Annotated in this window: 50 protein-coding genes, 1 tRNA gene and 2 pseudogenes (1 of these 53 running past the window's edge); 18 read left to right on the plus strand and 35 right to left on the minus strand. The window is 41.7% G+C overall.

Annotation, left to right across the window (positions count from 1 at the left end; translation table 11 throughout):
* Positions 1-275: pseudogene (locus tag FTV52_RS08570) on the minus strand (RNA-guided endonuclease TnpB family protein); the annotation flags it as partial.
* A gap of 131 nt (positions 276-406) precedes the next feature.
* Here FTV52_RS08570 and FTV52_RS08575 point away from each other — a divergent pair.
* Entirely contained in the window at positions 407-700 is a 294-nt protein-coding gene (locus FTV52_RS08575) for a hypothetical protein (protein ID WP_004970123.1), read from the plus strand.
* Positions 701-785: 85 nt separating this feature from the next.
* Here the strand turns inward: FTV52_RS08575 and FTV52_RS08580 are convergent, their stop codons facing one another.
* Positions 786-1694 (minus strand): DMT family transporter, encoded by a 909-nt coding sequence (locus FTV52_RS08580; RefSeq protein WP_179990568.1) that lies wholly within the window; start codon positions 1692-1694, stop codon positions 786-788.
* Between the two features lie 285 nt (positions 1695-1979).
* On the opposite strand from FTV52_RS08580, the gene FTV52_RS08585 reads away from it, so the two are divergent.
* Both FTV52_RS08585 and FTV52_RS08590 read left to right on the plus strand, forming a co-directional pair.
* Positions 1980-2525: a glutathione peroxidase gene (locus FTV52_RS08585; protein WP_004970127.1), complete on the plus strand. Its 546-nt coding sequence runs from the start codon at positions 1980-1982 to the stop codon at positions 2523-2525.
* Between the two features lie 324 nt (positions 2526-2849).
* Positions 2850-3440 (plus strand): hypothetical protein, encoded by a 591-nt coding sequence (locus tag FTV52_RS08590; RefSeq protein WP_154321292.1) that lies wholly within the window; start codon positions 2850-2852, stop codon positions 3438-3440.
* 79 nt (positions 3441-3519) lie between these two features.
* Here the strand turns inward: FTV52_RS08590 and FTV52_RS08595 are convergent, their stop codons facing one another.
* The 10 genes from FTV52_RS08595 to FTV52_RS08640 form a co-directional block, all read right to left on the minus strand.
* Positions 3520-3939, minus strand: coding sequence for a F0F1 ATP synthase subunit epsilon (locus tag FTV52_RS08595; RefSeq protein ID WP_004970132.1), 420 nt, complete (start codon positions 3937-3939; stop codon positions 3520-3522).
* 27 nt (positions 3940-3966) lie between these two features.
* Positions 3967-5361: a F0F1 ATP synthase subunit beta gene (gene atpD, locus FTV52_RS08600; RefSeq protein ID WP_004970134.1), complete on the minus strand. Its 1395-nt coding sequence runs from the start codon at positions 5359-5361 to the stop codon at positions 3967-3969.
* Positions 5362-5390: 29 nt separating this feature from the next.
* A complete protein-coding gene (atpG, locus tag FTV52_RS08605) occupies positions 5391-6260 on the minus strand; it encodes a F0F1 ATP synthase subunit gamma (RefSeq protein WP_004970136.1) in 870 nt (289 codons plus the stop codon).
* A gap of 83 nt (positions 6261-6343) precedes the next feature.
* Entirely contained in the window at positions 6344-7888 is a 1545-nt protein-coding gene (gene atpA, locus FTV52_RS08610; RefSeq protein ID WP_019837172.1) for a F0F1 ATP synthase subunit alpha, read from the minus strand.
* A 40-nt stretch (positions 7889-7928) separates the two neighbouring features.
* The gene (locus FTV52_RS08615) at positions 7929-8465 is read right to left on the minus strand and encodes a F0F1 ATP synthase subunit delta (RefSeq protein ID WP_004970141.1); all 537 of its coding nucleotides are present in this window, start codon (positions 8463-8465) and stop codon (positions 7929-7931) included.
* A 12-nt stretch (positions 8466-8477) separates the two neighbouring features.
* Positions 8478-8948, minus strand: a complete 471-nt coding sequence (locus tag FTV52_RS08620) for a F0F1 ATP synthase subunit B (RefSeq protein ID WP_004970142.1) — start codon at positions 8946-8948, stop codon at positions 8478-8480.
* A gap of 39 nt (positions 8949-8987) precedes the next feature.
* Positions 8988-9233 carry a F0F1 ATP synthase subunit C gene (gene atpE / locus FTV52_RS08625; protein ID WP_000424060.1) on the minus strand — a complete coding sequence of 82 codons (246 nt, stop codon included), beginning with the start codon at positions 9231-9233 and terminating at the stop codon, positions 8988-8990.
* An 85-nt stretch (positions 9234-9318) separates the two neighbouring features.
* Entirely contained in the window at positions 9319-10194 is an 876-nt protein-coding gene (atpB, locus tag FTV52_RS08630) for a F0F1 ATP synthase subunit A (RefSeq protein WP_004970145.1), read from the minus strand.
* Between the two features lie 103 nt (positions 10195-10297).
* Positions 10298-10696: an ATP synthase subunit I gene (locus FTV52_RS08635; RefSeq protein ID WP_004970147.1), complete on the minus strand. Its 399-nt coding sequence runs from the start codon at positions 10694-10696 to the stop codon at positions 10298-10300.
* Positions 10697-10868: 172 nt separating this feature from the next.
* A complete protein-coding gene (locus tag FTV52_RS08640) occupies positions 10869-11708 on the minus strand; it encodes a metal ABC transporter solute-binding protein, Zn/Mn family (protein ID WP_104852883.1) in 840 nt (279 codons plus the stop codon).
* Positions 11709-11843: 135 nt separating this feature from the next.
* Between FTV52_RS08640 and FTV52_RS08645 the strand changes: the two genes are divergently transcribed.
* The 3 genes from FTV52_RS08645 to znuB are packed head-to-tail and all read left to right on the plus strand — an operon-like array spanning position 11844 to position 13906.
* The gene (locus tag FTV52_RS08645; RefSeq protein ID WP_004970151.1) at positions 11844-12338 is read left to right on the plus strand and encodes a transcriptional repressor; all 495 of its coding nucleotides are present in this window, start codon (positions 11844-11846) and stop codon (positions 12336-12338) included.
* On the plus strand, positions 12314-13102 hold the full coding sequence (gene znuC / locus FTV52_RS08650) for a zinc ABC transporter ATP-binding protein ZnuC (RefSeq protein WP_131261255.1): 789 nt from the start codon (positions 12314-12316) through the stop codon (positions 13100-13102). The genes FTV52_RS08645 and znuC overlap by 25 nt, the downstream gene beginning before the upstream one ends.
* 3 nt (positions 13103-13105) lie before the next feature.
* Positions 13106-13906, plus strand: a complete 801-nt coding sequence (gene znuB, locus FTV52_RS08655; protein WP_179990570.1) for a zinc ABC transporter permease subunit ZnuB — start codon at positions 13106-13108, stop codon at positions 13904-13906.
* Here the strand turns inward: znuB and FTV52_RS08660 are convergent.
* Positions 13903-14292 (minus strand): hypothetical protein, encoded by a 390-nt coding sequence (locus FTV52_RS08660; protein ID WP_218950470.1) that lies wholly within the window; start codon positions 14290-14292, stop codon positions 13903-13905. The genes znuB and FTV52_RS08660 overlap by 4 nt on opposite strands.
* A gap of 122 nt (positions 14293-14414) precedes the next feature.
* Positions 14415-15035, minus strand: a complete 621-nt coding sequence (locus FTV52_RS08665) for a LysE family transporter (RefSeq protein ID WP_178319014.1) — start codon at positions 15033-15035, stop codon at positions 14415-14417.
* A gap of 160 nt (positions 15036-15195) precedes the next feature.
* On the opposite strand from FTV52_RS08665, the gene FTV52_RS08670 reads away from it, so the two are divergent.
* A complete protein-coding gene (locus tag FTV52_RS08670) occupies positions 15196-16116 on the plus strand; it encodes a Dyp-type peroxidase (protein ID WP_179990574.1) in 921 nt (306 codons plus the stop codon).
* Positions 16117-16153: 37 nt separating this feature from the next.
* Here the strand turns inward: FTV52_RS08670 and FTV52_RS14735 are convergent, their stop codons facing one another.
* The 3 genes from FTV52_RS14735 to FTV52_RS08685 form a co-directional block, all read right to left on the minus strand.
* Positions 16154-16393 carry a hypothetical protein gene (locus FTV52_RS14735; RefSeq protein WP_180168693.1) on the minus strand — a complete coding sequence of 80 codons (240 nt, stop codon included), beginning with the start codon at positions 16391-16393 and terminating at the stop codon, positions 16154-16156.
* A 152-nt stretch (positions 16394-16545) separates the two neighbouring features.
* The gene (locus FTV52_RS08680; protein ID WP_179990576.1) at positions 16546-18297 is read right to left on the minus strand and encodes a glycoside hydrolase family 19 protein; all 1752 of its coding nucleotides are present in this window, start codon (positions 18295-18297) and stop codon (positions 16546-16548) included.
* On the minus strand, positions 18297-21170 hold the full coding sequence (locus FTV52_RS08685) for a type VI secretion system Vgr family protein (RefSeq protein ID WP_179990578.1): 2874 nt from the start codon (positions 21168-21170) through the stop codon (positions 18297-18299). The genes FTV52_RS08680 and FTV52_RS08685 overlap by 1 nt, the downstream gene beginning before the upstream one ends.
* 394 nt (positions 21171-21564) lie before the next feature.
* Between FTV52_RS08685 and FTV52_RS08690 the strand changes: the two genes are divergently transcribed.
* The 3 genes and pseudogenes from FTV52_RS08690 to FTV52_RS08700 all read left to right on the plus strand — a co-directional run.
* On the plus strand, positions 21565-21792 hold the full coding sequence (locus tag FTV52_RS08690) for a hypothetical protein (protein WP_004970172.1): 228 nt from the start codon (positions 21565-21567) through the stop codon (positions 21790-21792).
* Between the two features lie 205 nt (positions 21793-21997).
* Positions 21998-22073, plus strand: a tRNA-Thr gene (locus tag FTV52_RS08695).
* A gap of 362 nt (positions 22074-22435) precedes the next feature.
* Positions 22436-22693 (plus strand): annotated as a pseudogene (locus FTV52_RS08700) (PAAR domain-containing protein); the annotation flags it as partial.
* Between the two features lie 70 nt (positions 22694-22763).
* On the opposite strand, the gene FTV52_RS08705 reads toward FTV52_RS08700, so the two are convergent.
* The 7 genes from FTV52_RS08705 to FTV52_RS08735 form a co-directional block, all read right to left on the minus strand.
* Complete coding sequence (locus FTV52_RS08705; RefSeq protein WP_004970181.1) at positions 22764-23594, minus strand: cyclopropane-fatty-acyl-phospholipid synthase family protein; 831 nt, start codon at positions 23592-23594, stop codon at positions 22764-22766.
* 297 nt (positions 23595-23891) lie between these two features.
* Positions 23892-25199 (minus strand): FAD-dependent oxidoreductase, encoded by a 1308-nt coding sequence (locus FTV52_RS08710; RefSeq protein WP_004970183.1) that lies wholly within the window; start codon positions 25197-25199, stop codon positions 23892-23894.
* A 423-nt stretch (positions 25200-25622) separates the two neighbouring features.
* Positions 25623-26507, minus strand: coding sequence for a pirin family protein (locus FTV52_RS08715; RefSeq protein ID WP_179990580.1), 885 nt, complete (start codon positions 26505-26507; stop codon positions 25623-25625).
* A 196-nt stretch (positions 26508-26703) separates the two neighbouring features.
* Complete coding sequence (gene ahpC, locus FTV52_RS08720) at positions 26704-27267, minus strand: alkyl hydroperoxide reductase subunit C (RefSeq protein ID WP_004970191.1); 564 nt, start codon at positions 27265-27267, stop codon at positions 26704-26706.
* Between the two features lie 250 nt (positions 27268-27517).
* Positions 27518-28093 (minus strand): single-stranded DNA-binding protein, encoded by a 576-nt coding sequence (ssb, locus tag FTV52_RS08725; RefSeq protein WP_096902231.1) that lies wholly within the window; start codon positions 28091-28093, stop codon positions 27518-27520.
* A 51-nt stretch (positions 28094-28144) separates the two neighbouring features.
* A complete protein-coding gene (locus FTV52_RS08730) occupies positions 28145-29509 on the minus strand; it encodes an MFS transporter (protein WP_179990582.1) in 1365 nt (454 codons plus the stop codon).
* Positions 29510-29724: 215 nt separating this feature from the next.
* Positions 29725-30810, minus strand: coding sequence for a DUF475 domain-containing protein (locus FTV52_RS08735; RefSeq protein ID WP_004970195.1), 1086 nt, complete (start codon positions 30808-30810; stop codon positions 29725-29727).
* 304 nt (positions 30811-31114) lie between these two features.
* Between FTV52_RS08735 and tenA the strand changes: the two genes are divergently transcribed.
* Entirely contained in the window at positions 31115-31789 is a 675-nt protein-coding gene (gene tenA / locus FTV52_RS08740; protein ID WP_004970198.1) for a thiaminase II, read from the plus strand.
* Between the two features lie 142 nt (positions 31790-31931).
* The gene (uvrA, locus tag FTV52_RS08745) at positions 31932-34766 is read left to right on the plus strand and encodes an excinuclease ABC subunit UvrA (RefSeq protein WP_179990584.1); all 2835 of its coding nucleotides are present in this window, start codon (positions 31932-31934) and stop codon (positions 34764-34766) included.
* A gap of 124 nt (positions 34767-34890) precedes the next feature.
* On the opposite strand, the gene FTV52_RS08750 is transcribed toward uvrA, so the two are convergent.
* Entirely contained in the window at positions 34891-36591 is a 1701-nt protein-coding gene (locus tag FTV52_RS08750) for a GGDEF domain-containing protein (RefSeq protein WP_179990628.1), read from the minus strand.
* A gap of 1125 nt (positions 36592-37716) precedes the next feature.
* Here FTV52_RS08750 and omp33-36 point away from each other — a divergent pair.
* The gene (omp33-36, locus tag FTV52_RS08755) at positions 37717-38637 is read left to right on the plus strand and encodes a porin Omp33-36 (RefSeq protein ID WP_257221709.1); all 921 of its coding nucleotides are present in this window, start codon (positions 37717-37719) and stop codon (positions 38635-38637) included.
* Positions 38638-38727: 90 nt separating this feature from the next.
* Here omp33-36 and FTV52_RS08760 read toward each other — a convergent pair whose 3' ends face one another.
* The 3 genes from FTV52_RS08760 to FTV52_RS08770 form a co-directional block, all read right to left on the minus strand.
* Positions 38728-39426, minus strand: a complete 699-nt coding sequence (locus FTV52_RS08760; RefSeq protein WP_179990587.1) for an ion channel — start codon at positions 39424-39426, stop codon at positions 38728-38730.
* A gap of 208 nt (positions 39427-39634) precedes the next feature.
* The gene (locus FTV52_RS08765) at positions 39635-41344 is read right to left on the minus strand and encodes a cation acetate symporter (protein WP_179990589.1); all 1710 of its coding nucleotides are present in this window, start codon (positions 41342-41344) and stop codon (positions 39635-39637) included.
* A gap of 1 nt (position 41345) precedes the next feature.
* Entirely contained in the window at positions 41346-41678 is a 333-nt protein-coding gene (locus FTV52_RS08770) for a DUF485 domain-containing protein (protein WP_179990591.1), read from the minus strand.
* A gap of 185 nt (positions 41679-41863) precedes the next feature.
* On the opposite strand from FTV52_RS08770, the gene FTV52_RS08775 reads away from it, so the two are divergent.
* Complete coding sequence (locus FTV52_RS08775) at positions 41864-45355, plus strand: PAS domain-containing hybrid sensor histidine kinase/response regulator (RefSeq protein ID WP_154321180.1); 3492 nt, start codon at positions 41864-41866, stop codon at positions 45353-45355.
* A 524-nt stretch (positions 45356-45879) separates the two neighbouring features.
* Complete coding sequence (locus FTV52_RS08780; RefSeq protein WP_096902222.1) at positions 45880-46647, plus strand: hypothetical protein; 768 nt, start codon at positions 45880-45882, stop codon at positions 46645-46647.
* Between the two features lie 125 nt (positions 46648-46772).
* Here the strand turns inward: FTV52_RS08780 and FTV52_RS08785 are convergent, their stop codons facing one another.
* The gene (locus tag FTV52_RS08785; RefSeq protein WP_179990594.1) at positions 46773-48473 is read right to left on the minus strand and encodes an NAD-dependent malic enzyme; all 1701 of its coding nucleotides are present in this window, start codon (positions 48471-48473) and stop codon (positions 46773-46775) included.
* Positions 48474-48643: 170 nt separating this feature from the next.
* The gene (locus FTV52_RS08790; RefSeq protein WP_004970219.1) at positions 48644-48925 is read right to left on the minus strand and encodes a DUF2798 domain-containing protein; all 282 of its coding nucleotides are present in this window, start codon (positions 48923-48925) and stop codon (positions 48644-48646) included.
* Between the two features lie 195 nt (positions 48926-49120).
* Here FTV52_RS08790 and argS point away from each other — a divergent pair, with 195 nt between their 5' ends.
* Positions 49121-50911 (plus strand): arginine--tRNA ligase, encoded by a 1791-nt coding sequence (gene argS / locus FTV52_RS08795; RefSeq protein ID WP_179990595.1) that lies wholly within the window; start codon positions 49121-49123, stop codon positions 50909-50911.
* Between the two features lie 34 nt (positions 50912-50945).
* Entirely contained in the window at positions 50946-51554 is a 609-nt protein-coding gene (locus FTV52_RS08800; RefSeq protein ID WP_004970222.1) for an SPOR domain-containing protein, read from the plus strand.
* A 95-nt stretch (positions 51555-51649) separates the two neighbouring features.
* Here the strand turns inward: FTV52_RS08800 and FTV52_RS08805 are convergent, their stop codons facing one another.
* The 3 genes from FTV52_RS08805 to FTV52_RS08815 form a co-directional block, all read right to left on the minus strand.
* Positions 51650-52303, minus strand: a complete 654-nt coding sequence (locus FTV52_RS08805) for a glutathione S-transferase (protein ID WP_179990597.1) — start codon at positions 52301-52303, stop codon at positions 51650-51652.
* Between the two features lie 123 nt (positions 52304-52426).
* Positions 52427-52825: an OsmC family protein gene (locus tag FTV52_RS08810; RefSeq protein ID WP_168418959.1), complete on the minus strand. Its 399-nt coding sequence runs from the start codon at positions 52823-52825 to the stop codon at positions 52427-52429.
* A 32-nt stretch (positions 52826-52857) separates the two neighbouring features.
* Positions 52858-53805: a pirin family protein gene (locus tag FTV52_RS08815; RefSeq protein WP_179990599.1), complete on the minus strand. Its 948-nt coding sequence runs from the start codon at positions 53803-53805 to the stop codon at positions 52858-52860.
* A gap of 245 nt (positions 53806-54050) precedes the next feature.
* On the opposite strand from FTV52_RS08815, the gene FTV52_RS08820 reads away from it, so the two are divergent.
* Positions 54051-55343, plus strand: coding sequence for a GGDEF domain-containing protein (locus FTV52_RS08820; RefSeq protein WP_179990601.1), 1293 nt, complete (start codon positions 54051-54053; stop codon positions 55341-55343).
* 313 nt (positions 55344-55656) lie between these two features.
* Here FTV52_RS08820 and guaA read toward each other — a convergent pair whose 3' ends face one another.
* Positions 55657-57225 (minus strand): glutamine-hydrolyzing GMP synthase, encoded by a 1569-nt coding sequence (guaA, locus tag FTV52_RS08825; RefSeq protein WP_004970232.1) that lies wholly within the window; start codon positions 57223-57225, stop codon positions 55657-55659.
* Between the two features lie 222 nt (positions 57226-57447).
* A protein-coding gene (locus tag FTV52_RS08830) for a DoxX family protein (protein WP_004970234.1) crosses the window boundary here: on the minus strand, positions 57448-57671 show its 3' portion. 199 nt of this gene lie beyond the right edge of the window; the window shows 224 of its 423 coding nt (coding positions 200-423); its start codon lies beyond the right edge, outside the window; its stop codon occupies positions 57448-57450.

Below are 57671 nucleotides of genomic sequence, written 5' to 3' on the forward strand. Positions count from 1 at the left end.
CTGACACGCCATTTTAGTTTTGCTTTTTTGAACTGCTTGCGTCTTGTGACCAATTCTTCTGTCACTGCCTGAATAGTTTGACTGTGCAAGTTGCATTCTTTCGATGTGCCTTTCGTGTATTTTGCAAGGTCGTATGCTGAAAAGAATTGTTGTTTTTGTTGTAGGTGTTTGAAACACAAATCATTGACATAATTCCAGACGAAATTGACTTCGGTCGCTAGTTGGTTTAGTACCTTGCAATGTTTGTCTTTTATGCGTAATTTGAGTGTCTTCATCCAATTATTTTAACAGTATTTTTCTTAATAGTGACTATAGTACAAGTATTTAAAACGACATTTCGTGTCGTTCATATGGTTTACTCCAGTCGCTTATATCCTCGTGCTGAACCACGAGGTTTTACGCTCCAGTGGATAAAAAAAAGCTCAACCATATAGGGATGGTTGAGCATAAAAAGGATGTGTATAAAAGCACATCCAGAGGGTTTGAAAATCTTGCTGCAAATGATATTTCACTGATTATTGAATACAGTGGATCGTTTTCAGTACGTGAATTATGGAGTAATTTAGTCGACTATACAAATAGATTTTTCCTATTAATCCAAGACAAATATTCAATGAAAGATTCATCTTTTTTTCTTAACAATTTAAATTATCTTACTATTTTTACAATTATTTTAGAAAAATTAAAAAAACTGTCATAATTCATAACACTCAATACTGTATAAATTTTGAATAAAAGGCATTTTAAATACACCTTTATGTGATCAAAAAAAACACCAATTAAACTCAACTTTTTGCTTGAATGTGTACCCGTGTCTTCATTTGCGCCAACACAATACCCGTTAAAATAATCAATCCACCGATACTGTGATAACTCCCCCACACTTCTGCCAACCAAAAATATGCAATGATGGCCGTAAAAACAGGCATCAAATTCATAAAAATACTGGTGCGATTTGGCCCTAAATATTGAACGGCCAACATCCATACCAAAGGTGCAATAATTGAAGGAAATATACCTGCATACAGCACACTTAAACCATTTTGGCTATTTAAATGATCCAAGCCGAACCACAAAATAAATGGCAGATGGTAAAGTAAGGCGAAAATAATTTGCACATAAAGACTCAGCATGAGCGGCAATTTTAAATTCCATTTCTTTAAAAACACCCCATAAAAAGCGTAAAAAAATACCGCCAAGACCATAAGCATATCGCCCGCATGTCCTGTCAGCTGACTGAGTTGACGCAAATCTCCTTGTGCAATCACATACAACAAACCCGAAAATGAAATAATGCAGCCCAAAACCGAAAATCGTGTCGGAATGTCTTTTAAGATCAGCAATGAAACCAAAACCGTAAACATGGGAATAAACGCATTAATAATGCCCATATTGGTTGCAGTGGTGTAATTGGCTGCGGTATAGCTTAGACCTTGATACAACACCAAACCAAAAGCACTAAGCACTGCCAACTGTTTCAAATGTGGACGAATCAACTCACGCTGCTGCCAAACTTTGGGCAATATCCACGGGGTTAAAATCAGAAAAGCAATCAACCAGCGATAAAAACTGATACTGACGGGTGAAATATACTCCGCCACATACCTCGTTACTGCAATATTTAAAGACCAAATCAATACCGCAATCAATGGCAATAAAATTGCCCAAAATACGCCTTTATCTGACCGTATCATGTATTCATCATCCTTGTTGTACCAAACAGCATACCTGCTGTGAAACCCTTTTCTATAACTGACTTGTGATGCAAAGTGCTAAAAACCCAGTGTCTATTTATGGCACTTTTCGCTCGATTTATCCATCAATAAAATAAAATGCAGATACGAATTACATTTTTCTGCGCAATATCACGGCTATGCGGGATTCCATCAGTGTCGTAAATTTCTTTGCTATAAAACTTGCTGTACCCAAAAATTACAGTTACAACAGTAGCGGTAAAATACAGATTCTAGGAAGCAACTATGCGCACTTCAGTTTATGACATTGCAGTAAAAACCAATCAGGGTACGGAAACCACATTAAATCAATATGCAGGAAAAGTGTTGTTGATCGTGAACGTGGCATCAAAATGTGGCTTAACCCCGCAATACGAAGGCTTACAGCAACTCTACGCAGCAAAACAGGCACAAGGCTTAGAAATTTTAGCCTTTCCATCGAATGATTTCTTGGCACAAGAACCGGGCAGCGATACAGAAATTCAGGAATTTTGCTCACTGAATTATCAGGTGAGTTTTCCATTGTTTGCTAAAATTCCAGTCGTGGGTGCAGAAAAACATCCTCTCTACACGGCTTTAACGCAAGCAATTCCTGAACGTATTGGTGAAGGCCCATGGTGGAAAGATTTGGTTGATTACGGCTTAACCCCAAATGAACCACCTGAAGTATTGTGGAACTTTGAAAAGTTTTTGGTGAATAAACAAGGTGAAGTGGTGGCGCGTTTTGCCCCAGATTTAACCGCAGATGACCCGCGCATTGTAGAAGCGATTGAGGCTGAATTGGCTAAATAATTTTTTATTCAGCAAGTTAAAGAGTTCTTTCATAAATTCTCTTTAAATCAATAATTCAGCTCCCTCATCCTCTTGCGGAATATATTCCTCATCCTGAGCCATATATGGCGCAAGAGAAGGGACTATCAATATCAATTCGACGCATTACTTATGATCATTTTTCTTTTATGAAAGAAGTGTAATTCATAGGAGTTTCTTTAAAACTCCTATTTTTTTTGATTTAGACAAAAAAATTAAGATTTGTTATTGCTTTGCAACAATCTGTTTTTTATTCATATTTTCGTTTTATATTCATTCTCAATGAGTACCAAAAATCACATGAATATGAAAAATGTATCTTCGAAGACACTACTTCCGTTTGCACTATTGAGTTCTGCCTTGCTACTCAGCGCCTGTGATCAAATGAACACGCCGCAAACGCAAACAACTAATCAAGATGATTCCAACGCATCATCCAACAGCAATACAAACCCAACCAACGCTCCATTAAGCAGTGGCAATATGTTCTATATTGTGCGCGATGTGGCTGATCTACAGCTCAAAGCAGGTCAATATGTCGAACAACTAAATCAAACCAAGTCTGAATTGCAAACCGCTGTAGATGCGCAAGATCCACAACAATTACAAATTGCAGCGACTCAATTACAACAGCAGTTACAAGGCTTCAATCAAACACTAAGCAGCCTAGACTTAAAAACACAGGAAATTGATACCATCCGTCAAAACTTATTGGCTGCCAATCAGCAAGTTTTGGCTTCACCATTTTTAAATGGACAAGTCGATTTAAGCAAAGTGGACTTTAAGAAACTGGAACAGCAAATGGGGAGTATTCAAGCTGAAATGCTAAAACTGGCGGGGATGATTTTACAAGGTGAGTCAAATCAGCCTACTGAAACTACCAATACAGCATCTTAAGCAAAGATAAGGCTTCAATTCCAAACAGCATAAAAAAAGCCACTCTTTCGAGTGGCTTTTTTCAATCTTAAACCGACAATTAAAGTGCGCGGTTTTTGATTTTGCGGATGGTTTCCAACTGTGCAGCAGTTTCTGCCAAAGCAGCCAAAGCAGCAGCAGAGTCCAAATCGCTCTTTTGATTTGCCAACAATTGTTCAGCGTGTTTACGCGCTTCAATAATTGCCGCTTCATCTAAGTTTTCTGCACGAACTGCAGTATCTGCAAGAATCGTAACAACATGCGGTTGAACTTCTAGAACGCCACCAGATACATAGATTAATTCTTCTGTACCATTTTCCAGCAGAACGCGGATTGCACCCGGCTGAAGCAAAGTTACCAGTGGTGCGTGACCCGGCATAATACCGAGTTCACCGCCAGCACCTTTTGCAATTAGCATAGTCACAGTGCCCGAGTACAAAGACTCTTTTACACTTACAACATCACATTGCATAGTCGCCATGAGAATCTCCTAAATTAGAGCTGCTAATTAAAGTTTCTCGGCTTTAGCAATCACTTCGTCAATACCACCAACCATATAGAACGCTTGTTCTGGGATATGATCGTATTCACCAGCTAGAAGACCTTTAAAGCCACGAATTGTATCTTTAAGCGGTACAAGTTTACCAGGCGCGCCAGTAAATACTTCAGCTACGTGGAACGGTTGAGAGAAGAAACGTTGGATCTTACGTGCACGGTATACAGTAAGTTTGTCTTCTTCTGACAATTCGTCCATACCAAGAATTGCGATAATGTCTTTCAATTCTTTATAACGTTGAAGAACGTTTTGAACTGAACGAGCAATTTCGTAATGCTCAGTACCAACAACTAATGGATCTAACTGACGTGAAGTTGAGTCTAGTGGATCGATCGCAGGGTAAATACCTTGAGATGCAATATCACGGCTCAATACTACAGTTGCGTCTAAGTGCGCGAACGTTGTAGCAGGTGATGGGTCAGTCAAGTCATCGGCAGGTACGTATACAGCTTGAATAGATGTAATCGAACCAGACTTAGTTGAAGTAATACGTTCTTGAAGAACACCCATCTCTTCTGCAAGTGTAGGCTGATAACCTACTGCAGATGGCATACGACCTAGAAGTGCTGATACTTCAGTACCTGCTAGTGTATAACGGTAGATGTTGTCTACGAACAATAATACGTCACGACCTTTACCGTTCTCATCTTTTTGATCACGGAAGTACTCAGCCATAGTCAAACCAGTTAACGCTACGCGTAAACGGTTACCAGGCGGCTCGTTCATCTGACCGTAGACCATTGCTACTTTGTCAAGAACGTTAGAGTCTTTCATTTCGTGATAGAAGTCGTTACCTTCACGAGTACGCTCACCAACACCAGCGAATACAGATAAACCTGAGTGCGCTTTAGCGATGTTGTTGATCAACTCCATCATATTTACGGTTTTACCAACACCCGCACCACCGAACAGACCAACTTTACCACCTTTCGCGAACGGGCAAAGTAAGTCAATGACTTTAATACCAGTTTCTAAAAGGTCAGTAGAAGCCGCTTGTTCTGCATAAGAAGGCGCTTGACGGTGAATTGGTAAACGCTCTTCAGTTGCAACTGGACCAGCTTCGTCGATAGGGCGACCAAGAACGTCCATGATACGACCAAGTGTCGCTGTACCTACTGGTACAGAGATTGGCGCGTTAGTGTTAGTTACGTTCAAACCACGCTTAAGGCCTTCAGTAGAACCCATTGCAATAGTACGAACTACGCCATCACCAAGTTGTTGCTGAACTTCTAATGTAGTTTCAGTACCGTCAACTTGGAGAGCGTCATAGATCTTAGGAACGCTGTTGCGTTCAAACTCGACGTCGATAACCGCGCCGATGATCTGAATGATACGACCGCCACTCATTGCTGTCTCCTCAATTCAAACTAATAATGTTAAACGGCAGCGGCACCACCAACGATTTCAGAAATTTCCTGAGTAATCGCGGCTTGACGCAGCTTGTTATAAATAAGTTGTAGGCTCTTGATCAGTTCACCTGCGTTATCTGTTGCAGCTTTCATTGCAACCATACGCGCAGACTGTTCACATGCGATGTTTTCAATCACACCTTGATAAACCATAGACTCGATGTAACGAACCAATAAACCATTTAACAGCTCTTCAGCTTCTGGTTCATAGATATAATCCCAACCGTATTGACGGTTAAGAGTCTTGTTTTCTTCAGCAGATGCTAAAGGAACAAGTTGTTCGATTTTCTGATCTTGAGTCATGGCATTGACAAAGCCGTTTGACACGAGGTAAATGCGATCTAACTCGCCTTTATCGTACGCATCTAACATCACTTGCACAGAGCCAGATAACTGTTCAAGACTTGGCGCGTCACCTACGTTTGTAGTTGCACCAAGCACTTTACCGCCGTAGTTTTTAAAAAACGAAACCGCTTTTTGACCAATTAAAGCAAACTGAACTTCAATTGACTGCTCTTGTTGTTGCTGTACATGCTTTACAACTTTCTTGAACAAGTTAATGTTCAAGCCACCTGCCAAACCACGATCTGAAGACACGATGATATAACCAACGCGTTTTACAGGGCGTTCAATCATATAACGGTGTTTGTATTCAGGGTTCGCCTGTACCAAATGAGCAATTACACGGTGCATATTTTCGGCATACGGACGGCCTTGAGCCATGCGCTCTTGCGCACGACGCATCTTAGAAGCAGCAACCATTTGCATCGCGCGAGTAATCTTTTGCGTGCTCTTGATACTAGCAACTTTGGCGCGAATTTCTTTTAAATTTGCCATACGCTTAACCTAGTATTCGAAAGCCCTTTCAGGCTTCCGAAGGTTGATTCCGTGAACCAAACCCCTAACTAGCCAATGCTAAATTAGTAAGTTTGAGTCGCTTTAAAGCTTTCAATACCTGCTTTGATTGCAGCTTCGATGTCTTTGTTGAAATCACCAGTTTCATCGATTTGTTGCATTAACGCAGCATGTTCTGAACGGAAGTAAGAAATTAACGCAGCATCAAAGTCTACGATTTTCTTCACTTCTACGTCAGCCATGTAGCCTTCGTTAGATGCATAAACTGAAACAGCTTGGTCAGCAATTGAGTATGGCGCATATTGTTTCTGCTTCATTAACTCAGTTACACGTTGACCATGTTCAAGTTGCTTACGAGTTGCTTCGTCAAGGTCAGAAGCGAACTGAGCAAACGCTGCCAATTCACGGTATTGCGCCAAAGCGGTACGGATACCACCAGACAATTTTTTGATGATCTTAGTTTGAGCAGAACCACCAACACGCGATACAGAAATACCCGCGTTCACAGCAGGACGGATACCCGCGTTGAATAATGATGTTTCTAAGAAGATCTGACCATCTGTAATCGAAATTACGTTGGTTGGTACGAATGCAGATACGTCACCTGCTTGAGTTTCAATAATCGGCAATGCAGTTAAAGAACCAGTTTGACCTTTAACTTCACCGTTAGTGAATTTCTCAACGTAGTCAGCAGATACACGAGAAGCACGCTCAAGTAGACGCGAGTGTAGATAGAACACGTCACCTGGATACGCTTCACGACCTGGTGGACGACGTAAAAGCAATGAAATTTGACGATACGCAACAGCTTGCTTAGACAAGTCATCATAAATGATTAACGCGTCTTCACCACGGTCACGGAAGTATTCACCCATTGTACAGCCAGAGTACGGAGCAAGATACAACATTGCTGCTGGATCTGCCGCTGCTGCTGCAACAACAGTTGTATACGCCATAGCGCCAGTTTCTTCTAGCTTGCGTACTACGTTTGCGATAGTCGATTGTTTTTGACCAATTGCTACGTATACACACTTAATGCCAGAGTTTTTCTGAGCGATGATCGCATCGATCGCCATTGCTGTTTTACCAGTTTGACGGTCACCAATGATCAACTCACGTTGACCACGGCCTACAGGGATCATGGTATCAACTGATTTATAACCAGTTTGAACAGGTTGATCCACTGATTGACGCCAAATTACGCCTGGTGCTACTTTTTCTACAGCATCAGTTAATTTTGCATCAATAGGGCCTTTACCATCAATTGGGTTACCCAAAGCATCTACCACACGGCCTAAAAGTTCTGGACCAACCGGAACTTCTAATACACGACCTGTGCAACGTGCTTTTTGACCTTCTTGAAGGCTTAAGTAGTTACCTAAAACAACGACGCCCACTGAATCCTGTTCTAGGTTCAGTGCCATACCAAATAAGCCGCCGTCGAATTCGATCATTTCACCGTACATTGCATCAGCAAGGCCGTGAATGCGCACAATACCGTCGGATACCATAACAATGGTACCTTCGTTTTTAGCGGTCGCGCTGGTGTCCAGATCGCCGATACGCTGTTTAATGAGCGCACTGATCTCGGATGGATTCAGTTGTTGCATTGCGCTATACCTCAATCTTTTATTAGTTCAGTCTTCGCAATTAAGCTAAAAGACGTGTCCGCATTTTTTCAAGCTTGTTAAGCGCAGAATCATCTATCACTTGGTCGCCTGCACGAATAACCACACCCGCAATTAACGCTGGGTTCACTTCTACAGAAACATTTACTGCTGCAGCGAAACGTTTTTCTAACGCTTGAGCAAGAATTTGTTCTTGTACAGAAGTCAATGGGAATGCTGATTCAATCACAACATCCACAGTATTGTTATTCTGTGATTTGAGCTGTTCGTATTCTGCTTGAATTTCAGGAAGCAAAGCCAAACGGTTATTTTCAGCAAGCAATGTCAAAAAGTTTGACACTGCTGCAGTTTGGTCTTCACCTAAAACTTTGGCAAAAATACTCACCTGCTCAGCAGGCGTAAGCTCAGGGCGATTTAAGTAAGCTGAAAATGCTTCGTCTTGCACCGCAGCACTGAGCAAGTTAAGTGCTGTTGACCAATTGTCAGTTGCACCTTGCTCAGAAGCGTAAGCAAATGCTGCTTTAGCGTATGGGCGTGCCAACGTCAAGAGTTCAGCCATAATCTGCCTCTCTTAAAGTTTAGCAGCCAGCTGAGTCAGCATGGCATTGTGAGCTTCTGCGTCAACTTGCTGGCTAAGAATTTTCTCAGCACCAGTTACTGCAAGTGCAGCCACTTGTTGACGTAATTCTTCGCGAGCAGAATTGATTTCTGTATCAACAGCTTCTTTCGCTTGTTGACGGATACGCTCACCTTCAGCAGATGCTTGGGTACGCGCTTCTTCTACCAATTGTGCTGCACGACGATTCGCTTGTTCGATCAATTGAGCCGCTTGTGCTTTAGCTGCATCTAATTCAGCTTTTACTTGAGCTTGCGCATCGGCAAGGTCAGCTTTGGCTTTTTCAGCTGCATTTAAGCCGTCAGCAATACGACGCTGACGCTCACTAATCGCATTGATTAGTGGTGGCCATACAAACTTCATGCAGAATGCGACGAAAATCGCAAATGCAATCGCTTGGCCAAACAATGTGAGGTTGATATTCATTGCAAATTCCTCAAATAGTGAATTTCGGAATTAAGCTGATTAACCTACAAATGGATTAGCGAAGATGAAGAACAAGCCAATACCAACACCGATCATAGGCACAGCATCAAGAAGACCCGCGATTAAGAACATACGAGTTTGAAGTTGTGGAGCCAATTCTGGTTGACGAGCAACAGCTTCAAGGAAGCGACCGCCTAAAAGACCAAAACCAATCGCAGTACCTAAAGCACCGAAAGCGATCAAGATAGCAGATGCAATTGCAACTAGACCTAAAGTGAGTTCCATGATAATTCCTCAGAGGTTAGGTTTTATACCAAATTAAGTTAAAAAATTGTGTGCCCAACCGCCCGATGACAGTTAGGCCATACCATTAATGCTTTTCGCTTGCCATGCTCATGTACACGATAGTCAACATCATGAAAATGAATGCTTGTAGCGTAATAATCAAAATGTGGAAAATCGCCCAAGGCACAGACAATGCCCACTGGATCCAGAACGGTAATAACGCGATAAGAATGAAGATTAACTCACCCGCATACATGTTACCGAATAGTCGTAGAGCCAATGAAACTGGTCGCGCCAAGAAAGTAGTCAATTCCAACAATAAGTTGAATGGAATTAAAAGCACTTTAGCAACTGGATTACTTGGGTTGAATGGGTTAAGTGCCAACTCACCAACGAAGCCGCCAACACCTTTCTCACGAATACTATAGAAAATAATTAAGAAGAATACAGAAATAGACATACCTAAGGTAATGTTTGGATCTGTAGTCGGAACAATTTTAAAGTAAACCTGATGAGGGTCCACACCCAGCATAGATGCAATCGCCTGTTGAGCTACATAAGGAATAAAGTCAACAGGGATTAAATCCATCAAGTTCATGAGGAAAATCCACACGAAAATGGTTAATGCTAAGGGTGCAATTAATCGAGACTTCCCATGGAAGGTATCACGTACACTTGAATCCACAAACTCGATAATCACTTCAATTACTGACTGGAATTTACCAGGCACGCCTGAATTTGCAGCTTTCGCAACAATCCAGAACAATAAACAGAAGATCAGACCAAGTCCGATAGACCAACCCATTGAATCCAAGTGAATAGCAGTGAACCCCATCTGTTGAGCTTCTTCAGCAGACTCAGCCAACTTCCATGAACCGTCTGGCATTTTGCCATAGGTCATATTGGTCAAGTGATGCTTGATATACTCGGTCGAAGTAAGGGCATGTTCTTCAGCAGCCATAAATCACACCTGGTCAATGTAAAAAAACTAATAGAACAAACGAACATCGCGTGCTGCTTGATATCTCGCCTATTCCTGAAAAACTTTTCAATTTTTGCTGCGTTTAGACTCGTTTTTGTAATCGTGACACCCAAAATGGCGCAACCCACGACATGCTTTGAACGAGCATAAAACCACAAAACAATGCCACCGGGGATAACGGCTGTACATTGCTTAAAATTAAAATGAATCCTACGATCACGATTGCAAACTTACCGAGCATTCCTCTATACATGTTCGAAAGAACCTGTCTGGACGCTCGTGCACCTGCTGCTCGAAACGACTGCCATGAAAAATAACAACTTGCCAACCAACAAACACTAGCACCAAGTGCAGCGCTTAAGGCAGCCGTTGAGTCTTTCAAGACCCACGCTATCAGGGCTGAAACTGGAATCATGAATGCTTGTAAGAAGACCAAAGCTTTAGCTAATCGTCGGTCAATCAAGCGACTAGTTCGGCTCATTTTTTTATCCACTCACAGCATTAATGCTTGACAAGTTCAACTGATGATCGTTTTTTATCGCAGGCATTATAGAGTTAGCCCCCTGAACATGCAATCGTTTCCCGACCTTAGTCGTGTTTTTTTGCATGTTTGTCTCGGAATTGTCATATTTCAATTTTGCTTAAAAAACGCATCATTTTCGTGCATTTAATACACAAGCCTTGGTTTGCTTGGCTAATTGCTGCCACGCTTGCACAAAATCATCTGCACCGCGCATGCTTTCATCGACCTTTTGAAACACAATTGGATTCAATTTCATATACTGATTTTTACTGGCATGTCCTTCTGCAAGTAGGCACATTTTTGGATTTGGTCGGTGATCGTTCAAATATTTAATTTGTGCGACTGTTGGCGCAATATGCGGATCATTGGTCATCGACCCAGAAAATTCTAAATTTAAGGCACGTTCTAAATATTGATAGGCATCGTGATAAGCCCAATATGGCTGTACTGCAGTTTGAGTCTGAAACTGACTTGCACTTTTGAATAAACTCTGTGCGAAGGCACGTGCGTTGTTCCAATAAGCATCGCGATGTTCAGGCATTTGCTGAGAACGTAACGCGGCAATAAAGAAGCCGATACGCACCGCATTGTTTGGGTCTAGCCAGACATGGCTGTCTACTGTATTTTTTAATGCTGCACCACGTTCTGAACGCTGCGGCAAAGTTTTCATAATGCCCGTATCTAATAAAGCAATCGCTTTAGGATTTTGATGTAATACACGTTCTAGCGGTGCTTCATGCGCCTTACCTAGCCAAATAATTAAATCCGCATCTTGGATGATTTTTCGATGTGCAGGCGTGAGCGATACATCATGCCCTGTTTGATCTGCCAGTAATAACGTGGGTGTTTCGATATTTTGCGTGACTTTTTGGGCAATCAAATAGATAGGATGGGTAGACACCACCAAAGCCTGCGCCATGCTGACAGTACTGCATAACGCTAAAAGACAGAAACTAAATAAACGAAACATTGCGGCATATCACGAAAAATCGACAAATGTTATAATATAACAAATTTATAAAAATACCTACGTATAATCGAAACTAATAACGCTTCATGCTAAGATTTACTGTCGTTTTTCTTTTAAAGTTCAACTGGGGTGGCTATGAGCTTATGTTCGCACGAGCATCACAATGCATTACATGGCGTTCACGACCATCACAATGTCGATCAACGTCTTGCCGAAGCTGAAAGTTTATGTGCGGCAACAGGTGCTCGTTTAACACCGCTACGTAAAGAAGTGTTGGAACTCATTCTCAAGGCATCTGCACCAATGGGTGCTTATGATTTATTGGCGAAAATTAAAAGTGAGTCTGATCGTCCTGCAGCACCGCCAACGGTGTACCGTACTTTGGATTTTTTACTGGAAAAAGGACTAATTCACCGTTTGACTTCAATCAATGCCTATATTCCTTGCTGTCATCCACGTGAAGGACACCAAGCGGCTTTTTTGATCTGTACTGAATGTAAAGTCGTTAAAGAAGCTTCAGCGCAAGGTTTATTAGAGCAATTAGATCAGTTGGCAGCCTCTGACCGCTTTAGCCCGCATCACAGCATTATTGAGATTTCTGGAAAATGTCAGCAGTGCAACAGCAAATAACCACTGCACCGCTCATCGCCTTGCACAATATTCAGGTGCGAATAGATGAGCGCGATATTTTAAAAAATGTCGATTTTGAATTACATGCACGTGAAATTGTCACGCTAATTGGCCCCAATGGCGCAGGAAAATCGACTCTAATTAAAGTCTTGCTTGGCATTGTCAAACCAAATGCAGGCAAGCTCGTAAATGCTCGCAAATTGACCTTTTCTTATGTGCCGCAAAAGTTTAATCCTTCACACAGCTTGCCTTTAAGAGTGAAAGATTTACTGGCTTTAGAAAAATGCCCAGACGCAATTAAAGCAGAAATTATCCGCGATACTGGCATTGCCAAACTGCAAGATTCAAAAGTACAACAACTGTCTGGTGGTGAGCGGCAACGGGTGCTATTGGCACGCGCCTTATTACGTCAACCTGATGTTTTGGTACTGGATGAGCCGATGCAAGGACTAGATATTCAGTCCGAAGCTGAACTGTATGACTATGTGCGCAACTTACCGAGCAAATATGGCTGTGCGGTGTTGATGGTGTCGCATGATTTGCAATGGGTCATGCAAGGTACGCATCGTGTGGTATGTTTAAATAAACACATTTGCTGTAGCGGTTTGCCCGAAAATGTACAGCAACATCCTGAATACCAAGCTATTTTTGGAACCAATCGGGTGTTTTATCAACATCACCATGAACACTGCGCCCATGGCGATCATGCCGAGCCTTGTCAGCATGATTCACGTCCTCATATTCACCCTGAACCGGAAGCTTAACCCATGATGGATTGGCTACAATTGCTGTTACCTGCATGGATCATGGGCAGTTTATTGCTATTTTTGACCGCCCCACTTGGCTGTTTAATGCTGTGGCGACGCATGTCCTTTTTTGCCGATACGATGGCGCATGGCACTTTATTGGGTGTGGCAATTGCAGGCGCGTTAAGTTTACCTCTGTGGATGGGCGTGACATTCTTGGCATTATTATTGGTGGGTGTTTTGTGGATTTTACATGATCCACGGTTGCCAAATGATGCATTATTGGCGCTCTGCTCTGCGACCTTGCTCTGTTCAGGTTTGCTCTTTATTCAACATATTCCGAGTTTGCGTCCTGAGTTGCTGAGCTATTTATTTGGCGATTTACTCACCATTTCATGGGCAGATTTACCCGTATTTGCTTTGGTCATTATTGCAGCCTTAGCGGTACTCTATAAGTTTTGGCAGGCTCAAATTCAAATTGCAATTGACCCTGACATTGCAGTCAGTGAAGGTGTGAATGCACAATGGCAACGTCTGATTTTTATGTTGTTATTGGCATTATTTACAGTATTGGCTTTACGTGCAGTCGGTTCTTTATTGATGGGCGCATTGTTGGTGATTCCCGCTTTAACCGCACGTTTATTGGCTCACTCGCCTAAACAAATGGTGATTTGGGCATTTATTGTGGCGCAAATTGCAGTCAGCGTAGGTTTATGGTCAAGTGCGGGCTTAAATATTTCGACAGGTTTAAGTATTGTGATGACTATGGCGATCATTTTTGCGGTGATTTTTAGCGTTCAAAAAGTCAGAACCATGGCTTAGTTTTTCGTTAATGAGTATCTATATTTTTGTATTGCAGCAATGAGCATTACGACTAAAAGTGGCAGCATATACACTATCCACAGTGCCATATCACTGTGAATCACTTGCTGTAAAAGACTCAATTGCTGCTGACCTTCTGAAACAGCATTCCAATCTATTGTTTGTAGATAAAACATTGCATGAATGGCAATCAACAACACAGCTGTGATATTAATCAACACCACACTTTGCCACACCGTATGTTTAAAATAAGTTTGCAAAGCGGCAAATACAAAAGAAAAAATTAAATTGATACTCAAGTGTGCCATCAAAGCAATTGGCCAAAACACGCGATCTACTGAAAAGTGAATCGCTAATCCAATTGCAATTAAAGTTGAAAAACTCAAAAGCAACATGCTAATCCAACAATGTTGCCAATAACGTGCTCGCGGTATACCTTTAATTTTCAACGTATATCTCAATCTATTTTTTTATAATTACAACATACACTTTTGTTTAATTGAAGACATTACTGATGCACCAAACTTAACAAAAAAGCAGCGCCTGCAAACAATGCAGCAAAAGTACGATTCATGACTTTTTGCTGCTTCGGTGATCTTAACAAACGTAAAACTTTTGCAGCCAAGCCCGTATAGCCCGCCATCACAATCAAATCAATACTAATCATGGTCAACGCCATAATTGCATATTGCGTCCATTGTGGTTTAGATAAATCTAAAAATTGCGGTAAAACTGCCAATAAAAACACAATTGCTTTGGGATTGCTCATATTGACCAGAAAGCCGTACATCACCAATTTTCCAGCAGATTTGCGCGTCAACTCATGCTGAATTTCAATCGACTGTGCAGGCGCTGCCCATTGCAAATACGCCAGATACAACAAATACGCCACACCAAACCATTTCACAATCAGAAATGCCCAAGGCGTTGTCGCAAATAATACCCCTGCCCCTGCGGCTACAATCGCAATTTGCAATAATAAAGCCAGTTGTAGACCAATCGCATTCCAATAACCATGTCGAAAACCATAACTCAAACCGCTCGACATCGAAGCAATCGCACCCGCGCCAGGTGAAACACTAATCACCCAACAGGCCAACATAAACGCAATCCAAACTTGATAAGACATATATCGCCGCTTTTCACAAGACAGTGCATTATATGATATTTCACTTAATCTCATGACTAAAAACGTGGAATAAAAATCGGGTTGAGGCTATTAAGCCTACATACAATCAGGCACAATAAAGTCAAATTTATAGAAAACAACAAATTTTCAGGAGCTATACATGACTGCCCAATCTGTAATTTTGCCACTACCTTCAGATCATGCTCGCTTTCTTGTACTTCGTTTAAAAGACTTAAGCATTACTGAGTTAAAAGAAAAATTGGCTGACTTGTTTAGCACACGGGATCGTTTGATTACCCAACATCCACATGCCCAAATTAAAACTGGCGTTGCTTTTGGTCCTGAACTTTGGGCACAGCTCTATCAGCAATCTCCAGATGGTTTTAAACAATTACAACCGATTCAAGGGGCGTACCCAATGCCTGTCGTGCCTGCCGATGTGATTATTCATCTCGCGAGTGCCCGTTCAGATATTTGCTTTGCGCTCAGTCAGGCCTTTTTTGAGGGGATCCAAGACAAAATTGAAGTGTTGGATGAACGGGTCTGTTTCCGTTATTTTGATGGACGCGACATGACGGGATTTATTGATGGTACCGAAAACCCACAATTTCCAGATGATCGTGCCGAAGTTGCACTTTTAGGGGAAGATGCAGGCGTGTTTGCCGATGGTTCTTTTATTTTTGCACAGCGCTATTGTCACGATTTAGAAAAATGGAAAAAGCTCAAAGTTGATGCCCAAGAACACGTGATTGGACGTACCAAGCTAGAATCGATTGAATTAGATGAAGATGTACAACCTGAAAATTCGCACGTTTCACGTACAGTCGTTGAAGATGATGCAGGCGATGAAATGGAAATTTTGCGCCACTCTTTACCTTATGGTGATGGCAAGGGCGATCAGGGTTTATTCTTTATTGCTTATACCAAAGATTTGAGCATTATTGATGCCATGTTAGAACGTATGTTTGGTACTTCAGGTGATGGCATCCATGACCGTTTACTGCACTTTGTGACTGCTCTAGACGGTGCATATTACTTTGCCCCAAGTGAAGAGTTATTAGAAGAAGTTTTGGAAGGTTAAGATAAAGAGGCCGACGAGAGTCGGCTTCTTGATTTTATTAAATGCAATTAATACCCTTTGCATCTAAATTTATTTTATTAAAAACTGTTGTCTTTTTAGTTTTTAAATTTAAATATTCTGCTTCATACAAGATATAGCCTTGTGACATAAACCTGTATTGTCCATTCACTTTATTGTCAATAATCTCTTGTACTGTCCTATAAATTTCAGGCTTGGCGTTATCCCCCATATCCACTTCTTCAATCCTTAAAGTCGTAGATAGTTCAATTTTTTTCATGAATGGATAATACATAATTGAATTTATATTAGGATATTCACTAGGCACCAATAGAACAGATTTGCTACCACTACTAAAACAATAGTAATCTTTTTCTGAAGAATAAACCTGTGTACAAGAAACTAAAATAAATAACAAAATAAAGAAAATTCTCATAATTCTTTTAACCTTTTTTCAGCAAATAATTTCGCAGCATTCGCCGTATAACCATAACGCTTTCGACTCACTATCTGCCCACCTTCTTTTTTAGTACCAAATGGAAAGGTTGTCGTTTTAGTCATTTCAAGAAAACGCATATATCCTTTTTTTGCTTCGTTTAAATTTTTAATTTTTCCCTTTTTTTTACCTAGTGGATCATTCCATAGTCCCCAACCAAAGCTTTCACCACTTTTATTCTGCGCAATAGAACTTTCCTCAAAACTCAAATATGAGTCCAACGTGGCTATTATTTTTTTATTAAGATATCCACATTCTTTAATATTGAAAGCGGAAATAGCTCTTTTTAAGTAGTTCTCTCTATCATCGAAACCATTATATCCCCCATTAATTAAAGAGCATGTGGCTATCAAATCATTATTTAGTGCATAAGGAGTTAAGCCACCTGATTTAGAATGAAGCCAATACCACACCGCCGAACCTACCGCATGTTTTTTCTCCTTAGCAATACGTACTTTATTGGCTCCTAGAAAGTTCTCATTAATAGCTTTACCATATCCCTCATAATTTGATTTATAGGTAATTTGCATTAGGCCCCTACCTTTATATCCATCATAAACCTCACTTTCCGACTTTCCTCCTAGCCCTTCCTCCATAAGTCTATAACCCGCAGTTTCATGTAATGTATGTGCGATAAAATGTGCTTTTTCTAAACACCTATTCATACTTAATTTTTTAAATTGTTGATTCAAATCATTTAAAAAACTTAATGCAGTCGAAGTATTTGTAATCTTCTTAAATTCTTCTACAGTGATATCTCTATTACAAGCACACTCTGCGTTATCTATTCTTTTATTTATGGTTGGCTTATTCTGATTAGTGTTACCTTTAACGACATCCACATCCAAAACCAATTTAACATTATTTTGTTTTAAGCTTTTTACTAAATAAGTTTCTGGGCTTAAAGGAGAGCCATCTGGCTTAAATACAGTAATCTGAATTTTCTCACCAATCCTGCTTTGAACAGGAATTTTTCCATTGGATATAGAAAGAATTTTTTTAGTTTGAGTACCTAACGCAACAATTTCCACTTTGGTATTTTCAACCACATAATCTTGATGATTACGATCCAAAAGACTTATGAATGTCTTACTTATAAAATTTTCATAAGGCTCATCTAATTTAATTATGATCGGTGTTTGAGAGCCATTTTCTGAGTTAATAGTACTTTTCATTACAAATTTATCTTCCAAATTCAAAACTAGAATTTCTATGTCCCGATTGGGTGAAGAAAGTACTTCTACAATTCCTTGCTCATCTGTCGTACGTTCAAATGAACTTTGTCTTCCTTTGGGACGAGATTTCACAGGGAAATTAATTAAAACTTTCTCATTACAATCTATGACTTTAAATAAAGTTGTGACAATTCCTTTTGAGCTAGGTGTAATTTTTTCTTTCCGATATTCTTCTATGCTTTTAGGTAAAAATACTTTTAGAGGATTGTTTCTAGAAGAAACAAGAGATGAGTTAAGCGTTTTAATCACAATATAATCTTTAGCATTAGGAGGCTTTGCCAAAATTTCTACAGTTCGATTAGGCGAACCTTGAAATATAAATAATCCCTCTTTATCTGTTTTTTTTGAATTTTCTCTTGATGAACCTTTATAACGCGATTTAACGTTTAAATTGATAACATATTTCCCAGAGGCATCATAAATTTTTGAGATTACTGTAACTAAATTACTCATTACTTAACCTCCTCTTCAGCATATACATCGTCCTCAGAGTTAATCTCCGTGACCTCATCCATTAGTTCATCTATATTGTCAAGATTCGATTCTTGGATCAGTTGTGTATATAAAGACGCGAAGCCTAAAGCAACAAAGTCTGTCGGTTGAGAGGTATAAAAGCGTAACGTACTCAATTGATTATTTTCATTTAATATAGATTTATTAGTTTTAATGAGCTTTCCATTCAATTTATCTAAAACAAAGATTTCTTTTTCTCCTGTAGAGGGCTGATTCCACTGATAATTAATTTTATTACTGAATAACGTTGGTGACTTAGGCAAGCTTATTTTTTCTTCAATAATCTTCTCCCCACCCTCAAAACAATGCTGTCCTGCTTTCGCCTCAAATTTAGCTGAAGTACTCACAAAAACACCTTTTGAATTAATTTTGATTTGTGAACCACCTGCCGTTAGCACAATTTCTTTTGGACTGGTAATTTCCACCCGATCTTCCGTAGAAATCAGCTTGATTTTCTGGCGTGCAATTGCATCTATAGCACCATCTTGTGCCTGAATTTCGACTTTACCCTTGGCTGCAAAAGCACGTATACCTTGCTCCGCTGCAAATAAACTGATTTTATCGCGTGCATGTGTAATCACAGATTTTTGGGTAGAAACATTAATACTGCCTGCGGCACTTTGATGAATATGTTGATCTGCAGAAAGGTGTAAATCTTGCTGAGTTGAAACTGCAATTGAGTTGGGCGCACAAAGAATCATAACCGCCTGCTTAAAACTTGCCGCTTTAGTTTGATCTTCTAGTTCAATTTGATTTAAAAATTCTTTGAGATGCTCCAGTGTTTCCAAAGGATCTGTTTGCTGATTTTGTGCCAACTCACTTAAGCCTTTGCTTGCCGCTAAACTGGACTCCAATTGCCTTTTGGCAGGACTCGCATCTAAATGATACGCTTGTGCCTGTGCTTGTGGATGAGTTGAAAGCAGTAAGCCTGCACCTGCACGCACAGCTCCCCACCGATCAGTTCTTAATTCAAAGCCTTCGCCGCGCCCAATTGAATCCTCCTGCCGCATTGGATGGCTCAAATATCCTAAATTCAACTGACTCGCAGCATGACTACTCTGCAATTGCGCACTGAATTGTTTGGTGGTGTCATTGAAGCGAAGTTGGTTAAACCCTGCACCACGTATTTCTTGTGAACGAATCCCGCTCAAGTATTTGGTATCGGGTAGAGTTCCAACTGTATCGAATTGTGTCTGTTGTCGTTCTGCCTCATGTAAACGTCCAACCACAAAAGGACGATCAATATTGCCATCAAAGAAATCCACCACCACAATTTCACCAATACGTGGGTGAAATCTTGCACCATAACCCTCACCTGCCCACGGTGTGAGTACATCCACCCACGCCGAATCGCTCTCATTGTCGTTGGCACCCGCACCACCATCATGCAAGTGGTCATCACTTCGGGTAAATAAAAACCGAACTTTAATACGCCCCCACGCATCTACATGCACGGTTTCATCCTCAGGTCCAACCACTTTAGCGCGCTGTGGATAAGCCACGGGACGATGCAGTAATGGATTAAACTCTGGAACGAGCGCAATATGTCGTCGAATCAAATTCAATTGACAAAATTGTTGAGGATCACCCTCCAACGGTAACTGAAATGTCCACTGACTTTGTTGCAGCAGACTCAAAAAATGCTGTTGTAATTCAGGTGCTAAATTGTTTTGGTTATAAAACTGTTTGGACAGTATTAAAAACTCTCGTTCAGTTTGGGGATGTTGATCAATTTCAGCATGCCCGTGTAATTCAAACCAATACCCCACTTGCGCATCACGTAAATTACTTTGCGCGGAAAAATATTTTGCCTGCAAATCATAATACTGAGCCAATTGTTGTCCCAATTGTTCTAATTGTTCGGTACTTGCAGCTGTCACCTGATCTTGCCCAGTTAAGTCTTGCATCCACGCAGGACTCACGCACCACGCCTGTTCTAAACTTAAAGCTTCACTATTTTGTGTGCTACTTTGTAAGGGCGATGTGAACTGTACTGAATTTTGGTCCTGTGCCAAAAGATCGGGTTGCCAGCGTTGTAACTGTACTTCAGTGGGTTGCAGGTTACGCTGTGCCATCCAAGTGTAAATGCTATCCCGCTGCTCGATTGCACTTGTACGCTGAAATGCCACTCGTCTACGTTTTAAGGGCTGATAATGACTATTCTGCTCAATCAGTCTTAATTTTTGTGTATCCATAGGCGTTAAAAAATGCTCAACCCAAGGTTGTTTTTCATCCACCAACCAATTGATGCCTTCGCTACGCCACAAACGGGTTAAAAACTCATAATCGCTTTCGTTGGATTGTATGATAAGAGGTCGAACTGCATAACGCTGACTGAGACCACTTAAATCTAAACTTAAACTTGCAGCAAATAATGCACTGCGGTCTTGCCATTCTTTAAACAGAATTTCACTCACCTCCACCACAGTTTTATTCATAAATACCCGACTGTTGCGGCGTTTATGCCACAAAGCCGTTGCATCCTGAATCTGCAATTTATAGAGACTGAGCGTGCCATCACTTTGCCCTTGCGCTGCTGCAGTAATAATGCCGCTATGTCGAAATAATTCGCCTTGATCGGTGAGTTGATCTACAGCCACCCGACTGCCAATAAATTGTTTCAACGGCAAATTTGCATGCGGTGAGAGGCATAAGACATCCATCTGCAAACCTTGGTTGATGGCATGCTGACCATAAACGCACTGCAAAAAGACCTGATGATTTAAGGCTGAATTAGAAAACTGGATATGAATTGTGCGGTGTTGAGGGCTTAAGCCAAATTTTTCTAATACAGCAAAGAGTGAACTTTGCATTGTTATTATCGTTGCTATTTTTATAGTGGCGCTATTCTAATCAGCAACTTGGCAATTATCTAGAGCGTAAAATGGATAAAGCGATAAACGGAATTTGCAGTTAAGACCATCTCCATCGCCAATTTTGATAATCCTCAATCCCTCTATTGATGAAAAATCAACAAACATGACACATTGCGTTACTCTGCAGTCAAGACAATCTTCAATCGCTATGCTACAACTGAGTTATGCCGTCAAAAAAGGAGAGGTGAAGAAATTTATTGTTTTTTATCAAAACCTTTTTTTATTTTTATTTCGTCATCTCAGCTTTCTACATAAAAGGGTCATCATTAAGCTTTAGCATAATAAAAGCATGCAAATGCCTTACATATATAACTGCTATTCGGGAGCGAACATGAATAACAGCCAAAATTATGTCAAACAAATTAAAAATGCTAAACGTGGAGGATATACGCCTACCATCGCCAAAGACATCAACAAACATAAGATTCAAAAAGCCATTCGCCTAATTGAACAATGGAGAACGCTCGCAAATGAACTCAAACCACAAATGCAACTTGATATGGCCTTTACCTTAGAAGAATGTGCACAGGATTTAGATCGCATCTTAAGAAATAAATAATCGCTTTTCACACTTCATTTCAAGTTATTTTCTTCAATGAGCCCACCCGCTGGGCTCATTTCATACAAAACCTTCTATGTGATTTCCTCGTTTGTAACGCGCCAAAATACTGTGTACAAAATCTTCAAAAACTCTATGCCCTGCATTAAACGGTTACTTTTTGGCTTGCGCACACGTAAAAATTCTGTAAAATTCTCTACACAACGCCGGCATAGCTCAGTTGGTAGAGCAACTGACTTGTAATCAGTAGGTCCACAGTTCGAATCCGTGTGCCGGCACCATATTAAACCTCATAAGTTTTTAATTTATGAGGTTTTTTGTTTCTATAAACGTATATTTTTATCTTCCTCATGCTGCTCGAATCTCCAATTTATTTAGGGCTTCGATTTATCTGCAAAACTTCAATTGCAATACAAGATTGTGACTTTTCACTTGTTAAATGTATTTTATGATTTAGAATGCTGTACACATATTTCAGATCGTATTTTTATATTGATGGTCTATTTTGTTGATGTTTCATCCATATAAACTGACATTTAAAAATATTTTTGTGAATTAAAATAAAAATTTAAAATTATAAGTCTTAGAAAATTGAGTATTAAAACAATGCTTCTCTAAAATTTTCCAGTTTAAGGAAGACCTCATGGCTCAAAGCTTTGCAACGCATCATTCCATGACCAATCATGGTGGAATCATCCTTGCCAACCAAATGCGTGTTTCTCAAATGGGAAATTTATTTTTAGTGGCGGGTGATGGACATTTCTGCCCTCAGTGCCAACGTTGGTCCACGATTATAAAAAGTCACGATCATATTCTTTTTGATGATAAAGCCGTGGCTTATGTCGGAGATCAATTGACGTGTGGCGCAAAAATTTTACCGAAGCAGTTTCATGTGGTGGGTAGGATTTAAAGCTAAGCATGGACAACTAAACACCGAAAAATCCCATCATCTAACAGCTCATTACAATAGATTAAGCTTTTTCCGCACTCACCTGCACATATTTAATCCAGCCATCTGCATAGAGCTTGGCACATAAACGTGCGGTCATGGCAATTTTAAACCAGTCTGCATCTCGCGTTTGAATTTGATGCTTGAGATGCTGATACACATAATCAGCAAAACCCGCCAAAACCTGTGCCGACAAATCTTCCACCTGAATCTGTTTAAATTCAAACTGTGCCAAGACCGCTCGAAGCTGACTTTCGGACATTAGATCTTTAAAATTGACATCGGCAGATTTTAATAAGGCACGATATTGCAGCTGTTTGAATGCATGTGGTGGCGCTTGTTCTGCCCAAATTAAATAATGAAAGCCCAAACGTCCGTTTGAATTCAAAACTGCATTGACCTGACTTAAAAATGAATTCAAATGACTGTGATATGCCGCATCAATACAGAACACCACATCAAAACGTGGTTGTGGAAAAAGTGCTTTTAAATTTAAAAATGAAGCAGCGTGAATTTTAATATTTGAATTTAAATGTTGTCGAATCGACTGCACATGATGATCTTGTAGCTCAACAGCTTCAAGTCGTTGTATTTGATAGTGTTCCAACCAATATTTAAGACTGGCACCTTGCCCACAGCCTAAATCCAGTACAACATCTTTTGAATTTAAATGCACTGCTGCGGCCAAATGCGCTGCTAAATTTTGACATGCAGCGGGATAATCAGATCCCACTGCATCTGACCAATAACCTAAATTGCTCCACGGCAGTGCGGAAGTATCTCCCAAATATGCCGCTTGAATGGCATATTTATGTTTTGGAAAATGCTGTCGTATCGCCTGTTGCCATTTCATACTGACTCAGTCTAATTCAAAAAAGAGGGGCTGTTGATAATTCATCTATGTTTGCGACAACGCATATTTTTTAGCTGATATAAGGCATGAGGCAGGAAATTTAGTCATTCTAAATGACTGACTCATAACGCAATAGCAGCAAAAAATATGCTTGTCCTGAAAGGCTGTGGCTAAAACTTTCTCAGATTGCGTTATGAAACTTGGCAATAGTCTCGCTATTCCCTGCGTTTCATGCCTGATCTGCTCAGTTTTAGCCTACAGCACAAACCATTTATGAAATATCAACAGACCCTAAACTTAATAACCTAATTGCGGCGCAACCTCAACTTGTGGTTTTAAATCAATAAACGGTAATGGTGCACCAAAAATTTCTGCAATATGCATAGCGGAAGTCACTGCAGATTCTAAAATTGGTAAACCATCGCACGACCATGAACCGCAGAAGAACACTTTACGATTGTCTTGGTGATGGCGCTGCTGCAACTCTTTGTTTAATGCCACTGTCTTTGAATCCACCACAGCGCGGGTTAAAGTTACCGTTGAAATGATCTTTTTCGGATCAATTGGTGTAACTGGACGCCATGTTTGGAACACTGGCGATTTACCGACCAAAGTTGGTTCGATCGAGTTAAGCCATACCGTAAATTGCTGACGAGTAAATTTACGATCCATCATATAACTTAAAACAGACCAATCTTTACGTTTTGGCGGCATCACCGTTTGATCAGTGTGAATCACCAAATCACCCTGCTCGAATTTGAACTGTTTAAGCAATTCAATATCTTCTGCAAATTGTTGATTGTCCAAGAAGTCTTGGACTTTAGTGGTTGGCGTTGCAATCACCACACGGTCAAATGTTTGCGACTGACCCTCAGAATTTTCAACAATTACACCATCTTCTTGTTGATGAACACGAGTAATCGCTGCACCACTTTGAATATTAATACCTTCAATCAACTTATCAACCAATGCAGGCGTGCCACCTTGTAAACGCAATAATGCATCACCATCAGTCAATTGGCGTAAAAATACCAACAATGGTTTTGCTGGCCATTCACCAATGGTTTTAGGGTCACAAGTACAAATGGTGTAAAGCACTGGCATCACTGCACCATGCCAAAACACTTCTTCAATTTCGTTACGGTTGATAAATTCCGCAAGGGTAATGTCTTGGTTTTTAGATTTGAAAAATTTAGCGATGGCTGTTTTTAACTGCAACATGCCTTTTACCAAACGCCAGCCGTATTGTTGTATGCCTTTACGGTTGTTAATGATTGGGAAATTACCAATACGGGTACGGCTTGTGGTCAGCCAAGTTTCGGTACGATCTTCAAATAACCAACTGCACGCCATATAAGTACGCACAGGATAAGTTTTAATGCCTAAATGTGTGGCCAAGCTGAGGGTGTTTTTCCACAAATGTGGGTTCATGACCCGTAACGGCGCATCAATTAAACCATCCTCAAATTCGATGCTATGACTGTCCATTCCACGACCAGGCAGCGCCTCAAAAATTGTAATGTTATGCCCTGCATCTTTAAGAATTCTTGCGGTAGCCAGTCCAGCCATACCACTACCGATCACTGCGATATCCAAACCGATCATCCATCTTTTTACATACTTTATGAAATTATGAACCATGCCTAAGGAAAATGAGCTATTAAAAACTACCAGATTGTGTACTTTTCACAGAGAAACAACACAAAGTACATTGGCAATATGATTACATTTTTTAACAATCAGAAAGTGCTTAAATAAGCCTTAGAATTTATTTATATTATTTCTTTAATACTATAAATAGTGTTCTAAACCATATAGATAAATTAACCATTTATATAATTTTCGTTTTACAAATAAATCTCTAAACGCTATGATAGTAGGCACAAAATTAATAACTAAATCACAAATAATTATCATAAAGAATATGATCAATCCGCTAAAACTAGAAATTTGACAGCGCCAGAATAACAAAAGCCTCAGTCGGGACATCGACATGAGGCTTTTTTCTTGGCTAAGATTTTTTAAAGCTTAACCCGCTTGATGTTGAATCGGAATTTCACCAAACTTGCCTTGATTAAAATCTTCAAAAGCTTGAATGATTTCCTGCTTGGTATTCATGACAAATGGACCATAGCCTTGAATAGGTTCATTTAATGGCTTGCCTGTCAGCACTAAAAATTGCGTATCTTGCAGTGCTTCAAGCTGAATTAACGCTTCGCCATCTTGAGCAAATAACACCACTGAGTGATCTTGCACAAGTTGACTGCCATTGACCCGCACTTCACCTGCCAACACCACCAATAAAGTATTGTGATCTACCGGCACATGCAGCGCTTGGGTCTGTGCAGCTTTCAGTTGCCCATCCCAAACATTGACAGGGCTAAAGGTGCTGGCAGGCCCAGATTGCTCTGCGTACTGACCTGCAATAATGCGTAAATGCCCCGCCTGATTTTCAAACTCAATTTTCGGAATATTTTGAGATTCAATGGCTTGATAACGTGGCGATGTCATTTTGTCTGCGGCAGGCAAATTCACCCAAAGCTGCACCATTTCAAACAATCCGCCTTGTGCTGCATAGTCTTTGGAGTGAAATTCCTCATGCACCACACCCGCACCTGCTGTCATCCACTGCACATCGCCTGTTTTGATGGTGCCACCACCACCTGCCGAATCTTTATGCGTCACTTCGCCCCGATAGGCAAGCGTCACCGTTTCAAAATCGCGATGTGGATGCGAACCAACACCATGTTGTGCGGTAGTCGCATCAAAATGATACGGCGCTGCATAATCCAAGAGTAAAAATGGACTGATCGCCTGCCCTAAACGGTCATAAGAAAATAGATTTTTGACTGGAAAACCATTGCCCACCCAATGCATGTTTTGGTTGCGATATAAACCGATTATTTTTTTCATGTGTTACACCTATTGCTAGGAGAATAGATGTTTTGATCTTAATCGCTCATCGCACCACAACCTAGTGCAAATTTGGCATACAGCATTGCAAGAATGGAATAATCTTGCTGAAACTTATACATGGTTAAACAAATCATGAGCATAAAAAATCCAGAAGCGAGGTTCTGGATTTTTAAAATTGAGTGCGATGATTCGATTAGATTTTACCCACCAAATCAATAGATGGTGCTAGGGTTGCATCGCCTTCTTTCCACTTGGCAGGGCAAACTTCGCTAGGGTGTGCATGCACATATTGCGCTGCTTTTACTTTACGCAACAACTCTTGCGCGTCACGACCAATACCGCCTGCATTGATTTCTACAATTTGGATTTTACCTTCAGGGTCAATCACGAAAGTACCACGATCTGCCAAACCTTCTGCTTCAATCAGCACCTCAAAGTTTTTAGACAATGTCCAAGTTGGGTCGCCAATCATTGGATATTGAATCTTTTTAATTTCTTCTGAGGTGTCGTGCCATGCTTTATGGGTAAAGTGTGTGTCTGTAGATACTGAGTAAATTTCCACACCCATTTTTTGGAATTCAGCATATTGATCGGCTAAATCGGCAAGTTCAGTTGGGCAAACAAAGGTGAAATCTGCAGGGTAGAAAAACACCACTGACCATTTACCAATAAAGTCTTGCTCAGATACGTCAATAAATTGACCATTGTGGTAAGCGGTTGCGTTAAATGCTTTGACTTGGGTATTGATTAAACTCATGGATGACTCCTCAATTCGTTTCGGGGATTGCTTATCTTGTGTAGCTAGAATACGAAAATCGAAAGAATCGGTAAAACAGTGTTTTTTTATAAAAATAATCGGATTTATGAATTATAAATCCTATCATAGTTTGAAATTTAATCGAGAAAATAGATATTTGCTAAATATCTGCATAAAAAACCCTTTGTCGAAACAAAGGGTTTGGATGATGATTTTCCATTTTGAATCAAATGGCTATCTCTAGTATGTCTCAAAACGGCAAATCATCATCTAAATCTGCAGGTGCGGTTGCAGGCGCAGCTTGTGGCTTCGGTGCAAAACCACTTGGGTTATTGTTGGCATAGCCACCACCCTGATTTTGGTTAAAACCGCCTTGATTTTGATTCGCATAACCTGTGGCTGGAGCTTGGTTCTGATTGCCATAACCGCCTTGGTTATTGTTAAAACGTGGTTGAGCAAAGCCACCATCTTGCTGGTCAGATTGTCCACGGTTAGCAGAGTCGAGCATTTGCATTTGATCGCCACGAATTTCAGTGGTGTAACGCTCTTGACCATTTTGGTCTGTCCACTGACGCGTACGCAATGAACCTTCAATATATACTTTAGAACCTTTGCGTAAATATTGCTGTGCAATCTCGCCTAAACGGTTATGTAAAACAATGCGATGCCACTCTGTTTGCTCTTTACGCTCACCTGTGTTTTTGTCTGTCCAGACATCACTGGTTGCGATAGAAAATTGAGTGAGAGAACCACCATTTGGGAAAGTTTTTGTTTCAGGATCACGACCTAAAGTACCCACTAAAATGACTTTATTTACACCACGCATTAGACGTTTTCTTCCTATTTGTTTCTATTATTTACTTTATAAGAGTTATGCTTAAATGGCTACCTCTTTCCCCAACAAGTGCGTTAATTGTTGTCGCGCAGCATCATCAATTTGCTGTTTATCCACTTTCACATAAGCCACTTGCTGGTCAGACATCACCACGACCTCTTCAATACCACGAATTGCCAAAAGTTGAGAAGTCCATTCATCTGTTTCTCGGTTCTCAGGCAAACGCAACACCAAAGACGAAAGATAGCGCGGCTGCGCCAATCCAAAACTAACGAATAGCCAAATTATAGCAATCGCGGTCAAAATACTCCAACCCATTGCGGTGTGGTTGAGCATCAATAATTGTCCGCCAATCATCCCACCAAAGAATGCACCCAAAAACTGACTGCTGGCATTTACACCCATCGCGGTGGCTTTAGATTGAATTGGTGCAGCCTTTGACAACCACGAAGGTAATAAGGCTTCCATAACGTTAAAGGCAATAAAGAATAAACCCAAACCCAATAAAAGGATGTATTTCGATTCAAACCCGAAAATCAGCACCAACAGCCCTAAAATAATACCTGCAATCGCGGTCAGGAAAATGCCACGCATTTTGCGATATTTTTCTGCCAAAACAATGCTTGGAAATGCCACGAACAGACTGACCAACAACAATGGCAAATACACCCAACCATGATGCTGCAAAGGAATATCGGCAAATTGGATTAATTGCGAAGGCACATAAATAAACATGGCAGTCAGCAATAAATGTAGGGTAAATACCGATACATGCAGACGGTTTAAATCGCCCATTTTCAGGACTTGCTTTAACTGAGTGATATAGCCTTGCTGAAAATTACGATGATGACGCGTGACTTTAGGCACCAATAACAACATGAGAATCGCTGCTAGTCCCATCACTGTGGTGACCCAAAATAACCCTGAAATACCAACCCAGCCCGTAAGCCATGGCCCTAAACTAAAGGCCACCACAAAGGACATACCGATACTCATCCCCATCACCGCCATGGCTTTCATGCGGTTTTCTTCGCGGGTCACATCGGCCAGTAATGCCATCACCACGGCAGATACTGCGCCACCACCTGCAATGGCACGACCAATAATCACGCCATAAATGGTGTCAGACATGGCTGCAATTGCACCACCCAAAGCAAACAGTAATAAGCCAAAAACCACCAATGGCTTACGGCTATAACGGTCTGCAATTAAGCTAAACGGAATTTGTAAAATGGCTTGGGTGAGTCCATAAACACCAACGGCAAGACCAATCAGTGCAGGAGTTGAGTATTGATATGACTGCCCTGCTACTGAAAATACAGGAATAATCATGAACAGACCCAACATGCGCAATGCAAAAATACTGCTTAAAGCAAAGGTCGAGCGGCGTTCTAAGGCATTCATCATATCAATCGACTAAAACTAAATAATTTTGAATTTGCAGATATCCTACAACATTCAGCTTAAGGATGCTGATTTTTCCCGATGTTTATTCAACAGACCCTACTTTTTCAATAAAAAAGGGCGCAACGTTGTGCACCCAAATTTATATTTTATACAGTCTTCATCACCGTATTGCTCTGTGATTTCGCGGCAATACAGCAACGGGCATCACCATAGCATTAACCCGCTTTTGCCTGACGTTTTTTAAATTGAATAGATGCAATCACCGCCCAAACAATAAAGGCAACACCAATTAAACCTGTCACCACTTCTGGCACATGCAAGCCTGTACCGCTGGCAATCATAATAAAGGCCAACGCACCAATCGCATAGTGCGCACCGTGTTCAAGGTAAATATAGGCATCCAACGTGCCTTTTTCGACTAAATAAATCGTCATCGAACGCACGAAAATTGCACCAATCGCCAAGCCTAACATGATGATCACCACATCAGAGGTGATTGCAAATGCACCAATGACACCATCAAAACTGAACGAGGCATCTAGCACTTCCAGATATAAAAAGCCCCCAATACCCGCTTTCACCACGCCTGTCGGTACGCCATTTTCGTCATGACGCACAGCATTGCCCTGTTCATCGACCTCTGGTTCACCGCCCAACATGTGACTCAGCACTTGTACGCCAATATAAATCACGATGCCCCAAATACCCGCCATCGTCACCACAAGGCGCTTATCTTCCACCACATTGGCCGCCATGATTAACAAAGTCACTAAGGCCAAAAATACCGACATGGCAGGCACGCTTGCCAGATTGCTCAAACGACGCTCAAACCATCTAAACCAGTGCGTGTCTTTTTCATCATCCAAGAAAAAGTTTAGGAAAACCATCAACAAGAATGCGCCACCAAAAGCAGCAATTTCAGGGTGATGTGCCATCAGTTTAGCCGAATATTGCTTCGGATCATTCAATGCCAGTTGCACCACTTCCATCATGCCCATATCGGCAGTGACCGCCACAATGACCACAGGGAAAATTAAACGCATACCAAAAACTGCAATGATAATCCCCACGGTTAAAAACAGCATTTTCCAGAAATGATCCCAACCGCGCAGCACTGACGCATTCACCACCGCGTTATCAAACGACAACGACACTTCCATAATCGCCAAAATTGCGGTAATGGTTAGTGCGGTAAGCATGGTTTGCACACCTGCTTCTGGGCCATGGGTATAGCCCCAGTATGCAGATAGCGCAAGACACACAATCGAAAATACGATTGAGAAACCAAAATGTTTCATCATGAGAAACGACCTATCACTATATTTTGATCTGAACTTTTCATCTGCCGAATCTGTACCATCAACGCAAAGTACAGTTTTGATTAAGCTTTAACAGATACAAAAATTCTGAAAATTGAATTGCCCGAATTTTAAATCGGACAAAAACTGAGAATGTAAAATTTTATGCTGCAATTATGACGCTTTTTCCTCAACTTCGGCAAAATTCTTCGTATGATTTTTGGTTTCCCGATCAGATACCGTGAAAACCGTGTTTTTCATTCCCAAACTGCTATAGTGAAATGCAACGACATATTAGGAATTTAGGATGCGCTTTTCTCAAGACGCTTGGCAACGTAACCTTGCCCTTTATCACAAGACGCTCGCTTTACCATTTAATCAGGAGTTGGCACAAGGCACCTTAAGTAAAGCTGCTTTTGCACATTATGTGATTCAAGATTCACATTATTTAATTGCCTACGGGCGCGCACTGGCCGTCTGTGCGGCCAAAGCTTTTGATGCAGATGATATTATTCAGTTTGCAGATGCTGCTAAAATTGCAATTGTGGTGGAACGTACCTTACATGACAGCTTTATGCAGGAGTTTGATATTTCCAAACAGGAATTTGAAAGTACTCCGCTAACCCTTGCCTGCCATCACTACACCTCTTATTTAGTCGCAACTGCATGGTCGGAAAGCTATCCTGTGGTATTGGCATCACTACTGCCATGTTTCTGGATTTATGCCGAAGTCGGTAAAGATATCGTCAATAATTCTGCACCGAATAATCCGTATCAGGCATGGGTCGATACCTATTCGGGCGAGGAATTCCACACTGCAGTCAATAATGTGATTCAAACCATTGACCGTGTTGCTGCGCGCTGTGATGCCGACACCCTTGAAAAAATGCACCACGCTTACACCAAAGCCGCAGAACTGGAATGGTTATTCTGGGATAGCGCCTATCATCAACGTCAGTGGCCGGGTTTAGATCAAGCTTAACGGCCGCCCTCACGCACCGTATGGGGATCACTCCATACAGTGCGACAAGCCATGACCGATAAAGCATGAAAAATAACACTTGAACAATTTTCATGCGCTATCATATATAGGTTTTTCATTTGCAAAATATCGAGAAGTTTTTATGAGCCAAAGTCATATCCGTATTCGAGGTGCACGTACCCATAACCTAAAAAACGTGAACCTTGATATTCCACGCGATAAATTTGTGGTAATTACGGGTTTATCTGGTTCAGGAAAATCTTCACTGGCGTTTGATACCCTTTATGCCGAAGGACAGCGTCGTTATGTCGAATCGCTTTCTGCATACGCACGCCAGTTTTTATCGCAAATGGAAAAACCTGAAGTCGACTCGATTGAAGGTCTAAGTCCCGCAATTGCCATTGAACAGAAATCGACCAGCCATAACCCGCGTTCAACCGTGGGTACCATTACCGAAATTTACGACTATTTGCGTTTACTGTATGCACGTGTCGGCACACCCTACTGTCCTGAACATGATTTACCAATGGTGGCGCAAACTGTTTCAGAAATGGTCGATGCTGTAAAAGCACTGGAAGAAGGCACTGCCTTAATGCTACTCGCGCCGGTGATTCGTGAGCGTAAAGGCGAATATGTGCATCTGTTTGAACAGCTACAAAGTCAGGGTTTTGTACGTGCCCGAGTGGATGGCGAAGTCATGGACATAGACCCACCGCCTGAACTCGACAAAAAGAAAAAACACACGATTGAGGTAGTGGTAGACCGCTTTAAAGTCCGAGATGATTTGGGTAACCGTATTGCCGAAAGCTTTGAAACGGCACTGCGTTTAGGTGGCGATTTAGCCATTTTATCGTGGATGAATGCCGAACAGCCTGATCGTATTTTTTCAGCCAAACATTCATGTCCAAAATGTGATCGTGCCGTTGCTGAACTTGAGCCACGTTTGTTCTCATTTAACAACCCTTTTGGCGCCTGCCAAACCTGTGATGGTTTGGGGACACGTAGCCATTTCAGCGCAGAAAAACTAATTCCAAACCCTGAACTTTCAATCAGTCAGGGTGCAATTCGCGGTTGGGACAGACAGCGTCCCTATTATTACAGCATGCTAGAAAAAGTCGCAGCACATTATGAACTTTCATTAGAAACTGCGTGGAATCAGCTTGACAGCACTACCCAGAAGAAATTTCTGTACGGTACAGGCAAAGACAAAATTGACCTGAGTTATACCGATGAACGTGGTCGCCATCATAAACGTGTGATTGCTTTTGAAGGTGTGTTGCCGCATTTAGAACGTCGTTATCGTGAAACCGAAAGTAATTATGTACGCGATGATTTGGCACAGTATTTATCTAATGCGGCCTGTGATGCCTGCGGAGGTTCACGCTTAAATGAAATCTCTCGTAATGTCCGTGTGAAAGACAAAACTATTGCTCAAATTACCCAAATGTCAATTGGTGATGCCGAGCAGTACTATCAAGGACTGAATCTGGATGGTGCCAAAGGTGAAGTGGCAGATAAAATCTTTAAAGAAATTCGTGAGCGCTTACATTTTTTAGTGTCGGTAGGTTTGAATTATTTAAGTTTGTCACGTTCTGCCGAAACGCTGTCTGGCGGCGAAGCACAGCGCATCCGTTTGGCATCGCAAATTGGTGCAGGCCTCATGGGCGTGATGTATGTGCTGGATGAACCCTCTATTGGCTTACACCAACGCGACAATGACCGATTGCTAGAAACCCTGATTCGTTTACGTGACTTGGGCAATACCGTATTGGTGGTAGAGCATGATGAAGATGCCATCCGTGCAGCCGATCATATTATTGATATTGGCCCAGGTGCAGGTGTGCATGGCGGGCATATTATTGCCGAAGGCACCTATGCAGAGCTGGCGGAAAATGCCGATTCACTGACAGGACAATATTTATCGGGCAAGTTAAAAATTGAAGTACCAAAAAAACGTACCCAACCACCGCATCCTGAACAACAAATTAAACTCACGGGAGCCGCAGGACACAACCTGAAAAAAGTGGATCTGACTCTACCTTTAGGGGTCATGACTTGCGTTACTGGCGTATCAGGCTCGGGTAAATCGACCTTAATTAACCGCACTTTATTGCCTTTGGCTGCAACACAATTAAATGGCGCAACTACATTAACCGCAGAAAAATTCGACTCGATTGATGGTTTGCAATATTTAGATAAAGTGGTGGATATTGACCAAAGCCCGATTGGGCGAACGCCACGCTCGAACCCCGCGACCTATACAGGCTTGTTCACTCCAATTCGTGAGCTGTTTGCGCAAACCCCTGAAGCTAAAGCACGTGGCTATGCAGCAGGACGCTTCTCCTTTAACGTTAAAGGTGGACGCTGCGAAGCTTGTGAGGGTGATGGCATGATTAAAGTTGCCATGCACTTCTTGCCAGATATGTACGTGCCTTGCGATGCCTGTCATGGTAAACGCTATAACCGCGAAACTTTGGAAGTCAGTTATAAAGGTCGCAATATTTCTGATGTTTTGGAAATGACCGTTGAAGATGCCATGCATTTCTTTGATGCCATTCCTGTGATTCATCGTCGGTTGGAAACGTTAAATCAGGTTGGCTTGGGTTATATCCGCCTTGGTCAATCAGCTACAACTTTATCTGGCGGTGAAGCACAGCGCGTAAAACTGGCGCGTGAACTGGCCAAACGAGATACAGGCAAAACCCTGTATGTACTGGATGAACCGACCACTGGTTTGCACTTCCATGACATTGCCAAATTGCTCGACATCCTGCATGAGCTACGCAACAAGGGTAATACCATTGTGGTGATTGAACACAACCTAGATGTGATTAAAACTGCAGACTGGATTGTCGATTTAGGCCCTGAAGGTGGTGCAGGCGGTGGACAAATCATTGCCGAAGGCACACCTGAAACTGTCGCAAAATCTAAAATTTCACATACCGCAAAATTCTTAAAACCGATGTTAAAAGGCTAAAATAGATTATTTCAGTTTTTAAGCCCATTCAAGTTTAAATACAGATTCAGCACAAACTTGTGCTGAATCTTTCACTCTAGGCTTTTTATCACTTCGGAAATGCTCGTGGATCAATTACTGTGACTTAGTCACCAGCAACGGCATTGCGCCCACGTGCTTTGGCTCTAAATAAGTGTTTATCGGCTTTTTCCAACAATCTGCTCCATGACGCAGCACCCACCGCCACGCCAGCACTGACCGACACTTGAATATAATCATTCAGTTCTGGAATAAAAATTTCTTGATTCACAATATGGCAGCGCAATTTATCTGCCAAATACAGCGCCTCAGTAAATTCTATTTGCTCAATCAAAACCAAAAACTCATCGCCACCATAACGCACCACCAAGTCTGAGGCACGGACATGCGCTTTGAGAGTATCGGCAATACATTTTAAAGCTTGGTCACCTACCACATGCCCGAAGGTATCGTTAATGTGTTTGAATTTATCCACATCCATAATAATCAGACCAGTTTTGCTCAATTTTTCAGGTCGATGTTCTAAATATTTGATGTATTCCTCAAGCGCCAAACGGTTGGAAACACCAGTTAAGGCATCGGTATTGGCAATATTACGCAGCTGAAATTCTAAAATATCGCGTTGCTCTAGGCGTTGTTTTAGTTTTTGAATAGCCTCAAAGAGCGTTACCTTGTCTGGATTTTGCGTACCTTGAGCTTCATCTTCATAAGCTGCCAAACGTAAAATTTGACTGCGCGCCTGAATTAAGGGAATAAAGACCTTCGAACGCGCATAGACCATAGTGAAAATCGCAGCCAATAACGAAATAATTGACACCACTAGCGTTAAAATAAAAGTACGCTGAGCCTGATGATAATCTTTGTGTGCAACCTGCAAACTGTGCGCTAATATAAATGACTGCAAACTGACCACAGTGTTGAATTTATCCACAATTTTTTGGGTGAGTTCAGTACCTGTCAATGAATAAGGTTGTCCATGAATACTTTGCTGAATCAATTGATTAACGATAGGAATTCCCTCATCCAAAAACTCCTTTTTTAATTGATTATGCAAAATATTATATTCAGGAATTTTATGTGCTTCAGGCAAAATGGTATGGATTAAATCCCACAAATAATAAGCTTGGCGTTGGGTTTGCAAAGAGCTCGCCAAATTGGTTTCAGGAATTTTTTCAGCAAACGTTACCGCGGCAATAATATTGGATGCCACCCTTCCCGCTTGATCACGCAAATCTGAAAGAACAAAAATCACACTATAATAGGTCGATACCGATGAGTCTTTTGCCACTGAATCGAGCATGACGTGTTTCAGCACATGCTGAGAACTGTCCCATGCCGCAAACATTTTTTGAATCGCATGATCCATCTGTTGAGAGCTACGCAAATGCTGTGGAGTTGCTGCATATTCATCGACCGCCTGACGCCCTTGTTCTAAAGCAGTCTTTAACTGATGCGATAAATGATGCGCATGGATAATAAAACCTTCTTTTCTTAAAATATTGATGGTCTGTTCTACTTGTTGATCCACGCCAGCACGGTACGCTTTCAATTCTTGTAAATTTTGCTGAAATTCAGCTGCTGAACTCGACATGACTTTGTTTGCAGGTGCTCGTTCACGCGAAATACTATTGGTCAGTTCAGCCACTTTGCCTAATACAGAAATTTCAATTAAAGCACGTTTTGTTTTTTGATAACTCTGATAACTATTCACCATCAGAGGAACGCAAATAAAAAGCAATGACACGATAATAATGATCATCGAGATCAACAGTCGCTGACTGATATGCTCTGTGCGCAATTTCATCATCATGCTAAGTTTTACCTACGTCATTATAACTGTGCAAAATCGTGGACTTGATCACTTAATCGGCGACTATATTACATGAGCAATCTTTAAATTACTTACAAAAAAGATAATTAATTCACTTATATTTTGAATTATTTAGTTTTTATCACCAAATCATAACAGCTAAATTGGATCTGATATTTTAAACCTGTCTAACTAGAGCATCTTATTCAAGAAAACTTCTAAGCGCATACCCATGACCCATTTGCTTAAAACAACAAATACAAAAAATAATGTTTCAGCATGCAGAAAATATTTTACAGATGCAACATTTGGGTGCATAATGCACCTCATTAGGGCGAGTTTAGTTTTTCCTCAGCAGTAAACTAAATTTACCCGCAAATTTTGGCGAAAAATCCCAGTTTTTGAAAGAAAACTGGGATTTTTTTATGGGTTTTGATCATATCACACCCTCATACTGCACCATATCGGTGCAATTTTCTCAAAACCATTTGCGTTTTCACATGCAAAAAAAAACCCAACCTTGGGGAAAGTTGGGCAGATAAAAAGCAAACAATTATGGAGAATCAGATCGCACTACTGGATGAACCAAGCTTAGGATTTGATGGTTAAATTATGAGATAAGTCACATAATTTAAAAACCCGACTTAAGTAGTAGGACTTCATGGTGGAATTATGAAATAAATCACAGTTTATGTAAAGCCTAGTCAACCAGTCTGATTTATTTTTATACAAATATTAAAATTTAATGTGACTAAACTCACATTAATTCAAATATTCCACTCAAATTCAGTCTAAACAAGCCTTCTTTATTGCTTGTTTTTTACCCAAATATCATGATTTCACCCTAAAACAGGTGAATTTTTCCGTTATTCTTCACATTCCAAGAATTATTATTAAAGATAATTTCAATAAAACTGATCGATTAATCCAATTAATGCTTTGCTTATTATTTCTACTTTTGTTGCAAAAACGAACATATCGACTTGTTATCCATACAGTTTTTAGGTTGACAGCAAAAATTTTATTTGAATATTTTTTAAACAACAAAGTCAATTGGACTTAATTCTTAAATAAAGTCCTTTTAGTTCATTGACTTAATAATTTGTTACACTAAAATGATCAATGTTTCATCCATTTTTAACAAAACTGGTAACTATCATGAAAAAACTCGGTTTAGCCACTGCATTATTATTAGCCATGACCGGTGCTCAAGCGTACCAATTCGAAGTTCAAGGTCAATCTGAATATATCGACAATACAGTAAACGATCAGGACTTTTATGGTGCCCTTCAAGGTACTTACTACTTCAAAAATGTTGATGCGACTAAAGGTCCATTGGCTGAAGCTGCGTTCTTAAACCAAGCATCTAATTTCTCATTAGCATATAACTATGGTGAAGACAAACTACCAGGTAATCGTGACGTTGTGCACGTGTATGGCGCTAAAGCTGAAGCGTATGTTCCAACTAAACTTGTTCCAGCGTATGCAAGTGCATCTTATAGCCATACTATCACAGACAATAAAACTGGCGAACCAAACGAGAATGGCGACCGTTATGCCTTAGAACTTGGTGCAGTCGTTGCGCCTAACTTTTTGGTTGCTGTTGGTTATACAAGTGTTGCAGACCAGTATTCTTTAGATGCTTTCAACATTCTTTCTAATGGTGTTGCTAAAGCAGCTCTTGAATCACTTTCAATTGGCGAAGACCCAAACTATGACCAAGATGCAATCACTGCACGTACTAAGTACGTAGGTGCAATTGACGGCACCAATATGGCTGTTGGTTTTGAAGCTGGTCTTGTATATGGTGAAGACACTATGTACAACTTAAAAACAGATCTTTACTTAACACCAGCGCTTAGCGTAGGTGCTTCTTATGTAGAAACAAGTGCTGACTCTGTTGTCGATTCTGCTTGGGGCGCGAACGTAAACTACTTCATCACTCCTGCAGTTGCAGTTGGTGCTAGCTATGTAAATGCGAATGCTGTAGGCGAAGCTGTTGACACTCAAACTGTTGGTGTAAACGCTAAATTCCGTTTCTAATTTCACATTAGACACTGAAGTTAAAAAAGACGCTCATCTGAGCGTCTTTTTTATGCCTGAAATATGTCATGAAAAATTTGAACTGCTATTTCACTCAGCCGAATCATCATGGTGATGATGCGGTAAGTGGCGAATGTACTGCAATGCGATTAAACGTGACACGATCAATGCCAAATACATCACCCCACAGAACATTTGCAACATGGCAATCACCCGTGCTTCCGGGCTGATCGGTATAAGGTCGGATAAACCTGTCGCGGACTGCAAACTAAAACTTAAAAACAGTAAATCCAACCAGCTTTGTAAACCTGTAACATTCGGGTTCTGAAAACTATTTGGAATCAGAATCTGGCAAATGCTGTATAAAAAAGCAAAACCCCAAGCAATTAAAGTAAACACTGCGGCAGCGGCAAACAGCTCATCTTTGGTTAAATAACGGTCATGGAACATATAGCGCAATAAGCCATAGGCTGCGCTAAAATAGGCTGCAGCTTCACAGGCATGACTCATCACCAAAATAAGAGAATGCCGCACACCCAATAAAATAAAGAATGAAAAGAACAAAGCTGCATAAACAAAACTGAGCCCCAAAATACTCAACATTGGCGTTTGTCTAATCACTTTGGCAATGAGCAGCAACACCAATACCCCCACCATCCAAGTGATGACTTTGTAGGGCATGTTGTGATGTGAAAAGAGTGAAAGTAGCAAAATCACAAACTGCAAAAACAACAGCCATGCCGAAGGTAATATCCGAAAACCTTTCCATACATTTTGTAGTGCTTGCATACGCCTCGGCTGCCTTTTTATTGTTTTGATTTCTAACATAACATGCTGCCAGATCACCGCATGCATGGACTCTGTATCAAAATTGCATATATAAAACCTCTCTATGCTTTAGATGAAATAGCCCTCCTAGATGCTAGATAGATCATCCACGAAATTTTAGCCATAAAAAAAGTCCCATTGCTGGGACTTTTTTGAGGTGTTTCAGACCTTAGTGGTCAGATGCACCAGAGATACCAATACCAGTTTGTGAGCGTACGAACTGTGCATCGAATGCTTTACGTTCAGCTTGTGCTTGCGCAGAGTTGTCAGTGATAGAGAACAACCAGCAGCAGAAGAATGAAAGTGGCATTGCAAAGATCGCAGGACCGTTAAATGGGTTGATTGGTGTGTCAGAAATTTGAAGCGTATCTACCCAAACTGCTTTAGACAATACAATCAAGGTTACTGCTGAAGCTAAGCCTGCTACACCACCAATCACTGCACCGCGAGTCGTTAAGCCTCTCCAGAACATAGACAATACAAGTACTGGGAAGTTTGCACATGCTGCTACAGAGAATGCTAAACCGACCATGAACGCAACGTTTTGTTTCTCGAAAAGAATACCCAAGATCATTGCGAAGATTGCTAAGCCTAAAGTTGCAATTTTAGACATGCGAAGTTCAGATTCAGGAGTCGTTTGACCTTTCTTGAATACGTTAGCATACAAGTCGTGAGAGATTGCTGAAGCACCAGACAATGTCAAACCAGCTACAACCGCAAGAATTGTTGCGAATGCTACCGCTGAAATGAAGCCCATGAACAAGTCACCGCCAACTGCGTCAGACAAGTGCACCGCAGCCATGTTGTTACCACCAACAAGTTCTAACTTGCCAGTAACTGCCATTTTCGCAACATCAAGGAATTGTGGGTTGTTTGATACATAAAGGATCGCACCAAAACCAATGATGAACGTTAATAGGTAGAAGTAACCAATGAAACCTGTAGCAACTACAACTGATTTACGCGCTTCTTTTGCATCTTTTACAGTGAAGAAACGCATCAAGATATGTGGTAAACCTGCAGTACCGAACATTAATGCAAGACCAAGCGAGATTGCATCAATTGGGTTAGAGGCTAACTTACCAGGACCCATAATGTTTGCAGCATCTGCCAAGCTCAAGTCATGTACTTTAGAGAATACTTGGATTGATTGCTCGAACATGTTAGTGAAGCTGAAGCCCACACCTTTCATTACCATGAAGGCCATGAAAGTTGCACCTGAAAGTAACATCACCGCTTTGATGATCTGTACCCAAGTTGTTGCCAACATACCACCGAACATTACGTAAGCCATCATGAGTAGACCCACGATTACTACAGCAAGGTTGTAGTTCAAACCAAAGAGTAGTTTGATTAACTGGCCCGCACCTACCATCTGTGCAATCAGATAGAACGCAACTACAACAAGTGAACTGAATGCTGCAAGGGTACGTACTGGCTTTTCAGCTAGACGGAACGATACCACGTCAGAAAGGTTATATTTACCTAAGTTACGTAAACGCTCAGCAATCAAGAACAATACAATTGGCCAGCCCACCATGAAGCCTAGTGAATATAGCAAGCCATCAAAGCCTGACATAAACACCATTGCGGAAATACCGAGGAACGATGCTGCTGACATATAGTCACCTGCAATCGCTAGACCATTTTGGAAACCAGAAATACCACCGCCTGCGGTATAGAAGTCCTTCGTGTTCGTGGTTTGCTTCGCTGCCCATTTAGTAATGAACAAAGTTGCGCCAACGAAAATCAAGAACATAATAATTGCTGGCCAGTTGGTTGGCTGCTGTTCTGCTGCACCTAAATCTGGTCCTGCAAATGCCATACCTGACATAAATACAGTAGACACAGCCAGTGCTTTCAATGAATTCCATTTCATCTTAGTGCGGTCCTTTCTCATGTGTAATTGCTTCAACTTCACGCATCGCTTCTTCATTCAATTGGTCAAGTTTGCTATTCGCAATTGATGCGTAAACCGCACATAAAATGAAAGATAAAACGATAATGCCCAGACCCAGTGGAATACCCCAAGTCGTCACACCACCTGAAATTGAACTCAATAAGAATTCTTTGTTATAGCCCACTAAAAGCATAAAACCTACGTACACAAACAACATGATTGCTGTTAATGTCCAGCTTAGGTTACTTTTTCTGCGAACCATTTCTTTGAATTTTGGGTTTTGTAGAATACGTTCTACTTGTACCTCATCCATAACCTGCTCCTTAAAGCGCCCTGCCTTAGGCGCAAATTTTTAATTCGAATTATTTCGAACTTAAAATTAACAATGTTAGAGCCGATTTGCAATTTAGACTTTGGTCGCTAAAAAAATGATCAACCTCAGCGCAAAGGCAATGGAATAGGCTATCATAGCCCTATTGTCGATACTTTTAAGGCATCATGAACAGCTGGCTCATTATGGGGGTTTTAGCCCTCTATATCGCATTACTTTTTATCTGTGCTTTCTATGGGGAAAAACACGCCAGTCGTTTAAGCACACGTGGGCGCATGCTCATGTTCAGCTTAACTTTAGGGGTGTACTGTTCATCATGGACTTTTTATGGTGCAACGGGCGCAGCCGTTCGTGAAGGGATCATTTTTTTACCCATTTATTTAGGGCCTTTGCTGTTTGTCGCTGTTGGTTATGATATTTGGCGACGTTTAGGTCGAGTGCGACAACACCACGCCATTTCATCCATTGCTGACTTTGTTGCTGCACGTTACGGTAAAAGCGGGCCATTGGCATCACTGGTCACAATTTTGGCGGTGATTGCAATTATCCCGTATTTGGCTTTGCAATTACGCGCAATTGCGCTCAGTGCCGCAGTGGTTTTAGATCAAAGCACCAATGTTGAAAGTACCACCAATGCGGTGTTATTCCTGACAGGTTTATTGGCTATTTTGGCGATGCTGTTTGGTACTCGACAAATTGCCAATACCGAACAACACGGCGGCTTAATGCTTGCGGTTGCCTTTGAGTCCTTTGTCAAACTATTTGCCTTGCTGGCTGTGGCCTTCTTCTTTGTATTTGAAGCGCCTGACAATATTCATCAAATTGCCAATGATGTTTCAATTACCTTCCATGAAGTACAGCTGTTTGGTGTGCCTGAAACCTTTTGGGTGCAAACCTTATTGGCGGCATTAGCGATTATTTGTTTGCCGCGTCAGTTTCACGTTGCTGTGGTCGAACTGCGCGATGAAAAACATATTCGGGGTGCGCGTCGCTGGTTTGCCGTTTATCTGATTTTAACCACCATCGCGATTGTTCCAATTGCCAGTTGGGCCTTGCACGCAGCTCCGCAATATTTAGCCATCCCAGATGTAGCGGTTTTGTCTTTGCCACTCAGTTATAACCAAGACTGGTTGACGCTGTTGGCGTTCTTGGGAGGATTCTCCGCCTCAACAGGCATGCTATTGGTATCTTCAGTAGCACTGTCGATCATGCTGAGTAATGACCTGATCATGCCTGCCTTGTGGCGCATGGGCATTTTCTCACGCCATGACAAGCGCTTGCCTTTGGTACTGAAATTCACCCGACGCATTTGTATTTTAGCGGTGATGCTGCTCGGCTTCCTGTTCTTCAACTTCTTTAACGATATTGATCAACTTTCTGTGTTTGGCTTGTTGGCCTTTAGTGCAGTGGCACAGTTCTCCCCTGCCCTGATTGGGGGGTTATATTGGCGTGGTGGCAGTAAACAGGGCGTTTATGCAGGCTTAATTGTTGGATTTGCGATGTGGGCCTATACCCTGCTACTTCCGACTATTTTACGCAGCCTGCCAAGTCAGTTCAGCGAGTTTACCCGTGAATTTTTATTGCTGGGACCTTTAGGCATCAACTGGTTACGCCCTGAAGCCTTGCTTGGCTTTGAATCTTTTGCCCCGCTCACACATGGGGTGGTTTGGGCGCTCGGTTTAAATATTTTGTTATATGTTTGGGTGTCACGTATTTTCCGCCCAAGTGTGGCAGAACAGATTCAGGCCGAAAGTTTCTTTTATTATGAAACCAAGCCTTTGCCAACTCAGAACATGAGCAACGAGGTCAGCTATTCACATCAGGATGTCGCGCGTTTAAAAGTAGGCGATTTAATCACACTGGCAAAACGCATTACAGGCGAATCTCCAACCCGACAAGCCTTTGAGCAGTTTAGTCAGCAAAATAATGTGGTGCTGAATGAAAATGCCAATGCCAACGGCATGTGGTGGCGTTTTACCGAACAATATTTGGCAGGCACCATTGGTGCAGCATCTGCGCGTACTTTGCTCACCACTGCCATGGTCAATAACGGACTCGCTTTAGGGCAAGTTGCGAATATTCTTGACCAAGCCTCACAATGGCAACGCTTTAACCAAAACCTAATCATGACCATGATTGACCACATGACCCAAGGCGTGAGTGTGGTAGATGAAAATATGTGTTTGGTAGCATGGAATAATCAATATCTCAAACTATTTGATTATCCTAAAGATATTGTCTATGTCGGGTGCCCAATTGCCGATTTGATTCGCTATAACGCAGAACGTGGTGAATGTGGTCCGGGCTCAATTGAAGAACACGTGCGTAAACGTATTCACTGGATGAAAATGGGCAGTGCACACGAGTTTGAACGCATCCGTAAAGATGGTCGTGTAATTCAAATGCGTGGTAATCCAATTGAAGGCGGTGGTTTCGTGACCACCTTTGCCGATATTACCGCTTTCCGTGAAAACGAAGCCGTACTTGAAGCACGGGTACAAGATCGCACACAACAATTGGCCGATGCTTTGGCAGAACAGCAATTGGCACGTGAACAAGCCGACAAAGCCAATATGTCCAAAAGCCGCTTTATTGCCGCTGCCAGTCATGACTTATTACAGCCAATGCATGCAGCGCGCTTATTCAGTACGGCTTTAGAGCAAAGTATTCAGTCCGATGAAGACCGTAAAACCCTGCAACAACTGGATCGTGCCCTGCATGGTGCAGAAAGTATGCTCTCGGCCTTGTTGGATATTGCCCGTTTGGAAGGCGGTACGATTCAGCCGAAACGTCAGGCTTATCCACTGCATGACTTACTCAGCGATTTAAGCCTGCAATTTAAATCCATTGCGGCACAACGTGGCATTGAATTCCGTGTGCATGACGTACAGTTCTGGATTGATACCGACCCACAATGGATTCGTCGTATTATTCAAAACTTTGTCAGCAATGCGCTGCGCTATACCGCCAAAGGGCGTGTGGTCGTGGGCGTGTTACGTTCTGCAGAACATCCACAACATATTAGAATTGGGGTGTGGGATACAGGTCCGGGTATTGCCGAAGAACAACGTATTAAACTGTTTCAGGAATTTGAGCGTTGCGGACATACGTCGCCTTGGGGTGAGCAAGGTCTAGGTCTTGGGTTAGCGATTGTGCAGCGTATGACCAGTTTGCTGAACTACCCTGTGCATGTCTATTCGGAATTGGGCAAAGGCTCGTGCTTTATGATTGAAGTGCCGATTGTCGAAGCTCCAAAAGTAGTGGCTGCACCTGTGCAAGTGGTGCCGTTGAAAACCAAAGCCTATAAAATTTTGTGTTTAGACAATGATGAAACCATTTTGGAAGGCATGGCGACCCTGCTGAGTAAATGGGGCTATCACGTATTTAAAGCCACCGAACCTGAACAAGCAATTGAGTTGATTCAACGTGAGCACATTCAAGTTTGGTTGGTCGATCAGCACTTAAATGACGATAAAATCGGTTTAGATTTTATTCTGGAACATCGTCAAGCCGATGTACCTGTGGCGTTAATTACAGCAGACTCCGACCCAGAATTGCCGCAGCGCTTAAAAGAGCTGAATATTGTATTGCTGAAAAAACCGTTAAAACCAGCATCGCTGCGTTCTTGGTTATCTGGACTGAAAATTTCAGGCAGCTGATAGCAATAAAACTTTGTCTGTCCCGCTTTAAACTGTGCTTGATTCAAGCCATGTTTAAAGTGCAAGGCAGGCAAAGCTATTCAATATCCGTCTTGTGGCGGCTTGAAGCTGTTTTACCAACTGCAACCCTAGACCACTCAAAAAATAACAGATTGCCTGTAAAGTGTCACAGCCATTGGCCTGATGCACAACACCCATTGACCAAAGTTTTCAAAAACACTGCCTTTTGATGCGCTACAATTCACATTAAATATCATGGTCAGATTCGCTATGACAAAGTCTGACAAGATCGTAAGCAAATACACCCAAACTTGCTTACAATTTCTTTAATTGCCGAGTTTGTAAAGGCTTTTCTGAGCACATTGCAATACATTAGACTTTAGTCTTATACATCTATTGACTATTCTGCGCGCATAACTAAGTACAAGAAATGATCAGCGCATTCATCTTCAAGCCACATCCAAGCAAATTTCCTGCCCTATTAAGCGTTGATCGACCTGTTTTCACGTTTTAGGAAGAATCTCATGAATACCGTGAACCATGAACAGCAGCTCGCAGAACAAACACAGCAGCTACAGCGTCAATATGGCGTAAATGCGCTATTGCCCGAAATTCACTGGGATCGTCTGTTTCAAAACAGCAAACTCAAAGCTCCTCATCTACAAGCGCTGAATACCCTGTATCAAACCGCAGTACCCTTAGCCCTACAAGTCTTTGAAGAACTCAATTTTGATGTGTTTCGCCCTGCGGCGTATCAACCACAAGGTTTAGGTCTGTTCAACAAACTTTCAGCACAGGAGGAGCAATTACTGGATGTTTTGGAACAAGAAGCGCAAGGCTTAGATCAAAGCACCCGCCAGCATATTTGGAGTATGTTATTACGTGGTGGTGCGGTACTGGTCTTTAAAGCATGGTTAGGCAAAGTCAAAACAGATGAGGCACAACTCGATACAGCTCAATTTGATGAATTGTCCGATTTGCTGTTCATTAAAACCTCACCTTTTGAGCTGGCAGAACGCTTAAAAGTCGATGCGCATGCACCCACTGAACATATTTTTCTACTGTATGGCAATGACGTGTATTTAGACCGTTTTAACAGTCTTGAAACGGCAGCCTTATTTGTCGATTTAGGCGTGTACGATGCTGCGTTTATAAGCCTGAGAGATGACCACGTTGCAAAATACCTGATTGGACAAGGCTATGTCAGTGAGCAGCAAATTGATGAATTGCAATGTGCCTTAAATCCTTTGAATTGTGCCGATTTAAATCCAAAACAGAACTATATTGCTTAGTGTGAGTTGAAGACTTAAATTCCAAGTAATCACATCGCAAACCCCATCCTATTCCAAATAAAAACAAGGCGTGCAATAGCACGCCTTGTGGCTTATTTCATTAACAATACACGAATGAATTTTGCTTAAAACGTCACACGTTTATAATCACGATATTCAGGCTTCCAGAAATTAGCCTCAATTGCCTCTCGTAATGCCTCATCACTCATGACAGCTGCAACGCCTGCATCCATTGCTGCTTTTGCGACTCTAAATGCAATAAATTTAGACACCTGCTGAATTTCATTTAAATCAGGCAATAAATCTGCATTTGGATCCTGCAACAATGGTGAGCAGTCCGCCAGCGCATTACTGGATGCAATTAACATACTGTCTGTCACACGTGTTGCCCCTGCAGCGATTACCCCTAAGCCAATACCTGGGAAAATATACGAGTTATTGCATTGGGAAATATTATAAAGTTTGCCCTGATAGTTCACTGGCTCAAATGGGCTACCTGTTGCAATTAAGGCCTTGCCTTCAGTCCACTCCAAAATATCGGCAGGAAATGCTTCAACTTGTGAGGTTGGGTTTGACAATGGCAACACAATTGGACGCTCGCAATTGGCAGCCAAGGTTTTAATCACCTCTTCAGTAAATAAACCCGGTTGCCCCGAAACCCCAATCACTACCGTTGGCTTGGCGTTTTGAATGACGTCCAACAGAGAAATCACACCTTCAGGATTGCCCCAATGTGCAACACGGTCAGGACTTTGTGCCAATTTACGTTGGAAATCGAGCAAGTTTGGCTGATTGCTGGTGAATAAGCCAAAACGATCCACCATATACACACGAGCACGTGCTTCAGCATCGCTTAAGCCTTCCACCACCATTTGCGCCACAATTTGCTCGGCAATACCACATCCTGCAGAACCCGCGCCCAAAAAGGCAATGGTTTGATCTTTCAGCTGCTTGCCTGCCGCACGTGATGCAGCAATTAAACTGCCCACAGATACAGCAGCAGTGCCCTGAATATCATCATTAAAACAGCAAATCTGATCACGATATTTATTCAGCAAGGGCATGGCATTTTTCTGAGCAAAATCTTCAAACTGAATCAATGCCTTTGGCCAACGGCGTTTCACCGCATCAATCACCTGATCGACAAATTGATAGTATTCCTCACCACTAATACGTGGCTGATTCCAGCCCATATAGATCGGATCATTCAGTAATTGTGGGTTATTGGTGCCTACATCTAAGGTAATGGGTAAGGTATAGGCAGGACTAATACCGCCACATGCTGTATATAAAGACAGTTTTCCAATTGGAATACCCATGCCGCCAATGCCCTGATCACCCAAGCCTAAAATACGCTCACCATCGGTAATCACAATCACTTTAACATTCTTTTTATTGATGTTTTGTACAATATCATCAATATGGGCACGGTCTGGATAGGAAATAAAAATACCCCGATGACGGCGGTAAATATCGGAAAAACGCTGACATGCCTCGCCTACAGTTGGGGTGTAAATAATAGGCATCATTTCACTCAAATGCTGTTCAATCAGGTGATAAAACAGGGTTTCATTGGTGTCCTGAATGTTGCGCAAATAAATATGCTTGTTGATGGCATCGCTAAAAGCAGAATATTGCTGATACGAACGCTGGCTTTGTTCTTCAATATTTTCAATTGCATGTGGAATTAAGCCATGCAAGTTAAAACGGGTGCGTTCTTCTTCTGAAAATGCAGAACCTTTATTTAATAAAGGCAATTCTAAAAGGCCGTTGCCCGCATAGGGAATATATAAAGGACGTTTCTGCTGCAAATTTGCGGTTGTCATTGTTCATCTCATTCTAATCGGTTGCTGATGGCGCATGGATTGAGATGCACCATCTGACATCTGACTAGCTTAGCCCGAATTGTAGCAAATAGGGCATTTAGAAGTTTGATAACCAAATCTGAATGATTTTTATTTCTGATAGCCCATGTTATATAGGCATCGAACCTAATTTATTTGGGTGGTTGCAGTGGCGTCATATCTACAATTAAGCCAGTGAACTTACGCACCAAAGGCAGCACACATAATACGACTGGAAAAGCAAACGCCCAAGAAATCATCCAGTTATGCAACCACAGGGTAAAAAATCCCTCAATCCAGCCCAAATTTCGGATCATATTAATCAACGAAATGATGCCACTCATCAAACATGATAAAAAGAAAGGCATTACCACCGTGGCCCATTTCATGGGTAATTTGGGTACATTGCCAAAAATCATTGCACGTTGTTTCATGCTCCAGCCTTTTCGCCTCACTGAATGCCGCATACTATGCCATGAATTGCTTGCTTAAAGGATGATTTTTCAGGCAATTTGTTCATGCTTAGCTACAATCTCTGAAATTCGATAAAGCATACAATTGCACTCCCCTAAAGCCCCTGAAATTTGCTATATTTAGCGTTTTTCTGCACATCTATTTTTCGACTAAATATGAATACGGCAATACAAGCAGCGCTCGATCATGCAGTGCAATCCCTTCAAGCTGAAGGTGTACTCCCATCTGACTGGAACAATACGAGTAATTTAACCCGTACCAAAGACCGCAGCCACGGTGATTTCGCATCAAATATTGCCATGATTGCCTCTAAAGCCGCAGGCATGAAGCCACGCGATTTAGCCGAAAAAATTCTTGCTGCTCTGCCTGAAGTTGCAGACATCAGCAAAGCAGAGATTGCAGGCCCTGGTTTTATTAACTTCTTTTTAAATGCCGACCAGCGTTTTAGTGTTTTAGATCAAATTCAAGCACAAAAACAACAATTTGGACGCAGCCAAATCAATGCAGAAAAACGCATTCAGGTCGAGTTCGTTTCTGCTAACCCAACCTCAAGCCTACACGTGGGTCATGGTCGTGGTGCTGCTTATGGTATGACAGTTGCCAATTTACTTGAAGCCACAGGTGCTAAAGTTGACCGTGAATACTATGTCAATGATGCTGGCCGTCAAATGGATATTTTGGCGACTTCAACTTACTTGCGTTATTTGGAACTGGCAGGTCAAACGCTGGTGTTCCCCAAAAATGCGTATCAGGGTGACTACGTTAAAGACATCGCACAAAGCATTTTAAAACAGGATGGTGAACGCCATGTACGCCCTGTTGCAGATGTATATAACAATGTGCCTGAAGATGTGCAATATGCGGCAGAACTCGATGCCGATGGCAACAAAGTGGTCTTGTCGGGCGACAAAGAAAAACACATTGATGGTTTGATTTTCAATTCACAAACGCTCTTGGGTGATGATTATCGCGTGTTCCATCAGGCTGCGCTGAATGCTATTTTGGCCGACATTAAAGATGACTTGGGCGAGTTTGGTGTCACCTTTAACCAATGGTTTAGCGAAGCGTCATTGACTGAAAAAATTGATGAAGCTCTGCAAACACTAGATCAACGTGGTTATCTATACGAACAAGACGGCAATATCTGGTTTAAATCGACCACATTTGGCGATGAAAAAGACCGTGTGGTGAAACGCCGCAATGGTCAAACCACTTACTTTGCTTCAGACATTGCTTATCACCTGAATAAATTACAACGTGGCTACACAGACCTAATTGATATTTGGGGTTCAGATCACCACGGTTATATTTCACGTGTGAAAGCGGCCATTGATGCACTAGGCTACGACTCGAAAAAATTAACGGTACTGTTAGTGCAGTTCGTGAGCTTATGGCGTGGTGGTGAAATGGTACAAATGTCATCCCGTTCAGGTCAGTACGTGACCTTGCGTGATTTGCGTAAAGAAGTCGGCAACGATGCTGCACGTTTCTATTACGTCATGCGCAAATCTGAACAGCACATTGACTTTGACCTAGATTTGGCCGTTTCACAAAGTAAAGACAATGCGGTCTACTATATTCAATATGCTCATGCACGTATTTGTCGTATGCTCGAAAAAGCTGCTGCTACGCAATTGAATTTTAATGCGACAACTGCACGTCAGTTTGCCGCTAAACTTGAGCTAGATGCTGAAACTGAAATTTTAGCCAAACTGGCTGCGTATCCTGAAATTTTAGTACGTGCTGCCAACAGCCACGAACCGCATCAGGTAGGTAACTATTTGAAAGAATTAGCAGCATTGTTCCACGGTTGGTACAATGAGCATAAAGTTCTGAATGATGATGCAGCCTTGACTCAAGCACGCTTATTGCTTTCAGTAAACGTACAACAAGTCTTGCGTAATGGTTTAGAATTATTAGGTGTCTCTGCACCAGAAACAATGTAAAAGCCAAATAAAAGCATAACAAGAGGAAGTCCACGTGTTTGGAAAAACGCAACGCGGTGTATCTGAACGACCGAATAAGCCCAAAAAACCACTAATTCCAACGTGGTTAGGCACACTCGTGGTGATTTTAATCGTGTTGTGTTTTGCTGTAGCCTTAATGCTATGGAAACCGTGGGCACCTGTACAGCCTAAAGGGCAAATCAATTCTGAGCATTATCAGGAAGATACCAACAAAGACTATCGTTTTTATGATTTGCTGCCACAGCAACAGGTTACCCCAATTCCTGAGCAAGCGGTGCCTGAAACACAGCAACAGAATACCGTAGTCATTGTTGAAGCGCCTGCTGCTGTAGAGGCGCCAGCGGCCAGCGAAGCCAATGTTGGTCTGACAGAAATGCCTGCCCCTGTGGTACAAGCCAGCTATATTCTACAAGTGCGTAGCTATACCGACCCAGATGCTGCAGATGCACGTCGTGCCGAAATTATTTTGAATGGTTTATCGGCAGATGTAGTGAAAAGTGTAGAAGGTGGTGAAACTTGGTATCGGGTGATTTCAGGCCCTTATGATTCAGCCGATGCTGCAGTGATTGCTCAGCAAACTTTGCAGCATAGTGGAATTGATTCAATTGTCGTGAAACGCTAAGCCTCATTGTTATCAATCGACCAAAATCAATTAAAAAAAGATGCCTCGGCATCTTTTTTTAGGTCTATAGAACGATGTACTCACAAAAATCATCGCTAGATTTGCATTAACTGCTGCTCACGTTCGCGTGCACGCTGAAATGCAGGACGCTGTTCCACGCGTGCCAAATAAGCCGCAATCTGTGGATAATGATGCCCGGTACGGCTTTGCAATGCTTGGAGCGGGAAACCCATTTGAATATCGGCAAAAGAAAAATCCCCTGCAAAATAATCATGTTTGCCCAAATAATCTTCTAAATAAGCAATATGATCTTTTAAACGAGGCTGAATAAACCCTACTTTAACACCTGCAGTAATTTTTTGCGCCATTGGTCGAACTAACCATGGCACATGCTGCGGCACATTGGTCATCACCAACTGCATCACTAACAATGGCATTAATGAACCTTCGGCATAATGCATCCAGTATTGATAGGCTTGCTGTGCTGAAGCCTGCTGCGGTTTAAACTGCCTTTGCGTATCATAATGCTGCTGCAAGTACTCCAAAATGACAGCAGATTCTGCAATGGTCTGTTCTGCATCAGTCAAAATTGGTGCTTTACCCAATGGGTGAATCAGCTTCAATTCATTGGGCGCACTTAAATTGGGCTGACGATGGTAAAACTTGATTTCATAGTTCAAACTCAGCTCTTCGAGTGCCCACAAAATACGGAAAGAGCGGGATTGATCAAGGTGGTGTAAAGTAATCATAAACGTCCTATTTTGTTTTTATTGCATCTGTTTTAAGTGATTGTTATATCTTCTGTTTCACGCAACATTATAAAAAGGCATGTCCTGTATGCCTTTTTATAAGAGACAGATTCAACTCTAGGTTTAACCCAATTCAGTACGAATTTCCACACTGCGTAACAAGGTTTTAGTCACAGGTGTTTTTTGACAGATATTCAGTACTTTTTGCTGTAATTCTACATCCAATACCACTTCAGTTTGCACACGGCGTTCAATCCACTCCTGCCCTTCCTGATTGGTAAAGAAGTCCGCCTCGACCTGAATTTTGCCAAAATCCAAACCCTTATGCTGTGCATACATACGCAAGGTAATCATGGTGCAAGCGACCAAACTGCTACATAACAGATCATAAGGTGCAGGACCTGCATCTTGACCACCTAACTTTTCAGGCTCATCTACCTTCCATTGGTGCTGACCACTTTGAATCTGGCCTTGCCATGCTGTGTCTAAACTGCGTACCTGTGCTGTGCCAATCTTGGCCATAAGATGCTCCCTATAGATTGATATTCCATCATTTATTTTGATGCACGCATTTTTGCGGGGAAAGTCGGTGCTTCTAAACGTGGTCCATCGTAGTCTGGTATTGTGCCAAAACGGGGATCATGATTGACCCATTGCTCACGTGCAATGCTTAACTCTTCTTGGGTACGACCGACGAGATTCCACCACAACAAAATTGGCGACTCAAAAGGTAATCCGCCCAATAGCAACAGACGCGCACCCGCATGTAAATCTAGCTGAATTTCGGTTAAGCCCGGTTCAAGCACCAGCATATTTTCATCGTTTAATTCATGCCCATGCACAGTGGCTGTGCCTTCCAGCATCATCAAACCATATTCAAACTTAGGATTCAGCGGCAAACGAGTTGTCGTGCTAGTTTTACTATAAATATCCACCCCTAGCAACTCACTATGTACCAATACTGGCGAAGTGGTATTTAAAAACTCACCGACTAAAATGGTAAATTCCACTCCATCTTGCTGAACCACAGGCAGGTCAGGGTAATGATCAAAACGTGGCGCCATATTGCGCTGATCATCAGGTAAAGCAATCCACAATTGCGCTGTATGCATGTGTGTTTCGGTGTCGGGAGCAACTTCGGTATGTGAAATACCATAACCTGCAGTCATTAAATTAACCTGTTTGGGACGAATCAATTGCTTGGTACCCAAACTGTCGGTATGCATAATGCTACCTTCAATCATCCAGGTGAATGTTTGCAAACCAATATGTGGATGCGGCCCGACGTCTAAGCCTTCACCTTGTGGAAAATTGACAGGGCCTGCGTGATCCAGAAAACACCATGCCCCAATCATGCGTTTATGCCGACTCGGTAAAGCACGTTTAATTAAAGTTCCCTGCCCAATTTCAGCACTACGCAGTGGAAATTCCTGTATAAATTGCTTGACGTACTTATCACAATCGTCTGAATTGGAAAGCTCGGTATAATTGCTGTTGCTCATCCTATACCTATTATATTTCTGTAAATTCCTTGACTATTAAATACGCTAAATCACTAACGAAGAGCAAGATGAAATTTGTTGTTCTGATTTTTATGGTTCAAACTTGAACTACACCTTAAAATATATGGCATAATTTTGACCAAAATTTAAAAAAATAGAGAAAATACCCAAATTTAGGGAGGTTATTTTTTCTGCATTTTGCGCATAATCCTCACTATAAGTTATCAATTTGAGTAAATATCGCTATGTCTGTAAAAGCTCGAATGGGGGAACAGACCCGTTCGAAGATTTTAAGCAATCAGGAAGCCTCAGAAAAACTTTTAAAAACAACTGAGTGTGATCTTGAAAACCGACAAGCAATTGAAAAAGCATTGCAGCACCCTGCTGCGCAACTCCCGCCGCAATTTGAAACACATTTTTATCAACACCAGAATTTACATCAGCGTCGTTATTTACGCCAAGTCAATTACATTGGGCAAATGACGTTCCTGCTGTATTTCTTTATCGATAATTTCATCATTCCAGATGTCACTACGCTCTCGGCCACACTCCGTCTCAGTGCTGTTGTATTGGCGCTGATTGGCAATTATTTCTGCTTTAAATTGATCAAAGATATTCGCCTGCTGGATTTAATTTTACCGGTCAGCGCCACACTGTGCTGCGGTATTTGGTTCTATATCCTGTCGCAATCACAAAGCCCTTGGATTTCCACTTATGTGTATGCCTCGGTCATTTTTGTACTCATGGCCAATCTGTGTATTCAAGTGCGTTTCCGCCCTGCGGTCTATAATTCATTGGTCATGAGCGTACTCATGTTTTTTGGGGTGATTTCCCTCACCAACTTGCAGGATGCCTTAGTTTTTATGGTGGTGTATATCCCTGTATGTTTGTTGAGTTTGTATATCAGCTGGATCAATACCCTAAATGCCCGCCATCACTTTTTACGCAGTTTGCTGGATGACTGGAATTTTCATACCTTGCAAGCCTTGGCCCATACCGATGAACTGACCCAACTCAATAACCGACGTCAGTTTGTACACATGGCAGAACACAAAATTCATGCATGGCCTAAATCTGAATCGGTCTGCTTGCTAATGTTTGATGTCGACTTTTTTAAACAAATTAACGATACCTATGGGCACGATATTGGAGATCGAGTCTTACAAAATATTGCAGACATTGCCCGTAAAGAAATGCGCCGCAAGGATATTTTGGCACGCTTTGGCGGTGAAGAATTTATTGCGCTGCTCAGTGAAACCAGCTTAGATGAAGCATTGATGATTTCAGAGCGCTTAAGACAAAAAATTGCTCAGCATGAAATGTGCATTGATAAAAAATGTTTTAATTTCACTGTCTCCATTGGCGTGTCGAGTTTAAAACCACAACAAACCGACTTGCAAACCCTGATTAAAGAAGCCGATTTGGCCTTATACCAAGCCAAACAACGTGGACGAAATTGTGTCATCAGCTTTGATGTGGGGATGCCTGAGCCCCCTAAATCTGCGGTAAAAAAAGAAATTAAATCTTGGATTGTTTAGCATACATAAAAAAAGAGCACATGGAGTGCTCTTTTTTATGTGTAAGAGGAAAACCTAGCTGCCGCAAGCATCTTGCACCCATTTTAAAATCTGTGCTTTAAAATAGGCTCATGGCATAATTCAGGCGGACAGCAGTGCTGTCCGAAACCCCTAGCTGCCGCGCGCATCTTGCACCCATTTTAAAAGCCGTGCTTTAAAATGGGCTCATGTCGTAAAACTGGCAAGCAGCAGTGCTGCTTGAAACCCCTAGCTGCCGCGCGTATAGCGCTTGGCGTAATTCAGGCACGAAGCAGTGCTTCGTGAAATCCCTGAATTACTCCCATTCAATGGTTGCTGGTGGTTTAGATGATACGTCATACACCACACGTGAAACTTCTGCAATTTCATTCATAATGCGTGTTGAAATACGATCCACCAAGTCATACGGCAAGTGTGCGAAACGTGCGGTCATAAAGTCCACGGTTTCTACGGCACGTAGTGCGATTACCCATGCATAACGACGACCATCACCTACTACACCAACAGATTTTACAGGTTGGAATACTGCAAATGCTTGAGCTGTTTTGTCATACCAGCCACTTGCACGTAATTCCTGCATGAAAATATCATCAGCTAGACGTAAAATGTCTGCATATTCTTTTTTCACTTCACCCAAAATACGCACGCCCAAACCTGGACCTGGGAATGGATGGCGGTAAATCATGCTGTGTGGCAAGCCTAAAGTGGTGCCAAGCTTACGAACTTCATCTTTAAACAAGTCACGTAATGGTTCAACCAATTCAAAAGCTAAATCTTCTGGTAAACCGCCCACGTTGTGGTGTGATTTAATCACATGCGCTTTGCCTTGTTTGCTGGCTGCAGATTCAATCACGTCTGGGTAAATCGTACCTTGTGCCAAGAATTTCACGCCATCCAGCTTACGTGCTTCTTCGGCAAAAACTTCAATAAATTCACGACCAATGATTTTACGTTTTTTCTCTGGATCAACTTCACCAGCCAATGCACCTAAGAAACGCTGTTCAGCGTCGGCACGAATTACGCGAATCCCCATGTTTTCTGCAAACATTTGCATCACTTGATCGCCTTCGTTCAAGCGCAACAAACCGTTGTCTACAAATACACACGTCAATTGATCGCCAATGGCACGGTGCAATAAGGCAGCAACCACAGATGAATCGACACCACCTGACAAGCCAAGTAATACTTTTTCATTGCCAATTTGCTGACGTAATTGTTCTACACGCAAGTCGATGATGTGTTCTGGTGTCCACAAACCACGACAGCCACAAATTTGATGTACGAAGTTAGACAGTAGTTCTGCACCTTTAGCTGTGTGCGTTACTTCTGGGTGGAATTGAATACCATAGAAACGGCGTGTTTCATCAGAAATCATCGCCACAGGGCAGCTTGGTGTGCTTGCCGTAATTTGGAAGCCTTCTGGAATGCGTGCCACTTTATCGCCATGGCTCATCCAAACGTGCAATTGGTTTTCACGGTCTTGCAAGTTACCAATCAGTTTGTCACGTACCAAAATATCGACTTCGGCATAACCGAATTCATGCACTGAGCCTGCTTCAACCTTACCGCCCAGTTGTTCTGACATGGTTTGTAGGCCATAGCAGATACCCAGTACAGGTACGCCTAAGTTAAATACAATTTCAGGTGCGCGTGGACTACCCGCTTGGTGAACACTTTCAGGTCCACCCGATAAGATAATACCGTTTGGATTAAATGCACGAATGTCTTCTTCCGACATATCGTAGGCATACATTTCAGAATATACGCCCGCTTCACGAACACGACGTGCGATCAGCTGGCTATATTGCGAACCGAAATCCAGAATCAGGATACGATCTTCAGTAATTTGAGTATTGGTAGTCATGACAAACAACTATAGAAAGGCAAACGAATTAAGCGCGCTATTCTAGCATTTTTCCACGCCTTGCGCACACTATTCAGACAATCCTAAAAATGGCTATTTTTCTGCGTGCTATTGCACTGACCACACTCTAATTTTTAAAAGACTATGCATTTTCTATGGCATAAAAAAAGCAACCTTCTTGAAGATTGCTTAAATTGTTGAGCTGATGTGGAAATCAATGACTTACTTTTTTGCTTCCAAAAGATGGTCTAGACTTATTTTGCCTGCACCGTAAAGCATGATGTAGAAGAAACCGCCAGCCAAACCAATATTTTTCATAAAGTTCAGCGCATCTTCTGGTGCAGCATGGAATAAAAATGCAGTTAAAAGACTAAAAACACCTAAACCCAAACCCACGACACGTGCTTGTAAACCGAATAGAATTGCCAAACCACCACCAAGTTCTA

The sequence above is a fragment of the Acinetobacter sp. YH1901141 genome (assembly GCF_013416935.1).
Taxonomy (GTDB): Bacteria; Pseudomonadota; Gammaproteobacteria; order Pseudomonadales; family Moraxellaceae; genus Acinetobacter; species Acinetobacter towneri.

Bases quoted from the DNA above. Each gene is read 5' to 3' on its own strand.
- FTV52_RS08580 (WP_179990568.1), bottom strand. From the start codon at position 1,694: ATGATACGGTCAGATAAAGGCGTATTTTGGGCAATTTTATTGCCATTG.
- FTV52_RS08585 (WP_004970127.1), top strand. From the start codon at position 1,980: ATGCGCACTTCAGTTTATGACATTGCAGTAAAAACCAATCAGGGTACG.
- FTV52_RS08590 (WP_154321292.1), top strand. From the start codon at position 2,850: ATGAAAAATGTATCTTCGAAGACACTACTTCCGTTTGCACTATTGAGT.
- FTV52_RS08595 (WP_004970132.1), bottom strand. From the start codon at position 3,939: ATGGCGACTATGCAATGTGATGTTGTAAGTGTAAAAGAGTCTTTGTAC.
- atpD (WP_004970134.1), bottom strand. From the start codon at position 5,361: ATGAGTGGCGGTCGTATCATTCAGATCATCGGCGCGGTTATCGACGTC.
- atpG (WP_004970136.1), bottom strand. From the start codon at position 6,260: ATGGCAAATTTAAAAGAAATTCGCGCCAAAGTTGCTAGTATCAAGAGC.
- atpA (WP_019837172.1), bottom strand. From the start codon at position 7,888: ATGCAACAACTGAATCCATCCGAGATCAGTGCGCTCATTAAACAGCGT.
- FTV52_RS08615 (WP_004970141.1), bottom strand. From the start codon at position 8,465: ATGGCTGAACTCTTGACGTTGGCACGCCCATACGCTAAAGCAGCATTT.
- FTV52_RS08620 (WP_004970142.1), bottom strand. From the start codon at position 8,948: ATGAATATCAACCTCACATTGTTTGGCCAAGCGATTGCATTTGCGATT.
- atpE (WP_000424060.1), bottom strand. From the start codon at position 9,233: ATGGAACTCACTTTAGGTCTAGTTGCAATTGCATCTGCTATCTTGATC.
- atpB (WP_004970145.1), bottom strand. From the start codon at position 10,194: ATGGCTGCTGAAGAACATGCCCTTACTTCGACCGAGTATATCAAGCAT.
- FTV52_RS08635 (WP_004970147.1), bottom strand. From the start codon at position 10,696: ATGAGCCGAACTAGTCGCTTGATTGACCGACGATTAGCTAAAGCTTTG.
- FTV52_RS08640 (WP_104852883.1), bottom strand. From the start codon at position 11,708: ATGTTTCGTTTATTTAGTTTCTGTCTTTTAGCGTTATGCAGTACTGTC.
- FTV52_RS08645 (WP_004970151.1), top strand. From the start codon at position 11,844: ATGAGCTTATGTTCGCACGAGCATCACAATGCATTACATGGCGTTCAC.
- znuC (WP_131261255.1), top strand. From the start codon at position 12,314: ATGTCAGCAGTGCAACAGCAAATAACCACTGCACCGCTCATCGCCTTG.
- znuB (WP_179990570.1), top strand. From the start codon at position 13,106: ATGATGGATTGGCTACAATTGCTGTTACCTGCATGGATCATGGGCAGT.
- FTV52_RS08665 (WP_178319014.1), bottom strand. From the start codon at position 15,035: ATGTCTTATCAAGTTTGGATTGCGTTTATGTTGGCCTGTTGGGTGATT.
- FTV52_RS08670 (WP_179990574.1), top strand. From the start codon at position 15,196: ATGACTGCCCAATCTGTAATTTTGCCACTACCTTCAGATCATGCTCGC.
- FTV52_RS14735 (WP_180168693.1), bottom strand. From the start codon at position 16,393: ATGAAAAAAATTGAACTATCTACGACTTTAAGGATTGAAGAAGTGGAT.
- FTV52_RS08680 (WP_179990576.1), bottom strand. From the start codon at position 18,297: ATGAGTAATTTAGTTACAGTAATCTCAAAAATTTATGATGCCTCTGGG.
- FTV52_RS08685 (WP_179990578.1), bottom strand. From the start codon at position 21,170: ATGCAAAGTTCACTCTTTGCTGTATTAGAAAAATTTGGCTTAAGCCCT.
- FTV52_RS08690 (WP_004970172.1), top strand. From the start codon at position 21,565: ATGAATAACAGCCAAAATTATGTCAAACAAATTAAAAATGCTAAACGT.
- FTV52_RS08705 (WP_004970181.1), bottom strand. From the start codon at position 23,594: ATGAAATGGCAACAGGCGATACGACAGCATTTTCCAAAACATAAATAT.
- FTV52_RS08710 (WP_004970183.1), bottom strand. From the start codon at position 25,199: ATGATCGGTTTGGATATCGCAGTGATCGGTAGTGGTATGGCTGGACTG.
- FTV52_RS08715 (WP_179990580.1), bottom strand. From the start codon at position 26,507: ATGAAAAAAATAATCGGTTTATATCGCAACCAAAACATGCATTGGGTG.
- ahpC (WP_004970191.1), bottom strand. From the start codon at position 27,267: ATGAGTTTAATCAATACCCAAGTCAAAGCATTTAACGCAACCGCTTAC.
- ssb (WP_096902231.1), bottom strand. From the start codon at position 28,093: ATGCGTGGTGTAAATAAAGTCATTTTAGTGGGTACTTTAGGTCGTGAT.
- FTV52_RS08730 (WP_179990582.1), bottom strand. From the start codon at position 29,509: ATGATGAATGCCTTAGAACGCCGCTCGACCTTTGCTTTAAGCAGTATT.
- FTV52_RS08735 (WP_004970195.1), bottom strand. From the start codon at position 30,810: ATGATGAAACATTTTGGTTTCTCAATCGTATTTTCGATTGTGTGTCTT.
- tenA (WP_004970198.1), top strand. From the start codon at position 31,115: ATGCGCTTTTCTCAAGACGCTTGGCAACGTAACCTTGCCCTTTATCAC.
- uvrA (WP_179990584.1), top strand. From the start codon at position 31,932: ATGAGCCAAAGTCATATCCGTATTCGAGGTGCACGTACCCATAACCTA.
- FTV52_RS08750 (WP_179990628.1), bottom strand. From the start codon at position 36,591: ATGATGAAATTGCGCACAGAGCATATCAGTCAGCGACTGTTGATCTCG.
- omp33-36 (WP_257221709.1), top strand. From the start codon at position 37,717: ATGTTTCATCCATTTTTAACAAAACTGGTAACTATCATGAAAAAACTC.
- FTV52_RS08760 (WP_179990587.1), bottom strand. From the start codon at position 39,426: ATGCAAGCACTACAAAATGTATGGAAAGGTTTTCGGATATTACCTTCG.
- FTV52_RS08765 (WP_179990589.1), bottom strand. From the start codon at position 41,344: ATGAAATGGAATTCATTGAAAGCACTGGCTGTGTCTACTGTATTTATG.
- FTV52_RS08770 (WP_179990591.1), bottom strand. From the start codon at position 41,678: ATGGATGAGGTACAAGTAGAACGTATTCTACAAAACCCAAAATTCAAA.
- FTV52_RS08775 (WP_154321180.1), top strand. From the start codon at position 41,864: ATGAACAGCTGGCTCATTATGGGGGTTTTAGCCCTCTATATCGCATTA.
- FTV52_RS08780 (WP_096902222.1), top strand. From the start codon at position 45,880: ATGAATACCGTGAACCATGAACAGCAGCTCGCAGAACAAACACAGCAG.
- FTV52_RS08785 (WP_179990594.1), bottom strand. From the start codon at position 48,473: ATGACAACCGCAAATTTGCAGCAGAAACGTCCTTTATATATTCCCTAT.
- FTV52_RS08790 (WP_004970219.1), bottom strand. From the start codon at position 48,925: ATGAAACAACGTGCAATGATTTTTGGCAATGTACCCAAATTACCCATG.
- argS (WP_179990595.1), top strand. From the start codon at position 49,121: ATGAATACGGCAATACAAGCAGCGCTCGATCATGCAGTGCAATCCCTT.
- FTV52_RS08805 (WP_179990597.1), bottom strand. From the start codon at position 52,303: ATGATTACTTTACACCACCTTGATCAATCCCGCTCTTTCCGTATTTTG.
- FTV52_RS08810 (WP_168418959.1), bottom strand. From the start codon at position 52,825: ATGGCCAAGATTGGCACAGCACAGGTACGCAGTTTAGACACAGCATGG.
- FTV52_RS08815 (WP_179990599.1), bottom strand. From the start codon at position 53,805: ATGAGCAACAGCAATTATACCGAGCTTTCCAATTCAGACGATTGTGAT.
- FTV52_RS08820 (WP_179990601.1), top strand. From the start codon at position 54,051: ATGTCTGTAAAAGCTCGAATGGGGGAACAGACCCGTTCGAAGATTTTA.
- guaA (WP_004970232.1), bottom strand. From the start codon at position 57,225: ATGACTACCAATACTCAAATTACTGAAGATCGTATCCTGATTCTGGAT.